The sequence below is a fragment of the Neobacillus driksii genome (genome assembly GCF_013409995.1).
Taxonomy (GTDB): domain Bacteria; phylum Bacillota; class Bacilli; order Bacillales; family Cytobacillaceae; genus Neobacillus; species Neobacillus driksii.
This window is the reverse complement of record NZ_JACCBX010000009.1, coordinates 173014-230684: the sequence shown is the minus strand read 5'-3', so window position 1 is coordinate 230684 and position 57671 is coordinate 173014. Positions and strand designations below refer to the sequence as shown.

66 protein-coding genes and 4 pseudogenes (1 of these 70 running past the window's edge) are annotated in these 57671 nt (G+C 35.2%); 23 read left to right on the top strand and 47 right to left on the bottom strand.

What is annotated here, in order from left to right; genetic code table 11:
* Positions 1-188: 188 nt before the first annotated feature.
* The 8 genes and pseudogenes from F4694_RS20810 to F4694_RS20780 form a co-directional block, all read right to left on the bottom strand.
* Entirely contained in the window at positions 189-629 is a 441-nt protein-coding gene (locus tag F4694_RS20810) for a hypothetical protein (protein WP_179601486.1), read from the bottom strand.
* A gap of 405 nt (positions 630-1034) precedes the next feature.
* Positions 1035-2039 carry a DUF3231 family protein gene (locus F4694_RS20805; RefSeq protein ID WP_179601485.1) on the bottom strand — a complete coding sequence of 335 codons (1005 nt, stop codon included), beginning with the start codon at positions 2037-2039 and terminating at the stop codon, positions 1035-1037.
* Between the two features lie 263 nt (positions 2040-2302).
* Entirely contained in the window at positions 2303-3634 is a 1332-nt protein-coding gene (locus F4694_RS20800; RefSeq protein ID WP_179601483.1) for an FtsW/RodA/SpoVE family cell cycle protein, read from the bottom strand.
* Positions 3631-4065 (bottom strand): PadR family transcriptional regulator, encoded by a 435-nt coding sequence (locus F4694_RS20795; protein WP_063255096.1) that lies wholly within the window; start codon positions 4063-4065, stop codon positions 3631-3633. Before F4694_RS20795 ends, F4694_RS20800 begins: the two co-directional genes overlap by 4 nt.
* A 3-nt stretch (positions 4066-4068) precedes the next feature.
* A complete protein-coding gene (locus F4694_RS20790; RefSeq protein WP_179601481.1) occupies positions 4069-4620 on the bottom strand; it encodes a sigma-70 family RNA polymerase sigma factor in 552 nt (183 codons plus the stop codon).
* Positions 4621-4975: 355 nt separating this feature from the next.
* A pseudogene (locus F4694_RS32385) lies at positions 4976-5189 on the bottom strand (DUF6366 family protein).
* A gap of 220 nt (positions 5190-5409) precedes the next feature.
* Positions 5410-6447: a DUF3231 family protein gene (locus F4694_RS20785; protein ID WP_179601479.1), complete on the bottom strand. Its 1038-nt coding sequence runs from the start codon at positions 6445-6447 to the stop codon at positions 5410-5412.
* 241 nt (positions 6448-6688) lie between these two features.
* On the bottom strand, positions 6689-7105 hold the full coding sequence (locus F4694_RS20780) for a hypothetical protein (RefSeq protein ID WP_218895762.1): 417 nt from the start codon (positions 7103-7105) through the stop codon (positions 6689-6691).
* A gap of 253 nt (positions 7106-7358) precedes the next feature.
* Between F4694_RS20780 and F4694_RS20775 the strand changes: the two genes are divergently transcribed.
* From F4694_RS20775 to F4694_RS20760, 4 genes and pseudogenes are all read left to right on the top strand, one after another.
* Positions 7359-8198 carry a tyrosine-type recombinase/integrase gene (locus tag F4694_RS20775; RefSeq protein WP_179601475.1) on the top strand — a complete coding sequence of 280 codons (840 nt, stop codon included), beginning with the start codon at positions 7359-7361 and terminating at the stop codon, positions 8196-8198.
* A 242-nt stretch (positions 8199-8440) separates the two neighbouring features.
* Entirely contained in the window at positions 8441-8617 is a 177-nt protein-coding gene (locus F4694_RS20770) for an aspartyl-phosphate phosphatase Spo0E family protein (protein ID WP_179601473.1), read from the top strand.
* A 785-nt stretch (positions 8618-9402) separates the two neighbouring features.
* Entirely contained in the window at positions 9403-9684 is a 282-nt protein-coding gene (locus F4694_RS20765) for a hypothetical protein (RefSeq protein WP_218895761.1), read from the top strand.
* Positions 9685-9990: 306 nt separating this feature from the next.
* Positions 9991-10724: pseudogene (locus tag F4694_RS20760) on the top strand (urease accessory protein UreH domain-containing protein).
* 175 nt (positions 10725-10899) lie between these two features.
* Here F4694_RS20760 and F4694_RS20755 read toward each other — a convergent pair.
* The 4 genes from F4694_RS20755 to F4694_RS20740 all read right to left on the bottom strand — a co-directional run bounded on the left by F4694_RS20755 (position 10900) and on the right by F4694_RS20740 (position 15756).
* A complete protein-coding gene (locus F4694_RS20755; RefSeq protein WP_179601469.1) occupies positions 10900-11370 on the bottom strand; it encodes a hypothetical protein in 471 nt (156 codons plus the stop codon).
* A gap of 209 nt (positions 11371-11579) precedes the next feature.
* Entirely contained in the window at positions 11580-12602 is a 1023-nt protein-coding gene (locus tag F4694_RS20750; protein ID WP_179601467.1) for a DUF3231 family protein, read from the bottom strand.
* 245 nt (positions 12603-12847) lie between these two features.
* Positions 12848-14122 (bottom strand): group II intron reverse transcriptase/maturase, encoded by a 1275-nt coding sequence (ltrA, locus tag F4694_RS20745; protein WP_179601465.1) that lies wholly within the window; start codon positions 14120-14122, stop codon positions 12848-12850.
* 623 nt (positions 14123-14745) lie between these two features.
* Complete coding sequence (locus F4694_RS20740) at positions 14746-15756, bottom strand: DUF3231 family protein (protein ID WP_179601463.1); 1011 nt, start codon at positions 15754-15756, stop codon at positions 14746-14748.
* A 341-nt stretch (positions 15757-16097) separates the two neighbouring features.
* Between F4694_RS20740 and F4694_RS20735 the strand changes: the two genes are divergently transcribed.
* Positions 16098-16337, top strand: coding sequence for a WGxxGxxG family protein (locus F4694_RS20735; protein ID WP_308806459.1), 240 nt, complete (start codon positions 16098-16100; stop codon positions 16335-16337).
* Between the two features lie 384 nt (positions 16338-16721).
* Here F4694_RS20735 and F4694_RS20730 read toward each other — a convergent pair whose 3' ends face one another.
* Both F4694_RS20730 and F4694_RS20725 read right to left on the bottom strand, forming a co-directional pair.
* Positions 16722-17144, bottom strand: a complete 423-nt coding sequence (locus F4694_RS20730; RefSeq protein WP_179601459.1) for a hypothetical protein — start codon at positions 17142-17144, stop codon at positions 16722-16724.
* Between the two features lie 234 nt (positions 17145-17378).
* Positions 17379-18710 (bottom strand): CoA-disulfide reductase, encoded by a 1332-nt coding sequence (locus tag F4694_RS20725; RefSeq protein WP_179601457.1) that lies wholly within the window; start codon positions 18708-18710, stop codon positions 17379-17381.
* Positions 18711-19141: 431 nt separating this feature from the next.
* Here F4694_RS20725 and F4694_RS20720 point away from each other — a divergent pair.
* Positions 19142-19303 (top strand): annotated as a pseudogene (locus tag F4694_RS20720) (IS110 family transposase); the annotation flags it as partial.
* Between the two features lie 348 nt (positions 19304-19651).
* Here F4694_RS20720 and F4694_RS20715 read toward each other — a convergent pair.
* The 6 genes from F4694_RS20715 to F4694_RS20695 all read right to left on the bottom strand — a co-directional run bounded on the left by F4694_RS20715 (position 19652) and on the right by F4694_RS20695 (position 24209).
* Positions 19652-20944 (bottom strand): hypothetical protein, encoded by a 1293-nt coding sequence (locus F4694_RS20715; protein WP_179601455.1) that lies wholly within the window; start codon positions 20942-20944, stop codon positions 19652-19654.
* Positions 20945-21248: 304 nt separating this feature from the next.
* Complete coding sequence (locus F4694_RS20710) at positions 21249-21473, bottom strand: hypothetical protein (RefSeq protein ID WP_218895760.1); 225 nt, start codon at positions 21471-21473, stop codon at positions 21249-21251.
* A gap of 94 nt (positions 21474-21567) precedes the next feature.
* Positions 21568-21906 carry a DUF5655 domain-containing protein gene (locus F4694_RS20705; protein WP_179601451.1) on the bottom strand — a complete coding sequence of 113 codons (339 nt, stop codon included), beginning with the start codon at positions 21904-21906 and terminating at the stop codon, positions 21568-21570.
* A gap of 226 nt (positions 21907-22132) precedes the next feature.
* On the bottom strand, positions 22133-22366 hold the full coding sequence (locus F4694_RS31820; RefSeq protein ID WP_218895759.1) for an FAD-dependent oxidoreductase: 234 nt from the start codon (positions 22364-22366) through the stop codon (positions 22133-22135).
* A gap of 7 nt (positions 22367-22373) precedes the next feature.
* Positions 22374-23267: an FAD-dependent monooxygenase gene (locus F4694_RS20700; RefSeq protein WP_218895758.1), complete on the bottom strand. Its 894-nt coding sequence runs from the start codon at positions 23265-23267 to the stop codon at positions 22374-22376.
* Between the two features lie 90 nt (positions 23268-23357).
* Positions 23358-24209, bottom strand: a complete 852-nt coding sequence (locus F4694_RS20695; protein ID WP_179601449.1) for an aldo/keto reductase — start codon at positions 24207-24209, stop codon at positions 23358-23360.
* Positions 24210-24394: 185 nt separating this feature from the next.
* Between F4694_RS20695 and F4694_RS20690 the strand changes: the two genes are divergently transcribed.
* Positions 24395-24829, top strand: a complete 435-nt coding sequence (locus F4694_RS20690; protein WP_179601447.1) for a MerR family transcriptional regulator — start codon at positions 24395-24397, stop codon at positions 24827-24829.
* A 305-nt stretch (positions 24830-25134) separates the two neighbouring features.
* Here F4694_RS20690 and F4694_RS20685 read toward each other — a convergent pair whose 3' ends face one another.
* The 9 genes from F4694_RS20685 to F4694_RS20660 form a co-directional block, all read right to left on the bottom strand.
* Entirely contained in the window at positions 25135-25620 is a 486-nt protein-coding gene (locus F4694_RS20685; RefSeq protein ID WP_179601445.1) for a DinB family protein, read from the bottom strand.
* Positions 25621-25779: 159 nt separating this feature from the next.
* Positions 25780-26244: a GNAT family N-acetyltransferase gene (locus F4694_RS20680; protein ID WP_179601443.1), complete on the bottom strand. Its 465-nt coding sequence runs from the start codon at positions 26242-26244 to the stop codon at positions 25780-25782.
* A gap of 274 nt (positions 26245-26518) precedes the next feature.
* A complete protein-coding gene (locus tag F4694_RS32995) occupies positions 26519-26908 on the bottom strand; it encodes a group II intron maturase-specific domain-containing protein (RefSeq protein WP_374757439.1) in 390 nt (129 codons plus the stop codon).
* 27 nt (positions 26909-26935) lie between these two features.
* Entirely contained in the window at positions 26936-27568 is a 633-nt protein-coding gene (locus F4694_RS32990) for a reverse transcriptase domain-containing protein (protein WP_374757438.1), read from the bottom strand.
* Positions 27569-27760 (bottom strand): hypothetical protein, encoded by a 192-nt coding sequence (locus F4694_RS32985; RefSeq protein ID WP_257029332.1) that lies wholly within the window; start codon positions 27758-27760, stop codon positions 27569-27571.
* A gap of 551 nt (positions 27761-28311) precedes the next feature.
* The gene (locus F4694_RS20670) at positions 28312-29025 is read right to left on the bottom strand and encodes an MBL fold metallo-hydrolase (protein ID WP_179601441.1); all 714 of its coding nucleotides are present in this window, start codon (positions 29023-29025) and stop codon (positions 28312-28314) included.
* A 458-nt stretch (positions 29026-29483) separates the two neighbouring features.
* Positions 29484-30152 carry a DNA alkylation repair protein gene (locus tag F4694_RS20665; protein WP_179601439.1) on the bottom strand — a complete coding sequence of 223 codons (669 nt, stop codon included), beginning with the start codon at positions 30150-30152 and terminating at the stop codon, positions 29484-29486.
* Between the two features lie 263 nt (positions 30153-30415).
* Complete coding sequence (locus F4694_RS32365) at positions 30416-30541, bottom strand: hypothetical protein (protein ID WP_257029331.1); 126 nt, start codon at positions 30539-30541, stop codon at positions 30416-30418.
* Between the two features lie 298 nt (positions 30542-30839).
* Entirely contained in the window at positions 30840-31649 is an 810-nt protein-coding gene (locus F4694_RS20660; protein WP_179601604.1) for a class I SAM-dependent methyltransferase, read from the bottom strand.
* A gap of 277 nt (positions 31650-31926) precedes the next feature.
* On the opposite strand from F4694_RS20660, the gene F4694_RS20655 reads away from it, so the two are divergent.
* A complete protein-coding gene (locus tag F4694_RS20655) occupies positions 31927-32211 on the top strand; it encodes a DUF3888 domain-containing protein (RefSeq protein ID WP_179601437.1) in 285 nt (94 codons plus the stop codon).
* Between the two features lie 139 nt (positions 32212-32350).
* Here the strand turns inward: F4694_RS20655 and F4694_RS20650 are convergent, their stop codons facing one another.
* Positions 32351-32764, bottom strand: coding sequence for a DUF2283 domain-containing protein (locus tag F4694_RS20650; RefSeq protein WP_179601435.1), 414 nt, complete (start codon positions 32762-32764; stop codon positions 32351-32353).
* A gap of 187 nt (positions 32765-32951) precedes the next feature.
* Positions 32952-33356, bottom strand: coding sequence for a hypothetical protein (locus F4694_RS20645; RefSeq protein ID WP_218895757.1), 405 nt, complete (start codon positions 33354-33356; stop codon positions 32952-32954).
* A gap of 374 nt (positions 33357-33730) precedes the next feature.
* Here F4694_RS20645 and F4694_RS20640 point away from each other — a divergent pair, with 374 nt between their 5' ends.
* The 5 genes from F4694_RS20640 to F4694_RS20620 are packed head-to-tail and all read left to right on the top strand — an operon-like array spanning position 33731 to position 36046.
* Positions 33731-33976, top strand: coding sequence for a spore gernimation protein GerQ (locus F4694_RS20640; protein ID WP_179601431.1), 246 nt, complete (start codon positions 33731-33733; stop codon positions 33974-33976).
* A gap of 16 nt (positions 33977-33992) precedes the next feature.
* Positions 33993-34361 carry a spore coat protein gene (locus F4694_RS20635; RefSeq protein WP_179601429.1) on the top strand — a complete coding sequence of 123 codons (369 nt, stop codon included), beginning with the start codon at positions 33993-33995 and terminating at the stop codon, positions 34359-34361.
* A gap of 18 nt (positions 34362-34379) precedes the next feature.
* Entirely contained in the window at positions 34380-35516 is a 1137-nt protein-coding gene (locus F4694_RS20630; protein ID WP_179601427.1) for a zinc-dependent alcohol dehydrogenase, read from the top strand.
* A gap of 17 nt (positions 35517-35533) precedes the next feature.
* Positions 35534-35728: a hypothetical protein gene (locus tag F4694_RS20625; RefSeq protein ID WP_007083743.1), complete on the top strand. Its 195-nt coding sequence runs from the start codon at positions 35534-35536 to the stop codon at positions 35726-35728.
* Positions 35729-35746: 18 nt separating this feature from the next.
* Positions 35747-36046, top strand: a complete 300-nt coding sequence (locus F4694_RS20620; RefSeq protein ID WP_179601602.1) for a spore coat protein — start codon at positions 35747-35749, stop codon at positions 36044-36046.
* Positions 36047-36199: 153 nt separating this feature from the next.
* Here F4694_RS20620 and F4694_RS20615 read toward each other — a convergent pair whose 3' ends face one another.
* The 3 genes from F4694_RS20615 to F4694_RS20605 all read right to left on the bottom strand — a co-directional run bounded on the left by F4694_RS20615 (position 36200) and on the right by F4694_RS20605 (position 39137).
* The gene (locus tag F4694_RS20615; RefSeq protein ID WP_179601425.1) at positions 36200-37297 is read right to left on the bottom strand and encodes an L-dopachrome tautomerase-related protein; all 1098 of its coding nucleotides are present in this window, start codon (positions 37295-37297) and stop codon (positions 36200-36202) included.
* A 293-nt stretch (positions 37298-37590) separates the two neighbouring features.
* A complete protein-coding gene (locus F4694_RS20610) occupies positions 37591-38025 on the bottom strand; it encodes a GNAT family N-acetyltransferase (RefSeq protein WP_179601423.1) in 435 nt (144 codons plus the stop codon).
* Between the two features lie 239 nt (positions 38026-38264).
* Positions 38265-39137, bottom strand: coding sequence for an SDR family oxidoreductase (locus F4694_RS20605; protein WP_179601421.1), 873 nt, complete (start codon positions 39135-39137; stop codon positions 38265-38267).
* 206 nt (positions 39138-39343) lie between these two features.
* On the opposite strand from F4694_RS20605, the gene F4694_RS20600 reads away from it, so the two are divergent.
* Entirely contained in the window at positions 39344-39778 is a 435-nt protein-coding gene (locus F4694_RS20600) for an Rrf2 family transcriptional regulator (RefSeq protein WP_179601419.1), read from the top strand.
* Positions 39779-40097: 319 nt separating this feature from the next.
* Here F4694_RS20600 and F4694_RS32360 read toward each other — a convergent pair.
* Together F4694_RS32360 and F4694_RS20595 are read right to left on the bottom strand one after the other, a co-directional pair.
* Positions 40098-40306, bottom strand: a pseudogene (locus tag F4694_RS32360) (phage infection protein); the annotation flags it as partial.
* 130 nt (positions 40307-40436) lie between these two features.
* Positions 40437-40727, bottom strand: a complete 291-nt coding sequence (locus tag F4694_RS20595; RefSeq protein WP_218895756.1) for a hypothetical protein — start codon at positions 40725-40727, stop codon at positions 40437-40439.
* Positions 40728-40974: 247 nt separating this feature from the next.
* Between F4694_RS20595 and F4694_RS20590 the strand changes: the two genes are divergently transcribed.
* From F4694_RS20590 to F4694_RS20580, 3 genes are all read left to right on the top strand, one after another.
* Positions 40975-41130 carry a hypothetical protein gene (locus F4694_RS20590; protein WP_179601415.1) on the top strand — a complete coding sequence of 52 codons (156 nt, stop codon included), beginning with the start codon at positions 40975-40977 and terminating at the stop codon, positions 41128-41130.
* Between the two features lie 186 nt (positions 41131-41316).
* On the top strand, positions 41317-41478 hold the full coding sequence (locus F4694_RS20585) for a hypothetical protein (protein WP_179601413.1): 162 nt from the start codon (positions 41317-41319) through the stop codon (positions 41476-41478).
* Between the two features lie 681 nt (positions 41479-42159).
* Positions 42160-42351: a hypothetical protein gene (locus F4694_RS20580; protein ID WP_179601411.1), complete on the top strand. Its 192-nt coding sequence runs from the start codon at positions 42160-42162 to the stop codon at positions 42349-42351.
* 69 nt (positions 42352-42420) lie between these two features.
* On the opposite strand, the gene F4694_RS20575 is transcribed toward F4694_RS20580, so the two are convergent.
* Positions 42421-42867, bottom strand: coding sequence for a DUF4362 domain-containing protein (locus tag F4694_RS20575; protein ID WP_179601409.1), 447 nt, complete (start codon positions 42865-42867; stop codon positions 42421-42423).
* A gap of 144 nt (positions 42868-43011) precedes the next feature.
* Positions 43012-43527 (bottom strand): AAA family ATPase, encoded by a 516-nt coding sequence (locus F4694_RS20570; RefSeq protein WP_179601407.1) that lies wholly within the window; start codon positions 43525-43527, stop codon positions 43012-43014.
* A gap of 408 nt (positions 43528-43935) precedes the next feature.
* On the opposite strand from F4694_RS20570, the gene F4694_RS20565 reads away from it, so the two are divergent.
* Entirely contained in the window at positions 43936-44187 is a 252-nt protein-coding gene (locus tag F4694_RS20565) for a hypothetical protein (protein ID WP_179601405.1), read from the top strand.
* A 500-nt stretch (positions 44188-44687) separates the two neighbouring features.
* On the opposite strand, the gene F4694_RS20560 is transcribed toward F4694_RS20565, so the two are convergent.
* On the bottom strand, positions 44688-45995 hold the full coding sequence (locus F4694_RS20560) for an MDR family MFS transporter (protein ID WP_179601403.1): 1308 nt from the start codon (positions 45993-45995) through the stop codon (positions 44688-44690).
* A 499-nt stretch (positions 45996-46494) separates the two neighbouring features.
* Here F4694_RS20560 and F4694_RS20555 point away from each other — a divergent pair, with 499 nt between their 5' ends.
* Positions 46495-47232, top strand: coding sequence for an HAD family hydrolase (locus tag F4694_RS20555; RefSeq protein WP_179601401.1), 738 nt, complete (start codon positions 46495-46497; stop codon positions 47230-47232).
* 83 nt (positions 47233-47315) lie between these two features.
* Entirely contained in the window at positions 47316-47609 is a 294-nt protein-coding gene (locus F4694_RS20550) for a hypothetical protein (RefSeq protein ID WP_179601399.1), read from the top strand.
* Between the two features lie 97 nt (positions 47610-47706).
* Here the strand turns inward: F4694_RS20550 and F4694_RS20545 are convergent, their stop codons facing one another.
* Positions 47707-47997, bottom strand: a complete 291-nt coding sequence (locus F4694_RS20545) for a DUF5316 domain-containing protein (RefSeq protein ID WP_179601397.1) — start codon at positions 47995-47997, stop codon at positions 47707-47709.
* 239 nt (positions 47998-48236) lie between these two features.
* Here F4694_RS20545 and F4694_RS20540 point away from each other — a divergent pair, with 239 nt between their 5' ends.
* Positions 48237-48569: a DUF3231 family protein gene (locus tag F4694_RS20540; protein WP_257029330.1), complete on the top strand. Its 333-nt coding sequence runs from the start codon at positions 48237-48239 to the stop codon at positions 48567-48569.
* Between the two features lie 280 nt (positions 48570-48849).
* Here F4694_RS20540 and F4694_RS20535 read toward each other — a convergent pair whose 3' ends face one another.
* The 4 genes from F4694_RS20535 to F4694_RS20520 form a co-directional block, all read right to left on the bottom strand.
* Positions 48850-49293 (bottom strand): cell wall hydrolase, encoded by a 444-nt coding sequence (locus tag F4694_RS20535; RefSeq protein WP_179601395.1) that lies wholly within the window; start codon positions 49291-49293, stop codon positions 48850-48852.
* A gap of 173 nt (positions 49294-49466) precedes the next feature.
* Positions 49467-50582: a Ger(x)C family spore germination protein gene (locus tag F4694_RS20530; RefSeq protein ID WP_179601393.1), complete on the bottom strand. Its 1116-nt coding sequence runs from the start codon at positions 50580-50582 to the stop codon at positions 49467-49469.
* Positions 50583-50585: 3 nt separating this feature from the next.
* Positions 50586-52055 carry a spore germination protein gene (locus F4694_RS20525; protein ID WP_179601391.1) on the bottom strand — a complete coding sequence of 490 codons (1470 nt, stop codon included), beginning with the start codon at positions 52053-52055 and terminating at the stop codon, positions 50586-50588.
* Positions 52052-53122 carry a GerAB/ArcD/ProY family transporter gene (locus F4694_RS20520; RefSeq protein WP_179601389.1) on the bottom strand — a complete coding sequence of 357 codons (1071 nt, stop codon included), beginning with the start codon at positions 53120-53122 and terminating at the stop codon, positions 52052-52054. Before F4694_RS20520 ends, F4694_RS20525 begins: the two co-directional genes overlap by 4 nt.
* Positions 53123-53501: 379 nt before the next feature.
* On the opposite strand from F4694_RS20520, the gene F4694_RS20515 reads away from it, so the two are divergent.
* The gene (locus F4694_RS20515; protein WP_179601387.1) at positions 53502-54017 is read left to right on the top strand and encodes a CBO0543 family protein; all 516 of its coding nucleotides are present in this window, start codon (positions 53502-53504) and stop codon (positions 54015-54017) included.
* A gap of 312 nt (positions 54018-54329) precedes the next feature.
* The gene (locus F4694_RS20510; RefSeq protein WP_179601385.1) at positions 54330-54563 is read left to right on the top strand and encodes a hypothetical protein; all 234 of its coding nucleotides are present in this window, start codon (positions 54330-54332) and stop codon (positions 54561-54563) included.
* Between the two features lie 220 nt (positions 54564-54783).
* Here F4694_RS20510 and F4694_RS20505 read toward each other — a convergent pair whose 3' ends face one another.
* The 3 genes from F4694_RS20505 to F4694_RS20495 form a co-directional block, all read right to left on the bottom strand.
* Positions 54784-55272 (bottom strand): DinB family protein, encoded by a 489-nt coding sequence (locus F4694_RS20505; RefSeq protein ID WP_179601383.1) that lies wholly within the window; start codon positions 55270-55272, stop codon positions 54784-54786.
* A gap of 806 nt (positions 55273-56078) precedes the next feature.
* The gene (locus F4694_RS20500) at positions 56079-57035 is read right to left on the bottom strand and encodes an ATP-grasp domain-containing protein (RefSeq protein ID WP_179601381.1); all 957 of its coding nucleotides are present in this window, start codon (positions 57033-57035) and stop codon (positions 56079-56081) included.
* A gap of 15 nt (positions 57036-57050) precedes the next feature.
* Positions 57051-57671, bottom strand: partial view of an LLM class flavin-dependent oxidoreductase gene (locus tag F4694_RS20495; protein WP_179601379.1) — the 3' portion only. Its footprint extends 429 nt past the window's final position; the window shows 621 of its 1050 coding nt (coding positions 430-1050); its start codon lies off the right edge, out of view — the gene reads right to left on this strand; it ends in the stop codon at positions 57051-57053.

Genomic DNA, 57671 nt, shown 5'->3' with positions numbered 1-57671 from the left:
AACATCATTTGTGACTTTTTCTTGAGCTATCCTGCATCCTTATTGCATTAAGAAAAGCTGCCGAAATGACAGCTTGATTTTGAGCCTCAGCCGTTTAGTTGATTAGGATTCAGGGATAGACCCTTAATGGTTCAAATATACCTCCTCATTAAGAAATTAACTGTCTAAAAATACTATTCAAATCTTATCTAGCTGTCTTTATCATGATTAGGTTCTAAGGGATGATGAGGAGGATTAGGGGAGTCATTACGATGAATTACCACAAAGTCAGCATATCGGAAAAACATTGTTGGTTCTGCCTCATTCAGAGAACTGCCACCATCAGATGAAAAACCACCTGTGACACAGATTTGAATTAAGTCTCTTGATGATTTATCTACGTTTCCACTAATTGAAATGATCAATACTAATTGGTCGTTTGAAGCCGTATTACTGTTGTTAATTGGTAAAGGAGGGACAACCGATTGAGAGAGCATAACTGCTGAATTTGGTTTAACTCTGATTAGTGCTGGTGGGTGTATCAGAGTACAAGGTGATGGTGGGTGATTTGTGTAGGATGAGTGAATCGCATTTGGTTGAATGAAGACTTGGTGAATCTTTAATGTTACCGTCAATATTCGATTACTCAAATTTGTAAAGCTTATAAAAAAGAAGTTGACAGGATTTCCGTTGCAAGTATGCCTGGGAACCACAAAAGGTCCCGTACTTAATGTTGCCATAGCAAACACAACCTTTCAAAAAATCTATTATCTAGTATATTGAATGCAAAAATCGTAATTATTGACAGGGACAAGTTATCTAGTTAATCTGTACAATTATTGATATTCACCTATTGTATAGTACCGTTCAACATAAAAATTGAAAAATGTTTTATTAGTTTTTTTTCCATTCTTCAACTCCCAAACCTACAACGTTAGCTCACAAAGAAAAAGAGCCGCCGTAGCAACTCATTGTTAAACTCTAACACCTTTTAGTTGAACAACAAAAAATAAAAAGCGACCTGCAAAAGAATCGCTGTATTAGACACTGATTGTTTAGATACTTCTATTCCTTAATGAATCCCTATCTACATTTTGCGGAGGTTGTTCCAACCACCTGTTTTCAATCATCAATTGAGCTCCATCATGAGCATATTGAAGTATTTCAGCCACTAACCTTGTATAATGCCCACCTATATCCTTTCTAAGGCTTGCACCAATTGCAGCTCCGTAGCCAGCAACACTAATTTCATTCAGGCTAAGAGTATGAAACATCATTAGCTTATCTGAAAATGGTGAATCAGCGGATTGAGATATGTTTGAATCCCAGGTACTTGGTAACGGCACTTCATCTTCAACCAATATTTGTCTAAAAACAGTTTCATGCTTAGCGGCTATTTCCGCACCTCTTTCCATATATTTTCTAACTTCAGGTGATTTAGCAGTTTGGGAAAAACCAGCTATAAATGTTCTACCAATTGAGTTTGTTTCTGTATTTTTACAAATATGTGCTAGTTCAATGGCAGTTAAAGGTCGATGTTTACCTATTAATCCTGATAGAAATGATTCGCTTTGAAGATATTCAGCTTTTTCCATTGGAGCAATGGTAGGTGAACGGATGAAAGCACCTTTCTTAAGAAGTAAGTCACAAGTATCATTGTAAAGTTTCATAAACATTTCAGAAGTTTTCGCAAAAAATCCCCTTATATCTTTTCGTGCCAGCACTTCAAGCAAAGCAGCTGCGGCTACTGTACCAGTCGCAGCCATGTATTTAATATATCGCAAGGTAAAAAGGTCTGAATATAATCGACCCGCATTTAAGTTTACATCTTCATGTGTGAATCCAATAGGTATCGCATGGGTTTCTTTTTCAAAGATTTGTTTGACTTCATTTACAACAAAATTACAATTTTTCATAGCAGTTTGAATAATGTCTGTACTATCTTCATCTTCATTTACGTTGGCAAAATGCTGGACAATACAATAAGCCATTGAATTCTGCATAAAGGCACTCCATAATGCTGCAACTTCTGAAGAAATAAGTTCTGGGTTATGCTCCATTATTTCTTAACACTCCAATGTTTTTTTCTTATTATTTACAAAATGTTTTCAAAGTATTAATTCATTATGGAGAAGTAAACATGTTTTATTTTCGAAATTAAATCAAAACCTTATTCAACTAAACTGCACCGTTACTTCAATAGAGTTCAACAAAAAGAAGCGTTAATCCTTCTTGGATCAACGCACCCGATAGTTCAATAAGGGAAGGGCGACAACTATTACTTTAGCTGTCGCCCTTTTTATCAGCAATTACATGTTCGACTTTAACTTTTAATTTCATCTGCAATCGTGGGTTCTACAAGATCTTTTCTTCGATAAACATTTAAAATGAGTCCTAAAACAGCAGCGTAAAAGAGTATCGCACTACCTCCATAACTAATAAAAGGCAGAGAAACCCCCATTATAGGCACGACTCCAAAGCTCATCAAGATGTTCCAGGTAGTAGGAACCGCAAACAATGTAGCACCACCTATTACGATTAATCTCCCATAGAGGTCCTTTGTTTTAAACGCATTTTTTGAGATCCTTGAAATAAATATCAGTAGGATCAAACATAGAACGAATCCGAAAGCCCAACCAAGAGAATAGACGAGGAAGGGAAAAGCAAAATCTGTATGTGCTTCTGGTAACAATTGAAAATTCAACTCGTTGGAAAGTCCGTTACCGAACCATCCCGCTTCTGATAGGACATTCCTAACCGCCTTATACATATATCCTGCTCCATTTGAATCGGCAGTAGGGTTTATAAAAGCAGATAATCTAGTTAACAAATAACTTTGACGTGAGGACATGTAGAACATAATAATGAAAATAATACCAGCCAATAGATTTGTTAGGGTCAGATTTACAGCTAATTTCTTATGGATTCGAGCGAAAGCAAACATCCCAAGTATGCAGAAGAAGTAAATAATACTAACCATAAAGTCTGGCACCATCATGTAGAGCGAGATGGGAATCCAAAATAAAACAAAAAGTAAACCTTGTTTTTCCCAACTACGAAACTCATTTATTTTGTTAAAAATACCAGCCCAAGCAAGAAAAAAGAAAAATAAGCTCATCATGGTTCCATCGACCGTCAGGCCTGGGAGGGAAACCCACTTCTTTGCTCCGTTGGTCATTATTCCAAAAAGATGAAGATATATATGGATCAATAGGCCTATCGCATAAAAGTATATCCATCCGTTCTTTAATTTTTGGTAATCAAAGAAAAGGAATCCAATGATTACAAGAATAGCCAGGGTGTACCAAATCGCCTGTCTCCCCATAAAATAGGTACCTGATAGGGAAAATTCAGGAATCCCATCAACTAACGGGAGAAAACTAATACCAGCAAAAAGAATAAATAAAACAATTAGAACCCAATCCATTTTCGGCTTATGTAGGGGATTTAATCTCTCCCCAATGGTAAATGGATTTCCCATTTCTTGAATCGCCTTTTCCTCTGCATCCTCTTTAGAAAACCCTCTCTTTTTGTAAGATTGACTTAACTCTTGCAGATGATGAATAAGCTCTTTTTTTATCATGTTGTGGGCTTCCTTAGATTTCACTTTGGACGTTACTTTACTTAAAAATTCTTCAAATTTGGGAGAACTCATAAGGACGCCTCCTCTAGTAAGTGTTTAAGGGATAACTCTTGTTTTGATTTATCTTGTTTATAGGTAGCTAAGTATTTTTCCCCTTTGGAATTTAAGGAGTAATATTTCTTTTTGTTTATCCATTTTGAAGTAAGAATTTCTTTATTTTCTAGTAGATGTAGAAGTGAATAAAGCTGCCCTTCATTTTTTTGGAAAGTACGTTCATTTTTTTGAAAAAGTTGGGTAGAAATATTGTAGCCATCCTTTGATTCATGCTGAACCGATTCTAATATAGCTATGATGGTTTCTATCTTCCAAGAATGAAATTGTGATTGAGATTGTCTCATACGAATGGATTCTTTCACCGCATTTTTTCTTTCATTGGAAAAAGAAAAATCCTTGAAAATGGATTTTTTCATCGAACTCTTCAGGTTAGTAAATGGATCATTCATCTCCTAAACCTCCTCGATCATCTTGTCTTTTAATAATTCTTTTGCACGCTTTAATCTAGTTTTTATTGTATTTATATTTACTGTCGTAATCTTACTTATTTCGGCTAAAGATAGTTCTTCATAATAATGCAGAAATACTACTTCTCTGTACTTTAGAGGTAAATTCATGACAGCATTTGTTAAGATGTTTTCTTCACTATTCGCGATAATCTCTTCTTCAACCTGTTTTGATTTCGAAGGTATATAATCCAAAATTTTATCGCTAAGCGTTATTTTGCGATAATGCCAGCTTCTTAAGTAGTCCTTACAATGATTACTAGCAATACGATATACCCATGTTTTTAGTGTTGCCTGCTGATTAAACTGATTTAACTTTTCATAACATTTTAAAAATATCTCCTGCGTTAAATCTTCTGCTGTCGTTCGATTTTTAACATATGCATATACGAGATGCAGGATATCATCGCTATATTCTTGCATTAATTGATCAATTATTTCCTCTCTCTCAAGCAACATACTTTCATCTGTCACCGCCAGTTGATTTAGTCCATTCATCTTGTTATCACCCTCTCACATATAATAGACGTAGCTAACCTTCATCTGGTTTGAAAAAATATTGGATTTTTATGACCTTCTATAATCTAAGGTATAAATGGAAAAAGGAACAACCTCTTATCGGATTGTTCCAGAATGTTGTATGTAGGTTAGATGGCTTATAATACTACTTATTCGATTAATAATATCTTACTTCTCAGAAGGAACTGCAAGTACAACAGCTCCTAAATTCAGAATTACTTATCGGCGTAAATCTGCGTTTTCCTGACGCTACCCCTTTTTTAACTATCCTGCCCCCTATGTTCAATAAGGAATCCAAAAAAAGATGGTTAATTCCCCCTGGATCAAGCACCCGTTACTTAAAGAAGAGTGATGCGAGAATAAATCCTATTATGATTACAAGAATAAGTATCCCCGTGCCTTTCCAACCCAAACTGCCTACTAAATCCACAAGACTTCCATTGTTTGATCTATTAAAAGCATCGTTCATATTACCCATTGAATTTCTTTTCAGTTCTTCTTGTCTTAATCTCTCTCTTTTGCTCAGGAGTTTCTTTGTTATCTTGCATATAAACACCCCCTGTAAATTGACCAATCATCCCCAGAAAATTTAACCACAAAAATCCATTACCCTTGTTGAATTAAACTGCTCCGTTAGTGGAACAAGAAAAAGGCTGCCGCAGCAACCCCCAATCTTTAACTCTAGCACCCCAATAGTTAAAATACATTTCTTCACAATCTTCCGCATAAGCAGTATATTCCCTTTGGTTCTTTCAAGTGGAGTTGCCTTCACTCACTTTGATTGGCGAGTTTATTTCGGTCAACTGATTTCGGCGGTTCTTCTAACCAAGCATGTTTTATTAGTATATTTGCACCATCTTCCGCGTATAAAGCTAGTTCAGCCGCAAGGCGTGCAAATGTAGCACTTACATCTAATCTTTGACAAGTGCCAGCAGCCATACCGTAATTCCCAATCCCAACTGCAATCATATAAGTTGTTTGAAACATCATCAATTTATCTGAAAAGGGTGCGATGGTACTATCTGTAACGTGTGCGTCCCAACCCATAGGTGCTGGAAGGTCTTCATCAATTAGGATTGAACCAAATTTTTTCATATGTTTACTTGCAATTTCCTTTCCTTTTATAAGGAATTGCTTAACATCTTCGTTTTTACATACCTGTGCAAATGCCATCATCAACGCTTTACCCATTCCATTTGTTTGAATATTGTTAAAAAGATGTGTAATCTCAATTGCTGTTAGAGGTCGTTTATGCTTCCCAAAAAAATCAATCAAGAAACCTTGATTTTCTACAATGTTAATCTGATTTGACACAGGAATTTTCGGTGATCGGACGTACACACCTTTTGATAACATAACTTTTCTAGCTTTATCGTGTAATTCTGACACAGAAATAAGTAAATTTCTAAAAAAGTCGCTTACATCTGAACGGGCAGAAAGACCGATTGCCATACTAACACTTGCCATTGCTAGTATTTCTACTTTTTGAATATACATAAGGATAAACGAATCGGAATACAGCCTAGGTGCATTTATATTAACATCTTCGTCCGTAAATCCCACTGGGATCTGGTGGTTTTCTTTCGCAAAAATCTCTGAAATAATTCTAATGTCATTTTTTGCTATACTTAAGGAATTTTCTATAAGAGGAAGAATGTCTTTATCCTCACAAATATTTTTAAAATAATTCATTACGCAAATATCTAACGTATCATTCATATATTGTGCCCAAAGAAACCCTAATTCCGAAGCAGTAAGTGGAATATTGCTTTCAGACATTACTTTTTTATCATTCAGATTTGTCATTTTAAAAGTTACCCTCCTCTTCTAACACAACTTCCTTATTTTATGATGAAATTAAGTAGGGTAATTTATACTAAAAGGAGTGAATAACTTCTTCCTTTGTTCAACATTTTCCTTCTTAAAGTAACATGCTTCGTTAGAGGAACAAGAAAAGCGACTGCTCTTTATTGAACAATCGCACCCGATAGTTTAAGTGCTATTGTTCACAATCTCTTTTACATTTAATATAACTCCTAATATAGGGTTAACTCTTGAATATAAATTTTTTTAGCAACAATCCTAATGTAATACCAAAAATGATGGTGCTGAAAATATGAGAATAATAATCATTGATGGGTCTAATATCGATATACTTACCTTCTATTAATGTTGTGAATAATAGTTCACATACTAACCAGGCAAATAAACTGCCCACGGTCGTTTTTATAACCAAATGGCATGAACCAAACTTTTCAAATATAAAGTAAAGTAAGATTGCAAAAACACTACTAACTAAAAAATCTACCATTAATCCTATGGTAATTACAGGTCTGTTAAATGTAATAATAAGACTTGATAATTCATAAATACCAAACTTTCCGAAACCAAAATGTACAAATATCCTCGAAGCAATCTCTCCTGGTATTGTTGAAAGTACACCTAATATACCTATTCTTAACATCCTATCTCGGATCATATCATCATTCCTTAATCTTAATGTGGACAAATTTAGTATTTAAATTATATATAATTTTATACGTAATAAAGGACGACACTTTTATATATGAAATAAGGCACCAGTCTACCTAATGAACTTATAGTACCCACTTCTTATTAAACTATTCTGCACCTTTAGCTTAATAAGAACTGCAGTTTCAATTTCGTGAAACAGGTCAATAATTCCTGAAAAAAGAATTTTTTGGGGAGAGATGAACTTGTTATTATCTAAAGCATGGGAAACGTATGAATCTGATAAGCGTATTGAAGGCTTTTCGCCGCAAACATTAAAAGCATATAAACTACAGTCGGGCTTACTTATACGCTTTTTTAATGATGTTCAACTTGATACGATCACTACGAATCAATTAAAAACTTATTTAGCAAAATCAAGTGAAAGCCTTAAACCTGCAAGTTTGGCTCATCGAATTCGTTTTATGGAATCCTTATTTCGATGGTCTCATGAAGAAGGGCATATTCCCAAAAATCCAGCAACTAAAATAAAAGAACCTAAAACCGGAAAACGAATTCCTAAATTTTTGACCGAAATGGAAATTGAACATTTACGGGAAGCCTGTTGTTCCCCAATGGAAAAGGCTCTGTTTGTATTCATGTTCTCCACTGGATGCCGAATAGGAGAAGTTGTTACCTTAGATAGGGGTAGAATTAATTGGTCGAACCGTTCAGCTGTTATAAGAGGTAAAGGCGATAAGGAACGTGAGGTTTATTTTAATATTCGCTGCGAAATTTGGTTAAAACGATACCTGGATAATCGAGTAGATAGGGATCCTGCTATCTTTGTCACGGAACGGGATCCTCATCGAATGAGCATTGCCACGATGAGATACATAATTAAGCGGATTTCCAACCGTGCTGGCATTAACAAAGACATTCATCCACACCAACTCAGGCACAGCTATGCAACCCATTTATTGAATAATGGAGCACCTCTCGATGTTATTCAAAGCTTATTAGGTCATGAAAAAAGTGAAACTACCCGGATTTATGCCCAATTAAGCGGAAGCATCAGACAGGAATGTTATAGGAAGTATTTTTAGCAATAAAAAAGCAATGCAGTCGAGATGCATTGCTTTTTTCACTCTTGCACCCGTTACTTTAAGTACACTTCTTCACAATAGAATCGAAATGCGTATTAACGATTACTTTTCTTTTTCGAGCGAAAGACAGGCATTTTTGAGGTATTTTTAAAAATTTTGTCGAATTTAGCCCAATATACAAAATTTTGTATATAATAATTTCTGTCACGTTTTTACAAAATCTTGTTAGGAGTATAGGTATTATGACATGTTCGGTTGATTTTTTACTTCTAAAAGCTATAGATGATATGAAGAAGAAAATGGTTGAAACTGCATCTAGATCAGGTTTTATTAGTCAAGAGACCATAAAATGCAGTCAAGAGTTAGATAATTTACTAAACCTTCATATGAAACATTTTTCGAATGAGAGAATTGAATAAAAAAATTTTAGTCAAGAGGTTATTTGTTTTTATTTTTAGTGAAACCTTTACAACAATCCACTCATATAGGAAAATACTAAACAAACTTGGTGGTTGGGTTAACCCCTTAAATGAAAAAACTAAGAGCAGAGAGACGGTGGAATTAACAATCCTCAGCATCATTTTTGGTATACAGTTCCTTGGTGCTATTTATATTTTGTATTGGTTTTTAAGTGGGGCTAAATAAACGCATTATTTGTCAATTCCTCGAAATGTGAAACTATTTAATACTCGCTACAATTTTTTCAATTAGTTCATTAAGTTCATTGGCTATGTCCATATCTAATGTATTTCATCTATTTCGCTTAATTTCAGTGATAATGCAGTCAATAACTGGTTTAACATCATTCCTTTTTCACCTCTCCCTTACGCCGTAATTTCTTTCAAAATATGACTTAAAGGGAGATTATTTTTCCCCTTCTTTCTTCATACAGATAGGTAAGGCTTTGAAATTATCTCCACCTTTTCCCCCTGTTCACACCAGTACGTGCGACTTTCACCGCATACGGCGTTCCAACTAATCCAATTCAATTTAATCATCAACACTTCTGAAGTCGTAACATCATCCGTGTCTCAATTCTTCCGTTTCAATAAGTCGGTGCCTCCCGTAGGAGGTGAACCTCTATTAGTCTCACAAGAACCTTATTAACCGATAAAGATTTGCCTTGCATGAAAGTAACCTGCCTTTTAGTTCAACAAGATTAAAGCTGTATTGTCAAACCTGTCTGTAATTAAATGAAAAATTTGTGAATCTGGAGAAAAAACTCTTTTCAATTTCGGTTTTAATTGATACAATTCCCATTAATAAGGTAGGAATAGTAGGTGTTTCGGAAATGTCTTTGTATGAAAAATTACCAAGTGATTTTTTGATTCAATTTTATTATGAAGTGCAAAAAATGATTTCAAAAGGTTTAGTTTCTAAAAATATGTATTATGAATTAGGACTTATAATTACAGCTGGTCAAGAAGAGGGATACTATTGGATAAGCCAAAAGATTTTAAACAGCACATTGTCCACGAACTATTAATGGAATTCCGCCGTGATTGATAAATAGTTATCGTAAGAGGTCTTCCATCTAACAAACAAAAAAGCCACTGATAATAGTCAGTGGTTTCTTAAACTAGAGCTACCCGTTTGTTGAAGAAAGAGATTTATGAACGCTGACTTGTTTCGAAAATATACGATTAGATGTTTAATTTGTTTACTAAACAAATTAATGTGTGTTACTATCTAAATTGTACATTTTAAGTTCTACATTTGAATTAAGAAACTAAAAATTGTTATATGCTGTAGCTTTGTTTAATTATCATATATTATTTAAAGAGGAAATTTCATGGAAATAGGTTTTCTATCAATTCTGCTTTAGGGTTCGTGCTTGGTATCAAGCACGCAATAGAGCCCGACCATGTAATCGCCGTGTCTACCATTGCTAGTCAAAGCAAAAAATTATTTCGTTCTTCTTTAGCAGGAGTATTTTGGGGAATAGGTCATACTGCAACCTTATTTATTATCGGTATTATACTTATCCTTATGAAAGGTGAAATGCCAGAAAAATGGGCTATGTCGTTAGAGTTTCTAGTAGGTATTATGCTTGTTTATCTCGGTGTTACAACTATTCGTTCATTTAAAAATATCCACGTCCACCAGCATGAACATGTTGGAGAACTACATAACCTTGTCCACTCACATAAACATAGTAGTAAACATGAGCATAAAGATGAACATAAAAATGTTTCATATTCGAAATCCTTGATGATTGGCTTTGTTCATGGACTTGCTGGAAGTGGTGCAATGGTATTATTAACTATGAGTACAGTTAAAGGTGTTTGGGAGGCCGCTATTTATATCCTTATATTCGGTGTAGGGACAGTTCTTGGAATGCTTTTCTTTACTACCATTATTGGGATTCCATTTGTTTTTAGTGCAAAGAAATTAAGGCTAAATAGAACACTAACTCAAATAACTGGCTTGATTAGTGTAGCGTTTGGGATATTTTATATGTACAACTTAGGGGTAACTGAAGGATTATTTAACTTTGGATACTTAGTTAGATTGTTAGAGAGATGAATTTTCCATCTCTCTTCTTCAACTATCCTGCTCCGTTACATCAATAAGAAAAGCTATTCTCCATTTTGAAGAATAGCCATCCGATATTCAAATCTTAAGCGAAAAAGCCCACAATCACCTAATACAGTGCGTAAACTTTGAAATTGTAAAATTTGTATCCCTAAAAAGGAATGTTTTACATTTTATTGATTTTATATTTTTCAAACAAATATTGAAATCCATATAAGAAAAAAGCTTTGTAATAAAAATAAAGAAAGAATTGAAGGTGGTTTATTTTTACCAATTTATACAATTTTAATTTTGTAAAAAACTGCGTAACAGGGAAAGTAAAGATCACTCCACCAATAGCATTTAACAACATAAACTTTTTGAAATTCCCATAGGACCATTTTAATGTCAAGAATGCCATCGCAAACATAGGACCGAAAAGAAAAGGAAGTTCATTTTTTAAAGAGGAATGAGGATTGTTATAAAAAGTCCACCATTTTCGGCGTTTCCCAATTTGAAGGTCTAAACTACATAATACAATAGAAAGAATAGCCGCTGGGAAGTATCTCTTGATGGTTCTCGATCCTAAGAAAGGGATTGAAAGCCAAGATACCATAACCAACGTGATATTTAATAACATCTGGTTTTTCTTTGACATAGTAAAACCCCTTAAGCAAATATTAAGCTTATTATATCTCCCTATTTATTAAATTATCCTGCCAGTTAGTTCAAGAAAAAGGTCGCCTAGATTGGTAGCCCCTTAGTTTAAGTGAAATTCTTCGAATAATATAAGGAAGGAATTTGCATAATTCCAAATGAGAATAAAAAAGCCCTTACTGTTTATTTACAGAAGGACTCGAATATCAATTATATTTGCTTCTTACTTCTTATTAATTCATCACGATCAGATGCCATTGGCGGCTGTTCCAACCATTTATTTTTTATCATGATATTAGCACCATCTTCCGCATACATCTGAACTTCTAAGGACAGCCTGTTATACATGGAACTAAGATCTCCTCTTGGACTTTGACTGACACCTGTACCGTAATAACCAACACTCATAGAAATTAAACCAGATGTAAGGTACAACATAAGTTTATCGGAAAATGTTTGTGTGGTACTGTTTGTTATTTCTGCATCCCACCCCATTGGTGCAGGGAGTTTACTTTCCTCTAACTTCCCTCTAAATAATTTAATGTGTTTATTTCCAACTTCCAAACCCTTTAAAAAGAACTGTTTTACATCCTTGTTCTTTGCAACCTGGCTAAATCCAGTAAGTACCGCTACTCCAAGAGCATTTCTTTGTAGATTCGCAAATAAATTATCGACTTCTGCAGCGACTAACGGTCTTTTTTCTCCAATCACATCTAACATAAACCATTGCTTTTTCACAAATTCAACCTTCTCCAAATTAGGCAGGTTTGGTGACCTGATAAACAATCCTTTGGACAGTAATAATTCTGTTGAAAGATTATATAATTTCATTGTTTCTGTCAGACAGTTCGTGTAATACGTCCTTATGTCATTTCTTACGGATGCTGCCACAGCGGCACCATATAAAGTAAGTCCGACCTTTGACATCTGGTTTATAAAGTTGAGTACAAAACTGTCTGAATAAAGCCTAGGAGCGGTTAAATGAACATCCTCTTCCACACTAAAACCATGCGGAACTTCATTTTTTTCCTCTGTTAATATAGATGTAATTGTTTTAACATGTCTTTTGGATAGCTCTATTGCAAAGTCGATGATCGGTTTAATTTCATCATCTTCTGCTTTTTCTCTAAAGTATGTTAGGACACATATACTTGCACTATCGTTTAAGTATTGGTTCCAAAGTTGAGCCATCTCACCCGCAGTTAGTCGTATCTGGACTCCATTTTCCTCCATAAGCAAACCTCCAAAATAGAAATACTATAAATACCATCCCCATAAATTACCTCTGATATGTATTGGTTGGTTATGCTCGGCAATGTGAAAAATGAGCCCAGAAGTCGCAGAAGCTCATACTAATTTTAAATTCCCTTGTTCCACTAACCTGCCCCTTTAGTTCAATCGAGTAGAGGGAAAATAAATTAATATTTTCGCCCCTCTCACAACACCGTACGTACGGTTCTCGTATACGGCGTTTCAATTTATATTACAGCGTGAACTTTTAAGTAACGTTCCAAAGCAGAGGGTACTCCCCTCTGCTTTAGTCTTTTGTTTGAGATTGCTCTTTGAACAACTTTTGATAATCCTATATACCGGTAGCCTTTCCGGCAGAAGGTTAATCCTTTCGCTTCTTCTTCGGGTATCCCTAGTTGAATTAAGGATTTGATTTGTTTTCTGGGTATCTTCCATTGTTTCCAGATAATTACCCTTATTCTTGAGCGTAACTTTTCATCTATCCGACTCGTTAAAGTTTTCATATTTGCGATTCTAAAGTAATTTACCCATCCGAATATGACTTGTTTTAGTTTCAATATTCGGTAGTCTAACGGAATACTCCAATTTCGCTTTGTCAGTTGTCGAAGCTTCCTTTGGAATTTCTGTACTGAGATTGGGTGAGGTTTCACTTGGTATCCCTTGTTTGTGAAGTCGTAGTAAAACCCAAATCCCAAGAATTTTAATTCTTTTGGACGAGAGATTTTACTCTTCTCTACATTGACTATTAATCCTAATTTCACTTCTATAAATTTCACGATAGATTCCATCACTCTGTTTGCTGCTTTTTCACTTTTTACAAAGATGAGAGCGTCATCTGCGTATCTCACTAACCGTAGTCCTCTTTTCTCTAGTTCCTTATCGAGTTCATTTAACATAATATTGCTCAATAACGGGCTAAGGTTTCCTCCTTGCGGAGTCCCGACGGGTGTTTCTTCGTATTTCCCTTCCGCCATGACTCCACTGACTAGGTATTTTCTGATTAGCGAGATGTCATCACCATCATCTATTGTGTTCGATATAATTCGCATGATTTTATCGTGATTAACTGTATCGAAGAATCTTTCAAGGTCAATGTCTACTACCCAATCGTGTCCATCATTCAGAAATTCCAAGCTTTTTATAATAGCCATCTCACAGCTTCTTTTTGGTCTAAAGCCGTAACTGAATTCACTGAACTGCTTTTCAAATATCGGACTAAGAACTTGATGAATGGTTTGTTGAACTACTCTATCCACTACTGTTGGTATTCCCAACTTGCTCATCTTGCCATTTTCTTTTGGGATTTCCACTCTTAAGGCAGCTTGTGGTTGGTATTTTCTTGTTCTAATGCGCTGACGTAGCTCATCTTTGTTCTCTTTCAGATATTCCTTTAGTTCGTCGACTGTTATTCCATCGACCCCACTTGCACCTTTATTTTTATAGACACGTAAGTAGGCTTCATTCATATTTTGATTACTTAGGATCTGTTCTAAAAGTTCCACACTCGTTTCTCCTTCCCTCTCACGTAGTAAGTGATAGCTCCCTTTTGGTTATCCTTTGAGATACGCTCATACTTTCATCATTAACACATTCGGAGTTCGTCACTTACGCATTCGTGGTGTTGAAACACTATAAATTGTTCAGCCCTTCATGAGTTTATTTCATTACTATGGCTTCTGCTGACTTCTTGCGACTAACCTTTTTCGACTGTACTACTGTACATCCGCAAGACCTCCCAGGGTAAGGCTACTATCTTTCCTCTTTTACTCGTCTGATTTACTCTAAAAAGTTACGCACATCTTTTGGACTTTGACTTGGTATGGAGTCTTATCCCTTTATAAAGCCTTAGTATCAGATTTCTGTACGTCGAGCCAAGATTTTATTCCACGCTTCCTCCAGCCCCTACCTCACGATAGGTACCTTGCGCTTCCTTAGTGGTTGGTCGATGTGTACCCCCACAGTGGACTTTCACCACCTAGATAGTTGCCATGCCTGGCACACATAACAAAAGGGATTGCCGAACCAACCCCATCTTTAACATAAGCACCCGTTACTTTAATAAAAAAAGGAGAATTAGATTAAAAAACACTTATGAAAAATTTATTTCACAAGTGTATTAGGACTTTTACTTTTTAATTATTTGCTTTCTTTCTTCCATCTGAGGCGGTTCTTCCATCCAACCATTTTTAATCATTATTTTCCCACCTTTATGGGCATATTCAAATATATCTTTCATAAAAATAGTCATTTTTGCTGGTAAATCATTTCGTAAACTAAAAGCAGTTCCTAATGAGTTGCTCCCCATCGAAAAACTACAAAAAAGACTTGTGCAATACATCATCAATTTATCAGAAAATGGAGCGACCGTTGAACGGGTTGCATTACCACCCGATGATTGAGGAATTTGTATATCACCTTCTAGTAAGGTTTCGCTTAATTCTTTTATAATACCTTTAGCGAGTTCTTTTCCTTCATTAAAGAATTTTTTTACTTCCTCTGCATTTGCACATTGAGCAAAACCTGTAATCATCTGCATCCCAGTAATATTTGATTCAATTGAATGATGAAGATGAGCAACTTCTACCGAATTTAATGTCCGTTTTTCAGTAAATGGATTAATGGCAAGTCCACTTAAATAGTTTGTATCTTTAACAAACTCAACTGAACTAGGCATTGAAACATAAGGAGGTCGAGCGATCATCCCTTTTTCAAGCAAATATTGTGTGCAAAGATTGTAATAATTTTGTGTAATGGCAGTAAGGTCTTTATAAATCATTACAATATCTTCTCGATATGACATCGTTAAATTTAGTGAATGCAACGCCATACTAATTTCTTTTAACAGACGAACGAACATTATATCGAAACCATTATCATATAACTTTGGCACGTCTTTATTGACATCTTGTGCAGAAAATCCGACTGGAATAATTGCATCTTCACTTTTGAAAATTTCCATTATTTTACCAACATAAGGATCGATTTCTCCATATAGATTAGTCATTATACCCTTGGCTTTTTCGTCATCGGCTTTCTCTATAAAATGCTCTAGCATTCGTAAAATCATTGTTTTCTCTTGATATGTAAGCCATAACGTACCCAGTTCTGATGACGTAATTGCAGGTTTTTCTGGCAAAAACGATACCTCCCTAAAAACTTTCTTATTTTAGGTTGACCTAAAATATTAAAGTAATTCCATCTGGTTGAGACAAATTTTTCTACATTTATTGTCATGTTCTTGTTCAACTAACCTGCTTCGTTAGTACAATAACTTCAACACAAATAAGCGTTAATCCTTCTTGGATTAACGCACCCTTTAGTTTAAGTGCAACTCTTCACAATATATCCAGACATAATTCATATGATATTAAAAAAAGTCCTTATTGCTAAATGCAGAAAGAAGTTCACTTTTAAAAACGAATAATGTTTTTTTGGGGGGAAACATTAAAGTTATTAATGTTGAAAGGAGGTAATATGGTGATTAAAAAATTTTTGAATTTGTTTGTTGCCATTACTATCACTGTTGTCATGCTATTTGGGTTAAATGTTAACGCACAAAATAATAATAACAACAACAACAACGATATGAATGGAATCACTCGTGTAGCCGACGTTAACGATAACGACGATGACGATGATACCGATTGGGGTTGGATTGGTTTACTAGGTTTAGCAGGACTGTTGGGTTTAAGAAGAAAAAATGACAGAAAAGATTAGTATTTAGATTTATTTAATCTAATGGTTTACTCCAAACCTTTCAAAGCTAAAAGATCGCTTATTAGAGTATTAAATAAAAATAGGATCCTTAGGGTCCTTTTTTTGCATGGATAAATACGTATAATCGACATTATTAACCAAGTTAGCCCCTCTGCCCTCCATCCTAATAATGCAATTGAATTACGTGGTCTTCAATTCTTTTAAAATATTTTCATAACTCCATCTTAACATATCTTCACCCTTCTTTACCTCACATATGGGTCAAATGCGACATTAAGGAGTCATTTCCCTTCTTCTACTAACCTGCCCGTTTGTTCAATAAGAAATTCAACAAAAAGGACGTTAATCCTGCTTGGATCAACGCACTCGGTAGTGAAGAAAGGTCTAAACTTCTTCCTGATATATTTCTAATTTTATCGGCTTTAAATTCGAAGGTATTTTAAACTCCTGAAGGTCTTCTATATGATTAAAAAAATCATCTACTTCATCATAATCCATTGACCATTCTTCTGTTTCTAACTTACTCAATTCATCTGTTGGTCTAAATAAAAATTCACAGTGGAGTTGTTCCATTCGAGAATATTCATCTTCTTCATAAACAGTAAACTGACGGACAAAATCAAGGTGAAATAGTTCTTCTCCTGTAAAATCATAAACACCACATTGAAATAGGATTTCTTTATCCTCTTCTCCCTCAACTGGCTCTTTGCAAAAAATCTTAAATGTTTCCCAAACCTTTTTTATATCATCGGTATCTTCACCAATCTTATTTTTAAGATAACTTTCGGTTTGCTTAACCGTAATCATCCCAACACCTCCGATATTATTATGCGATTATCCTTGTTCAGCTAAACTGCCCCGTTAATTTAAGTGTAATATTTCACATAATTCTAGTCGTATTCTTCCTGGTCTACTTAACATCCTCTAAATCTGAAAAAAAGAGACACATTCCTTATTAGGAAATGCGCCTGAATGCTGTAGATTGTTAATAAGGAAAAGCACTCCGATAGTACATTATATAGTTAATAGTTAGTATTAAAGCTACTTTACTCTTCTAGCTGCTTGCTGAATAGGATCCCATACACCATTATATGGAGGTGCGTACGCAAGATCTAAATCAAGCAGCTCATCGGTTGTCATCGAATGGAATATTGCAGTTGCTAGAACATCGATTCGTTTGTCGATCCCATTTTCCCCAATAATTTGCCCACCAAGAACTTTATGTGTTTCTTTATGATAAACAAGTTTCAATTTCATTTTTTTATTATTAGGATAATATCCAGCGATATCTGTCGATATAATTGTTACAGAACCACATGGGATGTTCAGCATTTTTGCCTCTGTTTCTGTTATTCCTGTTCTCCCTAAAGTTAAATCAAAAAATTTTATGATTGAAGTGCCTACAACACCTTTAAATGTTTTATGTATATTAACAATGTTTAATCCGGCGATTTGACCTTGCTTATTGGCATGTGTTCCCAATGGGATATGATCATCCATTTCTTTTACTCGATGATATTGTGTTGCACAATCTCCTGCAGCATAGATATCTTTAATACTTGTTTGCATATACGCATTTACTTGAATAGAACCATTAACACTTGTTTTGATTCCAGTCCCTTCCAAAAATAATATATTTGGCTTCACACCTATAGCGACTAATACTAAATCTGTTTCATACTTCCCTTTATCGGTTTTCACATATTCAACATGCTCAATACCACGGAATGCTTCAACAGATTCACCCATTTTTAACACAATGTTTTGCTTCACTGCTTCTTCATGGATAAGTTCTGCCATTTCTTTATCAAATATTTTTGCTAATTGCTCATTTCTTTCAATGATTGTTACCTTCTTGCCGAGCTCCGCAAAACTTTCAGCCATTTCGAGTCCAATGTATCCGCCACCAATCACTGTCACATTTTTTATATCTTTCTCAAGATAATCCATGATTGTCTTTGCATCAGGAATTGCCTTTAATGTGAAGACACCTGGAAGTTTAACACCCTCCCACTTTGGAATGACCGGGCCTACGCCGGTTGCAATAAGAAGGCGGTCATACGGAAAGCTAAATGTTTCACCATTACTATGGTTTATTCCACTTACCATTTTATTTTCCGTGTCAACATTTTGGACTTCATGATATACTCGTGCATCAATGCCATATTTCTCTTTAAAAGTAGACTGTGTACGTGCTATTAACTTATCTGTGGACTCGATCTTCCCACTGATCACATAAGGTAGGCCACATTGTCCGTACGAATACACTCCACCCTTTTCTAGAACAGTGATTTCATGTCCAGAACTGTTTCGTACAATTTGCATTGCAGCACTCATCCCTGCTGCATCTCCACCAATAATAAGTACTTTCATACTCATCCCTCCTTTCTTTATTTTCCATTTATTGCTGATTTTTAAACATGAAGAAAGATTTATCCCCATATAGGGTAGCGTCAGGAAAATGCGAATTTACAACGCTTAGTAAATTCAATACATAAAAGTAGAATTCCTGTAAAGGAACCGACTTTTAGTATTTTCTTTGTTAAACTAAAGCACCAGTTCGTAATATAAGATTAGGCAGATTTTCTGTTGACCTTTTTGTTTATGGTTTTATTATTACAGTCGGGGTAAAACGGCGCACCCGTGGGACTAGATTCCGTCAACTAAACTGTTCCCCCCTACTTGTATAAACATGTTTCAGGCTGTTTGGGACCATAATCCCGTTTAACAAGCGAACTTATGACATCACAAGGAGCTTTACGGGTTACCGACTAATTTGTATTTCTATGAGAAGGAGAAAATTAATGAATCCATTGATTAGTCTGGATGTATCGAAAGGAGAAAGTCAGGTTCAAGCGTTTTTAGATAAAGGTAAACCACATCATAAGAGTTTTAGTATTACACACGATCTTCAAGGTTTAGGAAGGTTATTAGAGTTCCTTCAAGATGTGGAGAAGGCTGCTGGTGGTCATCATAATTAATTCCTTTTTTCCATCTTTGTTAATGTCTTCGTAAAATAGTTCTGGGGCATAGGAGGATTTGGAACACTCATCCAAAAAGGTCTGAAGTAAGTATCTCCTTTAAAATCAATTTTGAAGTCTTGATAAAACCCGTTCATTTTCTTAGCGTACTAGACTATTTCTTCTTTAGTTAGCTTCTATACCACTTCATATCCTTCGTTTGTAGCACTTACACTTTTTGGCACAACAAATGAGAATGGCTAATGATGTTTAATAGTCATACTGGTAAAACATACATGATTGATTTGCCAGTAAAAAATGAGCTTGGGGCAAATTCCAAGCTCATTTAGGCGTTTAAAGATCCCATGCAAGTTGCTCTATTGTTTGTTTCTTCGTTTGGGCAATAAGGTCTTTGCCCCGTTTCCCTTTATTATATCGCTGTAATAGTGTGGTGAGTCGTATGCCAGTTTCTTTTGACCAGTCAGATAAGGACTTGGTAACCCCATCGATTTCAACTAGAATGATTTTTCGATTATACGCAAAAAGGTCTTCTCCCCTAATACCAGATTTGTAGCGCTTGCTAATTACTGTATCTGATATACCCTTTTCTCTAGACCACTCTTTAATGGTCTTGGTTTCATTACCTACTGTAATATACACTTTATGAACACCAACAGGTAATAATAGGTCTTTTTCATCCCAACCCGACTCTATTCTATATCTTAAGGCTTTGGGACCTATCCCTGTGATCTGTGACCATTCTGCAATTGTATTGGTTTCTCCGTTAATGGTGATATAACGGTTGTATCTTGTGTTGTTACCCTGTTCCTTAGTGGTTGCCCAACGGCAATTTGTAGGTTCATAGTTGCCGTTTACATCTTTCCTATCCAGTGTTAAATACTCTTCGTACCCATTGTCTATTGCCCACTGATAAAAGTTTTCAAACTTATTTCTCCATTCCTCACAAACAGTTATACCTCTGGCTCCGTAATTTTTGTAGTCCTTGCTGTTCTGACGATGACAACGGGCTTTCATGGTATCCCATATATTATGTAAGCGAGTATTAGTCATATGATGTGTACCTGATGCTTTATTTCGTTCCTTCAACAAATCAATTGCAAGGCAGCCACAACTCTTTGTGATTCCTCTTAATAAACTTGTATAATTTACTGTTGATGTGGTACCACAATCACAAACGCACTTCCAATAACCATCTTCTTTAGCATTTTCCAACACAAGCAATCTTTCGAAACGTCTTCCTGTTAGATTTTGACTTTTCATACATTTTTCACATGAGTGGGAACCTCTGTTTTGTAGGATAGTTCCCCTTACTAATCGAATGTTGCCACATTCACATCTACATTCCCACATGGTTCTGTGACTATTTTTCTCGTGTATTTTAACTGACTTTATAACTGTTAACTTACCAAATTGTTGTCCAATGGATATGTCTACTTGTAAACACCCGTTACAGGTTTTAGTTTTTCCAGATGTCAAAGAAGAACCATCGACTATTTTTTGTTTACCACAATCACAAATACAATTCCACTTTGTACGAAACTTCCCATCACCTATGGGAACTCTTACAGCATTTAGTACAGTTAACTTTCCAAACCGTTCCCCTGTAATATCACGTAATTTTCTCATTTCCGTTTATTCTCCATCACGATTTCACCTAGAAATATATTAAGTTGCCTACTATTCTACTATATCAAATAGAGGAAATTTGTAAATCATGGTAAAATCAAAAGATAAGAAATTCGATCATTTTTGTACCATTACTTACGTTGAATACGGTAGATATTCATACTACATATACTGCCACGTTAGTCGAATAAGGAATTCCTGGACTTAATCTTAGTCAATTAATTCAACAAAAAAGGGGGTTAATCCTTCTGGATCAACGCACCCTAAGATCAATAAGATTATCGTTATGACCCCTCAAACCACCTTAGCCAATAAAGCCTCCAATAATAGCTCCTCCGATTACTCCTAAGACAATGATTGGTAAATAGGCTTTTGTAATAAGTGCGTCTGGGAGGCTAATTAACAATCCTATCAATACTCCTTTTGTCCAACCATACATAGGAAGAACAGTTACTGATATCAAGAAACCAATCGTAAAACGATTTATAAAAGAACCAATAATAGCAGTACGTTTATCTTCGAATTTCATCGGAAGCATTATTATTACAGATATTAAACCAAATATTAGACCAGATATAATTCCTAAGAAAATACTGCCCATGGTATTAAATTCCTTTCTTTAACTAACTCATCAATTGATATGATTCTTTTAAAAGAACTAAAAACTCTTTAGTTAGTTCGTCTACACTATGAAATCTAAAGTTATTGTGAAATCTGTTTTTGGAAACTTGTTCAATCTTCGTTATCTTCTCGTGTTCAATTTGATGGTTTGTTACTAAATTAAAATCTAACCATTTCTTTTTTGGATGAACTCCTCCAAAGGAAGATTTATTTAAAAGATGTATAGAAGTCTTTTTAAACTCAATTTCAAACGGTCCTATTTCTTTCAATGAATCGAGTATTTTTGAATATATTTCATAAACATTAGATGCCTTATATGAGAATAATTCATCTTCTGACATTTGGCCCTCACCTACACTTTCACCTTTACCATATTAAATTATATTACCTTTATTTTGCCTCTTTTTACTTTATTTTACCATAATCGTTATTCTACTAACTTGCCCGGATAGTTTAGATACATCAATTCACAATTTTCCATGCAAAAAAAGCGACCTTTTTGAAGTATCGCCCCCGATAGGTTAAGTGTAATGCTTCACAAATTATCGTATGCTGTTTACTCCACTTTTATCGTCCAAATGATTGACTAAATGATTGTCCAGATTGCACAATTTGACGTGCATTTTTTAGACGGAGAGACTCATATTCCAGTAGAGCCTCAGATACTTCAGTTCCTTGTATCCCCTTTGCAACACATTCAGCTAAGGTAGAAGCATCTTGTAAGGAAGCATAAAATACTGACGCAGTTAGTGGTGTAGGTAGATGTGCAGCATCTCCAACGATTGCTATACGCCCTTTCACAAGATTTTCAGGAACGTACTCGGCAAATCGGTGTTCCGATAAGATTACGTGTTTGAATACTATGGAGAATTGCATCCAACCAAGGTTGAGCCCATCTATCAGAAGCCTTTTCAGCTAGCTCAATCAATGTCTGTTCAGGGATGTCTGATGCATGAAGCAAATGTTGCACAACGTCTCCTTCAACACATCCAAGACGACGTAACAAATCATTTTGAGTGTTATCGTACCAAGCCCATCCCAGTCGTCGATCTCCTAGAGCTGTAGAACCGTCGGCTCCAGCGATAATGGAACCTAGTAAAAAGTCACCGATACCATCTGGCATAGTAAACTTCGGGGCATTGAGGCTAGGTCGGTGTTTTTCAGGTATGTCTTTCTCAACTACAATGGCTACCCATATCAAGTATCCCGCAAAAGTGGCGTTCGGTTTATGCGGTGAAACATAACGTCGCACAATACTACGGTGACCATCAGCACCAATCAAAATGTCTCCGTGGAATGTTTCACCCTTATCCGTCACAACCCAAGCAGAGTTGTCGTCCTGATTAACAGTTTGAACACGGGTATCATAACGTAAGTCAATTCTGGAATCAGCTTCGACTTCTGTGCGTAATCGAAACTGTATAGATGACCAAGCCTCAGCCGATCTATATCCACCAGAAGCAAGTTTTCTCAAGAATTTAGCTGTTTTTGTTCGATCAATTTCCCCACTGTCAACTTGAAGAACAGCACCACTACGTGGTTTCGCCCCAGCTCTCTCTAAAATAGTAACCTTCAGTCCAGCTCGTGAAAGAGCAATCCCTGTCATTAGTCCAGAAAGCGACGCACCAACTACAACCGCAGAGCAGTTACCTTCTTTTATAAAAGTATCATTGATTGATTTGCTCCTGAAATTCTTTCTCATTGCGTTTTTCCCCCTTATAAGGAATGTATTCAAAAAGGTAAAAACCGAATTTCCAAATTTGGAATTTCGGTTTTTCAGTGATAAATAACATTAAACATCAAATTTAACGTTTCCAAGCCATCTTACAAATTCAGGATCTCTATGTGAAAAGAACACGCTCTCTTTCGTATCTAAAGTAGCAATCGTCTCCAAATCTTCTTGACTTAATTCAAAGTCAAAGATATTAAAGTTTTCAATGATTCTTTCTTTATGAACTGACTTTGGAATGACGACTACTTCTCTTTGTGTTAACCAGCGTAAAATCACTTGGGCAACAGATTTATTGTATTTTTCAGCTATTGATGCTAATACTTCATTTTGGAACATGTTATTTTTTCCTTCGGCAAACGGACCCCAGGACATAATCTGTACATTGTTCTCTTTCATAGGGGTATGACTTTCTATTTGTTGGCAAAAAGGATGGGTTTCAACCTGGTTTACTGCTGGAACTACTTCATTATGATCAATCAAATCCACCAGACGGTCTGGATAGAAGTTGCTGACTCCAATCGCCCTAATCTTACCTTCACGATTCAATTCCTCCATCGCACGCCAAGAACCATATACATCCCCAAATGGCTGATGGATTAAATACAAATCGATATAATCTACTTGTAATCGTTCCAGTGATTTTGCGAATCCTTTCTTGGCATTCTCATAACCTGTATCTTGAATCCAAAGTTTTGTCGTAATAAATATTTCTTCTCTTGGGACACCACTTCGCTTGATAGCTCTGCCTACTGCTTCTTCATTCATATAAGCTGCTGCTGTGTCAATCAAGCGATAACCTGCAATAAGGGCATCATAAACTGCCTGTTCACATAGGTTTGGATCTTCAATTTGATATACACCAAAGCCAAGAATAGGCATCTCAACACCGTTGTTTAAAATTACTTTTTGCATTTATAATTCCTCCTGTATTTTAAATGTAAAATTTCAAATTTACTGATTTTATCCCATTTAGTCCTCTATGGTTTGTGATTTACAATTTCAGTAACTTGAACTATGATAATCCTATCACCTTCGAGCAACACGAAGGCAAGGGATTTTAAAAAGTTTTAATAAAAAATTATTAGGGAGTGGTTAAAATGCATACTGTGAAGGAAGTGTCCAAGCTACTTGATCTGACTGAACATACCGTTCGTTTCTATACGGATAAAGGATTAGTTCCAAGTGTACAGCGAGACAAAAACAATATTCGACTTTTTGATGAAGAATCAATCAGTTGGCTTATAGGTGTTAAATATCTAAAACAATGTGGTATGTCAGTGGAAGACATTAAATCCTATGTAGACCTATGTTTGGAAGGACGTTCTACCATTCATGAACGCTATGAAATCATTATGAAACAAAAAGCCATCGCTCTGACTCAGTTAAAGGAGGCAAAACAAAGAGCTAAATATATGGAAGAAAAAGCAAATCACTACCTTGATATTATCAATGGTGTAGTCCCAGATGATACGAATCCTAAAGAATGGGAATCAATAAATTCTAATAGCCCGCAAAAAAAAAGAACAAGCTGATTTCCTTTTGGAAAATTGGCTTGTTCTAAAACATTGGAAACTGATACACTCCTAATAAATAGCTCAATTTCTTTCCACTATTACAACATTTCTGCTCCAAAATTGACTGAATTTTTGAAGGAGTATCTTAAACTAAACTGCTCGTTAGCACAAAAAGAAAAAGGCTGCCGCAGCCCCTAATCTTAAAGTAAAGCACCCGTTAGTGTAAGTGTATTTGTTCACAAACTTGCTTAAAAAAGCCTAAAAATATTTTTTTAGGCTATCTTTATTCAAATCTGTTTTTTTATTATTTTACGAACTCCCTCTCAGGTAGCCCACAATATGTCTGTACTTTTAGGTATGTAACCCAGTAGACGCAGCATTGCTACAATTTGCCCTTTATGATGAAATTCATGTGTAATAGAATGAGTTAGTAATTGGTGTGGCGTTTTCCTTATAGCTCCACTGCCTATCTTCCAAGAAGGTTCTTTTTCGATAATATCATCAAATTTATCAGTGAATTGTTCAAATACAGTATCTACATATTTGTCCGCTTGTTGAAAATAACGTTGAATATCGCCTATTTGCATCTCATTGATTACTTCCTTTGTTAATAGGGGTGATGTTGTTTCTGAAAGTGTAAAAGAACCCAGCCAAGCATGATAACAACCTGCCACATGAACTAAAGAATCTCTTATACTTTGAAAACCAAATCCAAATTCTTTTGTAAAATCATTTTCGTTCAATTCTTTACACTGATCTAATAAAATCTGTCTTGTTTGTTTTACCCATTCATATTCTGTTTTTTCCATAACTATCTCACCTCGTAAATATCAAATACCTGAATATTCTTTTTATTATATCATTTCTAAACGATTATTGAACTAACCTGCACCGATAGCTCCATAACAAAAATAGACCGCCGCAGCGATCCCATCTAAACCTCTTGCCCCGTTAGTTGAATAAGCTAACTAATTCAATTTCATTTTTAACCCTTCGTGCGTTGATTTAAAACCTAATCGCTCATAAAAACGTAATGCATCGACTCTTTGTTTATCAGTAGTAAGTTGAATTAAATGACAACCACGTTCGTTTGCACGTTGAATTGCCCATTTTATCAGTTCGGTTCCTACTCCCTTGCCACGGACAGATGAGCTTGTTCGGACCCCTTCAATAGTAGCTCTCCAACCACCTTGGTGTGTAATATATGGAGTAAATGTTATTTGTTGTACACCAATCACTTCATTACCTTGATAAGCTACTACCAACTCGTTATTAGGGTCAGAAGTGATAGCATGAAATGCTTTTGTGTAACTTTCTGGAAGTGGTTGTTCATAACGCTCACGATTCCTTCCTAATTCATCATTCGCAAGCATTTCAACAATTCTAACCAAATCTTGTTCAGTAGCAATTCTAAACCTGATTTCTTTTTCCAATAAAATTCCCTCCTTGATGAACGAACAGTTTATAACTTTTACTACCTCATTAAACACTCTAAGTTGATAGTTATTTCTTTATGAAATATCATAAGTATTTCTTATGTATTTTAATGGATTATATGTACTCTTCTTTTACTATTCTGCTTCGTTAGTACGAATCGAGTAGAGGGAAAATAAATTTATTATTATCGCCCCTCTCACAACACCGTACGTACGGTTCGCGTATACGGCGTTTCAATTTATATCACAGTGTGCACTTTTAGATAATGTTCTAAAGCAGAGGGACTCCCCTCTGCTTTAGTCTTTTGTTTGAGATTGCTCTTTGGACGACTTTGGATAATCCTATGAATCGGTAACCTTTTCGACAGTAGGTTAATCCTTTCGCTTCTTCCTCCTGAATCCCTAGTTGAATAAGCGATTTAATTTGTTTCTTCGCTACTTTCCATTGTTTCCAGATGATGACCCTAATTCTAGAGCGAAGCTTTGTGTCTATTCGTTCAGTCACTTTTTTCATGTTTGCTACTCTAAAGTAGTTTACCCATCCAAATATTACTTGTTTCAATTTCAATTTTCGGTAGTCTAGTGGAACACTCCAGTTTCGCTTTGTCAGTTGTCGAAGCTTCCTTTGAAACTTCTGTACCGAACTTTGATGAGGTTTCACTTGATATCTCTTGTTATTAATGTCGTATTAATACCCAAATCCTAAGAATTTTAATTCTTTTGGACGTGAGATTCTACTCTTCTCAACATTGACTATCAGACCTAATTTTTCTTCTATAAATCTCACGATTGAATTCATTACTCGGTTCGCTGCTTTTTCACTTTTCACAAAGATAAGGGCATCATCAGCGTACCTCACGAATCTTAGTCCTCTTTTCTCTAGTTCCTTATCAAGTTCGTTTAACATAATATTACTCAATAGTGGACTGAGGTTTCCTCCTTGCGGAGTACCGACAGGTGTGTCTTCATATTTACCATTTACCATGACTCCACTGTCTAAGTATTTTCTGATTAACGAGATGACATCGCCATCTTTTATTGTCTTGGATATAATTCGCATGAGTTTATCATGATGGACGGTATCGAAGAATCTTTCAAGGTCAATGTCGACTACCCAATCATGACTATCATTCAGAAATTCCAGGCTTTTAATAATCGCCATTTCACAACTTCTTTTTGGTCTGAAACCGTAACTAAATTCGCTGAACTGTTCTTCAAATATCGGACTGAGAGCTTGATGGATGGCTTGTTGAACGACTCTGTCCACTACTGTTGGTATTCCCAATTTGCGCATCTTTCCGTTTTCTTTTGGGATTTCCACTCATAAAGCAGCTTGTGGTTGGTATTTTCTTGTTCTGATGCGCTGACGCAACTCATCTTTGTTCTTTTTCAGATATTGCTTTAGTTCGTCGACTGTTACACCATCAACACCACTGGCGCCTTTGTTTCTATAGACACGTAGGTAGGCTTCGTTCATATTTTGATTACTTAGGATTTGTTCTAAAAGTTCCACACTCGTTTCTCCTTCCCTCTCACGTAGTAAGTGATAGCTCCCTTTTGGTTATCCTTTGAGATACGCTCATACTTTTACCATTAACACATTCGGAGTTTTCGTCACTCACGCATTCGTGGTGGTGAAACACTATAAATTGTTCAGCCCTTCATGAAATTATTTCATTACTATGGCTTCTGCTGACTTCTTGCGACTAACCTTTTTCGACTGTACTTCTGTACATCCGCAAGACCTCCCAGGGTAAGACAACTATCTTTCCTCTTTTACTGGCCTGATTTACTCTACAAAATTACGCACATCTTTTGGACTTTAACTTGCTTAGGAGTCTAATCCCTTCATAGAGCCTTGGTATCAGATTTCTGTTCGTCGAGCCAAGATTTTATTCCACGCTTCCTCCAGCCCTTACCTCACGGTAAGTACCTTGCGCTTCCTTAGTGGTTGGTCGATGTGTACCCCCACAGTGGACTTTCACCACCTAGATAGTTGCCATGCCTGGCACACTAAGAAAAGCTGCCTCATTGACAGCTTTGATGTTCAACTCTTGCACCCAGTTAGCTTAATAAGTCTCTAATTTGTTTTTTATCCTTAATTTTACATAACCCCCCGTGGTAACAAATCACTTTTTCAATATCAAGGTCTAAAAATTTCTCAAGAGAGTCAATTGCAGTTTTCAAATCCAATGTCGTTTGTGGTATGGGTTTCCGTAAAACACCATCTACTACTACCATAGCATCACCTGCAACAAGAGTTTTGCTTTGCTTTAAATAGAGACTAATATGACCAGGAGTGTGCCCTGGTGTAAAAATAATTTGAATACCACCACAATATGAAAGTTCTTCACCGTCTTCTAATGTTTTATCTACCTTTGATTTCGGGGGATTCTTATATAAAAATTGTATTTGTTCTGGTAATGCTGACCATTGTTCTTTACTCATTCGATTTGGGTCTGTTTTAATAAGAGGTATCGTTCCCTCAATATATGGTTTGTCGAAAATATGTGCATACACTTCTATAGGGTTATTGGATTGGTTTAGTATTTCTGGGAGGGAACCTATGTGGTCTAAATCCTGATGAGTTATAATTACGGCTTTCAATTTATCAAAGGAGACTCCGACTTCACTCATTGCAAGGTGTATTTGTTCCATTTGTCCTGGCATACCAGTATCAACTAAAACAGCCATTTCATCATCCCATATCAATGTTGGGTTTAATCCGAAACCTTGAATATTTAATTCTAAGATTGCCAATCCTTTATCGATTCTCATTTAATCTCCCCCAAATTATAAGTAAGTTTTTTCTGAGAAATTACTCAGGATTAATTTACCATCGAGAGAGGATATTTTCAACACATAAATTTATAATTATATCACAAATAAAATTATTTGTCAATACTTATCTTCTGAAAATTTCACCATTAAATTTACATTTAGTTAATGTCTTATTGTGCTAAACTGCATCGTTAGTACAATATCTTCAACAAAATAAATAAAAGACTTCTCCTTCTTATAGGAAAGCCCCCGTTAGTTGAAGAAGGACGATCACCATTTATGTGGAAATCGTCCTTTTTTGTTTCCAGCTGAACAGTATCGTTGTACTGTTCAGCTGGAAAGTTGTTCTTCTTAAAGATAAGCGCCCTACAGACCAAAAAGAGATAGTGGGTTAATTTGAGGCTTTGAATTCCTTTATTTTTTGCATTAAACCCTAATAAATTTTTCAGAGTTAACTAATTATTAAGTCGTTTGTTAACTTCAATTGTAATGAACTCCGGCAAATAGCTGGGAGTACATCCTTTTGCTACTATTTCATCTTTGTAAAGACCCGTTTTCTCACCAAGTTTAATACAACGTGCACGATTCTTTTCATCATAAACGCCTATCCAGCCTGCGGTGAAATTCATAGCCCATTGAACTTCCGGTTCTTCCTGCGTAATATTAGCTTCTAATGCAGATAGCAAGTATGCGGTGTTATCAGGCGGTGTTTGTCCAGTCCATCTTAATCGCCCTTGATAATACCAGAAAGCTCGCCTTTGAAGAGCAGAAGGACTATTTTCCCATGACTCCATCAATGCAATTTTCTTCTTGTCTTTGGTGAGCTGATTAGCCATTAACCAATCCATTAAGTTATTTCGCTCATCAAAAGCGTGAGTCTGCATATCCTTATCAAGCTTATTTAGCACATCTTGTGAAAGAAGTTTTTTGTCCATAATTAAGATTGCTAATAGTCTGGGCAAAAACTCTTCGGTTGACCAAAGTTCGATAGCTAGTTCGTGATCTTTCTTAATGTCCTTCGCGATTTTTCGTAAGTCGCCTAGCTTAGTTTTACTATTGATCTGAGGTAGAATGTTTTCTGCTTTTGAAAAGCGTTTTATTTCTGTACCTTTATTTTCATTCATTTTATACAACTCCTTTATTAAAGCACTGTTTCATAATATGTCCTTGATGGGATATATCAAGAACTTAATTTCGTTATAAGTCTTATTGCAGTGGTGTGCCTCCAAAGTTAATATTGTAGTATATATCGTATTAAAGCTTTCTCCACCTATAAATAGAAGAGCAACCAGCTTTAATATAATAATAACATTTACTTCCTTTTAATTGGATACGAAAAGAGCATTCCTTTTTAAAGAAACGCACCCGTTTGTTTAAGTACATTACTTCACATTTTCTTCTTTGCGTTTTTTCGGTTTTCTTTCGGTTTTCTCATTAGTACCAATAATGCTATAACAAAACAAATCATTAGAATTATATTTAAGCTCCAACCGAAACTATCAATATACTGCATTACCCTTCCTCCTCAGATATGTTTTGTTCACTTTAGCATGATTAATGTGCTAGTTGGTTGTTTTCTACAAAAGAAGATAAAACGTTACAATTTTTTCTATCAAGATCCGGTGTCTGTAATTCCCATAATAAAACACCACCCTTCCCCTATAACAAAATGTAGAGAAAGGATGGTGCTTGGCTTTCATTATTTATTTTCGTCAAGGTAAGTTAAAGTAGCAACACCAATGTTTTAGCTGCAATTAGCATTCCTTATTGAAGGAATGCACCCTTTAGTTCAATAAGAAATCATACTAACGTTACTTTTTCCTACCAATGTAAAGCAAGTGGCTTGAAATCCCCAGAATATATGGGTCTGTTGCTTTTTCTTTTATTAAATTAATGATTTTTTTTACTTCCTGTTCACCTTTTCTTCCCCAATAATTCCAATTATCATTGCTTAAGATAGCACCTGGATTGGACCCTATTAAGTCTAATGTTTCAAATCCTTGAGATTCCATAAAAGGATTAATGTCCTCAATATTAAAATAATACGCTCCTGTAAAACGTCCCTCATCTGCGTGGTTAAAGCATCCTGTTTGAGAGAACTGAATTATGGTGTCTAAGTTATCGTTGGGTCTCCAATTTTCAGGAAATAAGAGAGATGTCAGTATGTGTCTTATTCTAGGCATAAAAGCAACAAAAACCAAGCCTCCCTTTTTTGTAACTCTTCTTAATTCTTTTACTGCCATAATACGGTCATTTTCTTGCTGTAAATGGTACATAGGACCAAGCATTAATGATGAGTCAAACTGTTCATCTTTTATCATATTAAGTTCTCTGGCATCAGCTGCATAAAACCCTTCAAATTGTCCTTCTAAATCAAGTTCTTTTGCGTTATCTCTAGCAATTTCTACTAATCTTGGTGTTAAATCGGTCAGTGTCACCTTATAACCATCTTTTGCAAGTTCCATTGAATATTTACCTGGTCCAGCTCCATTATCAAGGATGTACCCTGTTTGGGGCATATATTTCTTTATATAATGCCAATTTACTTGGAATTCAATCGGTTCACGTTCAAGTCTTCCCCACTCATCAAATTGATTGTAATAGTCAATTATCTCATTCATAATTTTCACCTTTATTCCATTTTTTTCTTTTTAATTCGGTAAAAAATCTTTAAATCCTTCTTCAAGTAACCTGCGACGTTACTTCAATCAAGAGAAAGCATTACTGTTGTTCTAGTAATGCCCTCGTTAGCTTCATAAGAATTTCTTTAATTGTTCATTCTAAGAGTAACTTGGAATGGGGGATTTTTATGAAAAAAAGCCTTTTAATATTGATTGCCTGCTTCACTTTTTTCTCTTATAGATCAAAGCTGAAACCATAACTAAAAATGATGTACATTTGCGTGATGACGTGATCATCTATTTACTATTTCCCTTTATTTATAAAGAAATCGAGAACCATTACGGCGAACCTAAACAATTTTATAACCAAAAGATTCTCAAAATCAAAAAGTTAAGAGAAGGCAGCTACCTATTTAATGTCACTGTGCAGGTAACAACATTTGAGGGAGCCCATAATCCTCCATATGATGTAGTGACCATTACTTTTAGTAATAAGGTTTCCGAAGACTGGCGGGCTATTGATTTCAAAAGCAGAAGGTTGAAACCGAATGAAAATTTATGAATGCATCCTTTGTAAAAGGGGTGCTCTTTACTTCGTGCATTTAATTTCACTAACCTGCCCAGCTAGTATCACAAGAAAAAGGATCGCCGCAGCCCTCCCAATCTTTAACTCTTGCAACCGTTAGTAAAAGAAGAACTATTTATTTACCAATTAGGTACTGCTCGGAATAAGACTTGGAATCAAAAATGTCTATACCTATAAAATCTTCACAGTTAGTATCCGAAAAATGAAACACTATTGATTCAACATCAGGATGAGAAATAGACTTTCTTGTTATTTCATCATTCAGTCTAAAAGAATAATAAGTCTTTCCATCAGTAGTAACTTCCTTTTTAAAAATATGTACTTTATCAGCAATCAGTTCAATTTTCCTTGCAGTTTCTCCTTCTACCTCTATTCCAACAATTGGGACTTCTTCTCCAAAATCTAACATTATATCATCGTTTTCTGGAAGTTCTTCCGTATGAGTAATAGTATATTTTGATGGTTCACTAAAGTAAATATAGCCCATCTCTACTTCCTTATCATAAGTAACCTGACCTTTGTAGCCCATAAGATCTATCCTCCTAAGCTTTTTCTTTTTCTCGTTTTATGCCAAATTTATATCATTTTCTTGTTCAGCTAACCTGCCAGTTAGCACAATAAGAAAAAGCTGCCGCAACGACAGCCCTCTTGCTCCCGTTAGTTCAAGAAGAAATTGTAACTTTATTACTGAGTTTCTCTTCTATCCGCCGTGTAGTCTAATACGAAATAAAGGATGTACATTGAAATAAAGTAAACCCCCGCCGAATAGATAATATTCCATTCACCATATGTAAAACTCTAATATAAACTGCATACAATTCAAGTAATACAAGAATGTAGGTCCATCCCAAAATATATATAAATTTCTTACTGGCATTAGAATTCAGGGGAAAATAATTAAAAATAATAACCAGTACAGCAACCTCACCAAGGGCTACAGCTAGGTAAAACCATTCTATTTGTTCTTTATCAAAATACCAGTAAAGTTTGTACTTTAAATCAAGATACAAATCAGTTACAAAATTTATTAACAATGCAAACTGTATTGTAACTAGTAACTCATGCTTAGTTCTTTTTCTGGGCAGTTTGAGGGCAACTAAAAGAACTAATATAACTGTCACTATAAATAGCTTCACCAAGAGGAACACCTCATTTTTTAAATAACAACAATATCAACCATATTATCATTATTTATACGATGAATTATTTTTATGTAATTAACCTGCCATGTTAGCACCATAGGGCTTTCATTTAAATAAATTCGAAATCCATAAAGTATCCGATGTGTTAAGTAAATTCAAAACCCTTATTGCAACCTGGTTATAGTCACCCTCTGCTTTGCCTTTTCAAAATAAAACCATATTCCATCTTCTTCTTCAGATTTTTTTCCTAATCTATATCTTTTTTTAAACCTATTTTAAAAAACTATTAATGAATGATTTAGCGTAAATTTGGAACTATACATTTGTAGAAGTTAATAAGGAGGTAACCTAAAATGGACATTCAAAAATTAGCCCATCATGAGTCTTTGGATCTACATGAAGTTATTAATTTTAAAACCCTATGCTTAGCGAAATCAAAACTAATGCAAGGACTTGTATTTGATCATGATTTGAGAGCATTAATGCAAAAAGATGTTGAACAATCCATGCAAGCGCTTGTAGAATTACAGGCAATCTATCAACGTGCACCTTTTGAAGCTCCTGTTCCTCCAAACCGGCCAACACCAATAATAAATTGAAAGGAAGGAAAATTCATTGAATAATGACTATTTAGACCCTATAAACTCGTTACATGTACCTGAGATAGCTGATACCACATTTGCCATGGATTTCCTCCTTCGTGCCAAAGAGGGTGTTCGCAATATTGCTGTTGCATTAACGGAGTCTGCATCACCTGATGTTAGAACCCTCTTACGAAACCAGTTAATGCAAGGGATTGCCATGCACCAAGAAATTACAGAACTAATGATTAATAAAAAATGGTTCCATCCATACGAACTAAGTGAACAGTATAAACTAGATCAACTCTCTGCCAACAATACATTGATGATTGGGAAAATGAATCTATTCCCTGTTGAGACCAATAGAAAAGGTATGTTTGACCGGACACCTGATGATCACTAACACTGGAGGCTGTAACAAATGAAGGCAGTAACATATCAAGGTATTAAAAATGTTGTAGTCAAAGAAGTTCCAGATCCAAAGATTGAAAAACCAGATGACATGATTATTAAAGTAACGAGTACAGCTATATGCGGGTCTGATTTACATTTAATTCATGGCATGATTCCTAACCTGCAAGAAAACTATGTTATTGGCCATGAACCAATGGGAATCGTTGAAGAAGTTGGTCCAGGTGTGACTAAGCTAAAAAAGGGAGATCGAGTAATTATCCCCTTTAATATAGCATGCGGTGAATGCTCTTATTGTAAAAACCATTTGGAAAGCCAATGTGATAATTCTAATGATAATGGTGATATGGGTGCCTATTTCGGATATTCTGGTACGACGGGGGGCTATCCAGGTGGGCAAGCTGAATATTTAAGAGTGCCATTTGCCAACTTTACTCATTTCAAAATTCCAGAGACTTGTGAAGAACCAGATGAAAAGTTAACAGTTATTGCCGATGCGATGACTACTGGTTTTTGGACTGTTGACAATGCAGGCGTAAAGGATGGAGATACAGTTATTGTTCTTGGCTGTGGTCCGGTTGGTCTTTTTGCTCAAAAATTCTGTTGGCTAAAAGGGGCAAAGCGAGTCATTGCCGTTGATTATGTCAATTATCGCCTGCAGCACGCCAAGCGCACCAACAAAGTAGAAATTGTTAACTTTGAGGACCATGAGAATGTAGGAAGTTACCTGAAGGAAATCACCAAAGGAGGTGCGGATGTTGTCATTGATGCAGTTGGTATGGACGGTAAAATGACTGATATGGAGTTCCTTGCGAGCGGAATGAAGCTTCAAGGCGGAGCATTAAGTGCGTTTATCATGGCTTCACAAGCAGTGCGTAAAGGCGGGACAATTCAAGTTACTGGCGTTTACGGCGGCAGATATAATGGTTTCCCTCTTGGAGATATTATGCAGCGAAATATCAATATCCGGTCTGGGCAAGCACCTGTGATTCACTATATGCCATATATGTTTGAATTAGTTTCGACAGGAAAAATTGATCCAGGAGATGTCGTGACTCATGTACTTCCACTTAGTGAAGCAAAGCATGGCTATGAGATTTTTGACACAAAAATGGATGATTGTATAAAAGTCATATTGAAACCTTGAGGAAGGAGGTATAAAAAATGAACTACGCCTTACATGAAGTTCTTGAGGTCCATGAGATGGCTGCATTTAAGACCACTTGTTTAACTAAATCCAAAACGATGAAAGCGTTAGTTACAGATCAGCTATTAAAAGATATTATGCAGCAAGACATTGATGTATCTACGAGACAATTACAAGAATATGCTTCTATCCTTTCCAACGCTAAGCAGTAAATTAGGAGATGAATGAACATGAATCCAATCATTGAAACTTTAACTGGCATGGACGGACTATCGGATCAAGTCGTTGCAATGGACCTACTCATTTCAGCTAAAAGTGGAGTTAGAAATTATGCCATGGCAGTAACAGAATCAGGAACACCGGAAATTAAAGAAATTCTCACTCGCCATTTAGTGGAAGCTCTGGATATGCATGAAATAATATCCGCATATATGGTAGAAAAAGGATGGTACCATGCTTGGAATACAAACGAACAGATCAGTTTGGATTTAAATAATATCAATACAGCATTGAACTTACCGACATTATAAAAATTTTCCAGGAACAGTTTAATACTCACCAAATAAACTGTTCCTATTAAACCATTTTGAGTTGTTTTGGCAGAAGTAAATAAAGTTAATACTTCTTGCATACTCGTATTTGTTTTACACTATATAATGAAAACAATTAATTGACTATTTTTATTATGAAATGGTCGGAGCAGGAAATTCATCAATTTTGATACGAAGTAAACTATAAGGTTTCTGTCGTAAGTCTTTTCCATAATGAAATCTAGGCTGTCGATGTAATTGGTTCACAATGACATACAAATATTGATCCGGACCAATTGAAAAAGTATCCGGCCACAAAATTCTCGGATCATGTGCGATAGTTTCTATTATGCCATTTGGCAATATCTTACGGATACTGTTGTTTTCATAATCTCCAGCATAAACAGTTCCCTTTGTATCGGTGATCATTCCATCAGACGCACCTTTTTCTCCCCAATACTTCACATGATAAGGTAAATCCATGTCCGGTATCGTTCTGTCTCTCAGGGCTTCTGTTGAGATAGAGAACAAATGACGACTGGTTAGTGGAGCAAAATATAATATCTTTCCATCAGGAGAAATCGCAAGACTATCAGACGCCAATCTAAATGGAGAAGTTGAACCGTCTTTGTTTCGATTCATTAAAATTTGACCTTCTACTTTCGGTAAAAAATAGGGATCGGGTGAAGTTGAATTTGCCCCATTTAACCGTCTAAACGCGTTTCCATTTGATAAATCTACGACGATAATAGCTCCTGGTCCTCGTGAAGAAGAATCGGTTATATAGGCATAACCTGCTTTTCCAACACGAAAATCAAAACGGACATCATTCAGATAAGTTGTAGGCAGGACAACATCTTCTGTAAAAGTATATACTTTTCTTATTGTATTGGTTTCTAAATCAACAGCGACTAATTTTGCCCCACCTTTAATAGGTTCAGAAAAATTGGGTGCCGCTGTATCTAATACCCAAAGCGTTCCCCTTCCATCAGTAACTACACTTTGGACACTGATGAAAGTCATTTTGATATTCTCGGGGTTAACCAAATTGGTTTGTAAATTAGGATAAGGCTGCAATTTATCCTCAACAATTTCCGCCACCGTAAATTTAACATCGTCTCCCCATTTCGGAAAACAAATGAAAATACGACCAGTTTCTGAAACACTAACTCCGGTAGGCATAGTGCCATAAAATGCATAAACTAGTTCTAATTTACCGAAATATTTTTCACTAGGTAGCATAGGTTTCATGATATCCTCCTCACCCGTTTAAACGGGATATCACCTATATATGATTTATATTTTTTCTAGTGCATGTTTCTTAATAAGTTTTTCTAAACGAAAAGATGATGGAATTGATTGTTTTCGAAATTTAATAAGTCAGTCTTGAAACTGTGTTTGCTTTAGAAGCAAATGACCAGATGAAGAAATTTCTGAATTCCTTTTTAAACTAATCTGCACCGTTAGCTTAATAAGAAAAAGCTGCCTCAATGACAGCTCTGTTCTTAATTCTTGCCTCCGTTAGTTGAACAAACATACGGATATTAGTCAGATTGAGGTAACATTTTAATAAAATATTTTGGGGATTCCGTAAACCCTTGCCGCATATAAAACCTATGTGCATCTTTTCTCCTTGAATGGCAATGCACTTCGATTCTATCGCAATTTCTTTTTATAGCTAAACCAGTACAATATTCTTCAATCTTACGCCCTATCCCCTTACTTCTAATGTTTTTATCAACTGCAAAGTAACTTATCCTTGCAAAATCTCCTTTTACAGCTAATTGAGGAATAAAATGAACCGAAATTAAAGCTATAACACTCTGATCTTCTTCAAACACTAATAACACCTCATTCGGATCCATAAGAAGTATTTCAACTTTTTCCTTTATAAATGATTCCGTATCTGGATAGTCCAACTGGTTTAATAACAAAGAAATTTGCTTCCAATCCTCAACCTTCGCTTTTCTTATCCCCATTCATTCCACCCCCCAATTTTATCGACTAATTTATACCTTTTATTCAAGTAAACTGCCACGTAGTACAACATCTTCAACAAAAGAGAAGCGTTAATCCTTCTTAGATCAAAGCACCGATTAGTTTAAGTATATTTTTTAACAATCTGATAATTATTTTTCATGTTTAATTTCCTTTTTCGAATTACAACTGAATAATTCAGCAAAAAAAACCGACTTAAAGTCGGTTTTCAAATTGATTTTTATTTTGTTTGTGAAATTGCATTAACAAGTTGGGTCAGTGATTCGTTGATTGGAGCAACTGGACGACCAAGAATTTTCTTAAAGTCATTGCTTTCAACTTCTAGTGAACCGTTCCGAATGCTTTCTTGGATTCCTACTACTATCGGAATCACAAAATCAGGTAAACCTAAGCCTTTCATGATCTCTGCATATTTTTCGTCACTAACTTGTTGTACTGGTACTTCTTTACCCAATACATTACCAAGAGCAGCTGCCAATTCTTCTTGAGTTAAAAGTGGACCAGAAAGTTCATATACTGTATTTTCGTGACCACTTCCAACAAGAACTGCTGCCGCTGCATCTGCGTAATCTTGTTGCAGTACCCAGCCTACCTTACCTTCTCCAGCAGATGTTACCCAAGGAGCTCCTGCCATAGCTCCTTGAATGCTTCCAATTTCATTTTCCAAATACCAATTGTTACGCAAGAAAGAATATGGGATACCTGTCTTGATGATGGCTGCTTCTGTCGCAACATGAGGAGGAGCCATTAAATTTTTGCTTTCTGTTGCATTTGCTAAACTTGTATAAGCAATAAATTTTACCCCTGCATGATCAGCTGCTTGGACAGCATTAGTATGTTGACGAATTCTCGTTTCATTGTCACCATCCGCAGAAATAATTAATAAGCGGTCAATCCCTTTAAAAGCATTTTCTAATGTTTCTGGTTGATCAAAATCTCCATGACGAACTTCCACCCCACGACTACGAAGTCCTTCTGCTTTCTCTGGGTTTCTAACACTTACTGCCAACTCTTTTGCAGGTATAGATTTCAATAATGATTCTACAACCTTTGAACCTAATTTCCCTGTTGCTCCTGTAACTAATATTTTCATTTTGTCTTCCTCCAATTCAGATTTACCTGTAACAATATCGATTACATGTAATAATTTTAATTACATGTAATCGATTTGTCAACATGTATGCATAATGCTATTTATTATTTTTTTCGTAATTTGGTATAATAAACTTGTAATCAAATTAATTACATGATGAAGTAATAAAATCAATAACGGAAAAGTTAATAGGGGTGGTGAAAAACATGTCCATTAGCAGCCGATTTGCTGTCGGAATTCATATATTGACTCTAATTGAATTTAATAAAGAAGGAGTAACATCTTCTGAATTTTTAGCTTCAAGTGTTAACACGAACCCAGCCGTGATAAGAAAACTAATGGGAATGTTAAAAAAAGCTGGTTTGATAGAGGTACATCCAGGTATTGCAGGGGCTAAACTCGCAAAGGAATTATCTGATATTACATTGTTCGATGTTTATAAGGCAGTGAATGTTGTACAGGAGAAAGAATTGTTTAGTATACATGAAAGTCCACATCCTGATTGTCCCGTAGGCAGGAACATCCAGAATACAATTGAACCCTTATTCGCAGCAGCTCAATTTGCAATGGAAAAGGTTTTAAGAAATGTTACTTTAGAAGATGTTGTGAAGGATATTGCTACTAAAGAAAATATCTGTTAAAAAAGGCTTTCCCATAAGGTGTCTGACTCCTTATGGGAAAGCCTCTTCTCTTTGTTCTTCAACTCCCTGCCCAGTTACTTCAATAAGAAAAAAGCGTCCCACATTTTGTAGAACGCCACGTAGATGAAGAACTAAATCCAATTATCTTATGTCCAGCCTTCATCTAATCTCTCTTTTAGTAAAGTGTCATTCCAAGTTCCCCAAGGTGACAATTGCTTTTGTTCATTACCCTTTCTCATATAAGCCGGGGAGGATACGTAACCCAATCCCGATAAAATGGAGACATCATTTCTGTTGACGTTACAAGCAATGGTCACCGCGGGATATTTAATCCTACTAATCCATCTGCCAACCAAGTTAATCTAAATCCAATGACTACTCCTACAATAGCACCAACCAAAATTTGCATTCTCTTTTAACAAGGTTCTCTTTTCGATTAGTAATTGATAGTTTGCTGACAGCGAAGAAAATAATAGCTGCACTTGGTAAGCTTGCCATCCCTAGTGGCTGAAACACAGCTACCGCTGAGAGCTCAATAGGTCTTGCTCCATCAAATGGCCAGATTGTGGAACAAGTTAAAAATTTTTTCTTCGACTAACCTGCTCCTTTAGCTCAAAACAAAAAGGCTGTCGTAACAGCAGCTCCTTAAATTGAATATCTATCCTAATAGATTGGAGAGATAGTATATAAAAGCGTAAAGTCCAAACGAACCCATACTAAAACTTATTACTGCAATTGATAAATAAGGCGTGTAGCCCTTTTGTTTTCTAGTACGCATTAAATAATAAAAAGATAATATTAAACTAACTATAAAAGTACCGAGCCATAAATTATTTAATAATGAAGCCCCAAAGAAAGCAAGAAAACTAACTAAGTAGGAAATATTGATCAAAAGCAATAATATTAAAATAACTTTCCCCAAAATGTATCCCCCTCCTGTCTCTTTCATATCCAAATTTTAACATAAAACTCTTCCTTCTCGAAGTAAACTGCTTCGTTACTTTAAGTGTAATACTTCACAATTTTTTTAGTCCCCTCCAATCTGTTATGCGTTGTATACGAAGAAAGTAGATCCATTCCAGATAATTTCATTCTTTGTAATGATTGTAGTGAAAACTTAAAACAACGATGACAAGCATTGGAGCATAAATTTAAAAAAATAAAAAATCAACTTTTAATTGAAGGAGGTTTTTATCATGGGTATTTTAGCGAAAATCAACTGTAAATTAAAAGGTCACGTTTATGAAGAAACAAATCAGAGACCCGATGGATGGGGATATATTGCAACTTGGTTTATATGTAACCGATGTGGTCATGAAAATGTAGTCACTATCCGAGAGGATGATGTTTAATTTCAGTCATCAAGTAACGGTTTCTACTACGGAAAAAGGACAGGTTGGTAGTTTAATCTGTCCTTCTGTTTTTTCATCCCTTCTTCAATTTACCTTACCTTTTATAACCATAGAAATTTTCCAACAAATGATAAATCCATAATTGGTTAAGCTAAGAAAAAAAGAAAAATAGGAGGCGTGCAACCCATGAGAAAGCAGGAGTTTTTAAAAAACGCAGTAAGCAATATGGATAGAGACGTGGAATACGAATATTCTAATAAAGGTACTGACAAGGAAGCTAATAAATCTGTTAAAGAAACGGATCCTACTAATTTGAGCAATGGCGATACTGCTGGAAGGTTTAATTAACTAACCACTTTCCTTATGCAAACGAAACAACTTTTTAGTGGTAACAAGAATCAAGGGTTGCGGCAGCAACCCCTTGACCAACTCAACCACTGGTTACTTTTAAGAAGAAATTAAGCCGAAAATTCTTAGTAGAGAATATAAAGTAATTCCTACACCTATAAAAACAATAAAAAATCTCATTACCCAAGGCAATTTTGGAGGAGGAAAAAAAGCAAAAATACCAACCATTAAGAACAGAAACCCTGCAAAAGAACTATACAAAATCGGCAATAAATCCCCCTCCTATTATTCCTTGTATGGCTATTGCCATTAAAAAAATTCCACTATAGAAGAAGCCTGCTCGGCTAGTGCAACACAAGCTTATAAAAACAAGGGTTCAGTGAAAAAGTACGACCGCCGCATTTTAATTAAATATATTTTCTCATCTATGCTACATACGGTTGCTTGTCCAGTGACACCACACCAGTTTCTAATATGTATTCCTCATTAAACTAAAAGTACTTTTGAGTTCCATGCTAATACAAACAATTAGATATTACATAAAAGAAATTAAACATTCAAAGTTCTCCACCAACATGTTCTATGATAAACTTAAGTTAACAAAATATTCCAATTTAATAATACTGTTCAATATGCTGAAACCCATAAAACCTGCTTTTTTTAGAGTGGAGGATTGAAAAAATGAGGTGGTTAATTGCATTTCCATTTATTCTTATCGGTTCTATTTTAACGGCAACAACAGTTGAGGATATAAGCTATTTAGGCAATATAACTATTAAGATAATAGGGTTTGGGATTATAGCGATTGCGGCTTCATTCATAAAAAAAAAGCAAGTACAAGCAAACGCCTTAAACAATAACCGATATAAATGAAACATCAAAAAGAGTGTCGGTTTTGAAAACTAATGCTCTTTTTATTTATTATTTTGTTTAAATTCTCGGTCAATTGAGTTTTAATTTATCTTTATCTACACTAATTAGAAATCGGTCATTTCCTTTTGAACAGCCACTAATTAAAAATTCAACATCACTTTGTTCATTTTCCTTCTTAATTATTTCTGTACAAACATCTTTTTCTATTCCTTTATCTTTTCCAGCATACTCATCGTTTGAATTATCATAAGTATATTGAATAACCTTCCCATCAAATCGCAGGTCTTGGAAAATGGGGTCTCCTTCGTCTGTATAGCCTGTAACTCGTATAGTGTCTTCTTTTTTGTTGGATAGGTTAATTAAAAACTGTTCAAACCTCTCTATATTAGCGACTTTAGCATGATAAACAATGTCGCCTCTTTTAATTGCTTCCTCTGAATTATATGCTCCGCTTGAACAACCAAAACTGCTAACTACAATAGTAAGTAAAATTATTATCAATAGAACTCTCTTCACTTTCCCCTCCAAACGAAATTTCTATCTAAGTCCATTTCATTAGAATAACTTTAAGTGTGAAAATATCCACGTGGGTTCTACTAACCTACCGTTAGCAGCATAAAAACAGCCTCCAAATGGCAGCTGAATTATAAATGCGCTCCATTACTTGAAGTAATTCTCAATACTTCTTTTATTTGTTACAACTAGTAATTTCTCACTGTATATTCCAAACTTATTAAAAAAATTAGGTTTGCCAACTTGTTCAAAGTGTCTATTCCATTTAAACATTTTAAAGAAAATATTTATTGTAGGATTGTAATTTGATTTTTCTAATCCAAGTTTTTGTAATACAAACCTCTTTATTATACGATAGGTTCTTATTGAATATTTTGTATCTAGGTAAATGATCAATTCAGCATTTCGAAAACTACTCGCCACCCAATCCTCATTATGAACTCCTTCAATAATCCAAGTTTCAGAATCAATAATAGAGTGCAAATTTGTTTCTCTTTCTTCATCTGTTCTTCTTATATCTCCAGATTTTTTCCTTTTCCAAACAACATTATCCAATTCATAAAATGGGATATTTAACTTTGTGGATAATTTTTTTGCTAATGTTGTTTTTCCACTTCCAACAGAACCAATAATATGTATTTTTTTAGGTATATTATTTTTCAAATTAGACCACCCACATCAATTAATACATTTAAATACTTATTCTATATTGATGTAGATGTCTCCTCTTTTTTTCACTACTAAACATCCCCGATGACACAGCAAGAAAAGACAGCAGCAGCGATTTCACCCACTTAATTCCTTCCAAATTTCTTTCAAATCAACTATTAGCTGTTTTATCTGAAGCGTGGTGATTTTCGATATTTTGTAGATTGTTCAAAAGAATACACAAGCTTAAAAAATGTTCTAAAGGCACCGCCAGCATAAGTTCAATCTTCCATTTTTGTACGACATTAGTGAAGTATTACATAGTACCGAAAAAACTGAAAATAATAACAGCGAGGTTATGTTTTTATCTATAAAGTGAGGAATGAACAAGGCATAACTCTAAATGTAAAAGGAGATGAAGTAATGGAAAATATCGCTAATATTGTTCATATAGGTGAATTAATAGCTGTCTCTAAAGTTTTTGAATTAAACCCTTTTCAAATGATATCATTAATAGAAGATGGTTTATTGGAAGTATTCGAAACAAAAGAAGATTTTTTAGCAAAGTATGGAATCAAGGAAAATTATGAAGAATTAGAAGATTGGTGTGAGTTAAACAATGGGAAGGTTTTTACTAAACCTAAGGTTGGCAGTGAATATAATAGCAGTCATTAACGAAGATCCTTTCAACAATTGGTACTGATTAGTGTAATGTATAAATCCTGTTAATCACTTTAAAATAGCCGTCGTCCTATACCGTTAGCTTTATCGCCAATTTATACAAAATGCTCTTGTCAAACTCCTCTAGTTCACACTCGTCAATCTTTTGCCCCTTATCTAGAACTAAAAATAAACGGAAAAATTCCGGTTAAATTGGGAAATGCCTCAATTTCCTTAAAAATAAGGGAAGATTTTCCGGTTATCTGATCCAAATCTTTAATTTTTGCCAAATTTAGAGCAGGTAACAGGAATATCTCCGCTTATATCTGCCTCTTAAGCTGTATCCATTTACATTAGCCGGAAATTCTCCGCCTATGAATTCTCTTACCTCAGAGAATCCAAAAACATTATAAACAGAGCCAAAACTATAAAAACCTTAACATAAAAAAGAAGAGCCCTATTCTTAATATAGAATCGAGCCCCTTTTTGAATTACCTAAACTTTATCAAACTATATTACATTCGTTCTGCTGTAACTTCCTTATTAACATGAAGGGTTTGATTTTTTTCCTTGGCTTCGGAAACCCATTTATCAAGTGATAGATAAATAATACCGGCAACGATACAACCTATTCCTAGAACGGTAAATAGAACCTGACCAAGATGATCATCCAGTAAAAAACCTGCAAGAATGGGACCTACTGCACTGCCAACGATCCACTGAAGACTTGCAGCCCCCATATAGGTACCACGTAAATGTTCAGGTGCGATATTCGCGACAAATGTCATTTGAACCGGAGATAAGAGCATTTCCCCTAGTGTGTAGATTCCATAGATAATGATAAGAACTAAAAGAATACTCCAATAGGAAAACTGGAGTTTTGTAAAAAAGATTGGCAGCCATCCTACTGCAAGCAGCCCAAAACCAAATAAAACCGAACCATATAGCATGACTTTTCCAAGCTTGCGCTTACTTGCCCATCTCGATATTGCAAATTGGAAGAATACGACCAGCGCCCCGTTAAATGCCATTAAATAAGGATATGGATTTTGGGCATCGGAAAGTGCCGGCAATTGTTGATCAAAATGCAGTGGAAGCATCCCTTCCGTTTGTGAGAATCCCATCGAAATCACAATGCCCGTCATAATATAGAAAAATAGAATTTTATCTTTGACGAGCACTGTAAAAATAGATGGCAGTTTCTCTTTTTCATCAAGATTTTTCGTTTCCTTTTTTCGTTCACTTTTCGGCAGTGTTTCGGAAAGCAAGAGAGCTAAAAAAAGGGAATAAATAAAAACAGATGAAGCAGCAATCATAAAAATAACTGATTTTGATAAAAACACAACGGATGCCCCAAGCAGTGGCCCGATTGCCGCTCCAATATTGTGTCCCATCCGCAGTAAACCATATGCTTCCGTTCTTCCCTCTTCATCCGTCACATCCGCGACCATGGCTGATGCAGCAGGATGAAAAAGAGAATTAAACAGACCAAAAAAACTCGATATTATTAAGAAAGGATAGAAGCCATCAAAAAAAATAAAACCAAGCATAACCAGCCCATTTCCAACCATTGAAACAATCATAATAGGCTTTCTTCCATATTGATCCGCAAGCTTTCCACCTATTAACGAACCAATTACTCCGGCAATTGGCCCCATTGCCATAACAACACCAACTTGCCAAAAATGATCGACCTTATCACTCATATATAAGGCAAAAAAAGGCATTAACATCATCATCGCAATACCATTAATCGATTCACCAATAAAACGAATCCAAATATTACGATCCATCTTCCGATAAGCCTGTAAAGTCATTTTCAATTTTTTTCCTCATTTCTCACTGACATCCATTTTGTCAGACTTAGTTTTTTACTGATTAAAAAGCACAAATAGCCGTGAGCAAGTTAAACCTGCCCACAGCCTTTTGATTAAATGAAAGAATGGGTAAGGAAAACTTATGGTTGATCCGTCGTTTTGTAGTTAACACAGGGCACACTGCTCCCGGTAGACATAAATACATAAGAGATGGAACGACCTTCTACTATACAATTAACTATAAAACGTAAACCATTAAGCATTTCCTTACACCTCCTCTTCCTGAAACTTTTTAAATAATCTTAATTATCCATTCAAATTATAATTTATTATTAACAACGATGTAAAGAAATTCCTTAAAGAGATACAATATCCAAATGAATAATCCCTCTTTCAGTCACCTTCACATTAAACGAATAGCTCTGATATATTGCTTACTTTATCTGTAATATTAACTTTTAATAGTGGAACAATAGGTAAAGCTATATTTGAAAAGGAGTAAAAAATGCAAAAACAAAACATCTTATTTAACCTTGATGATACGTTATCTTACTGTAATAGATATTTTAATCTAGTAATAAACCAGTTCGCTGACCAAATGATGGTGTGGTTTGACTCAATTAAAGCGGAAGATATAAAGCAGAAGCAGCTTCAACTTGATGTTGCAGCGATTAGTGAGCACGGTCTAAAATCAGATCGGTTTCCCGAGTCATTTGTTGGTACTTATCAATACTATTGCGACTTAGCTGGGCGGGAAAAGAAAAAGGATGAAATCCAATATTTAAGAGAGTTGGGTTATAAGGTATTCGATATCCCCGTTGAACCTATTCCACACATGAATGAAACGCTACAACGTTTAAAAGAAGAGGGACATGAATTGTATTTGCACACAGGAGGAGATGAGGCGAATCAACGCCGAAAAATTACCCAGTTAGAATTGACTACATTTTTTGAACATCGGATTTTTATTTCGGAACATAAAGATACAACAGCTCTATCTGATATTTTAAAAACGATTAAAGCGGACCCTGATGTAACATGGATGGTTGGAAATTCATTAAGAACTGATATTGTCCCAGCACTGGAATTGGATATCCATGCTATCTACATTCCAGCAGAAAATGAATGGCAATATAACATGGTTGAAGTTAACGTTGATCATAAAAGTGTTTTTTTAACTGTAGATTCACTTCAACAAGTTCCTGAAGTAATTGCTAAACGTAGCCAAAATCAAATAATGTAGTGGATAAAAAAATCCCAACTTGGTTTTTGCAACAGTTTGGGGATGATACTTTTATAACAATGACAAAAATGGAGGGACACAAAGTGGATAAACATATTAAAAAGCTTCAGGACCAAACGGAACACAAAGAAATAGTAAAATATACACAGCATGTACTCGAAGCAATTGATATATTAGTGGATGAGCATCGACGGATAGTATCTTTAAACTCACTCGCTGGGATTAAACCAAATGGAGATAAGGAACATACTTTTTACAGAAGTATGCATGATGTAAAACGAATCCTTATCGTTGAATTAGAAAAAACCATTGAGGATTTTAAACATATGGGTGACAAACATTATGTGAGTAATTATCCAGATGGCGTAAAACAATAAAAAGCAAATGGGAAAGGTGTACCCTGCTTTCCCATTTTGTCTATTACCAAACGGATTTAGTTTAACAAGAAAGAGGAAATAGAAAACTTTACTCGATTTATTTCATTAGAAAATAGGAAACCACTGAAATTAATAAATTCGGTAAGCCGATTAATAATATAGAATTAGTTAGTGTAAATCTTTGATTTCTATCCTCTTTTGATTCAGATTGTAGATTTCTCCCCAATCGCTCCCCATCCAAGAACGCCCCAGATAACAAGGCACTTACTATCAGTGAAATGAATGCGATAGCCCCAGTTATTTTATACAACAAAGTGAAATCGCTTGAAATAAATGAAATTAAAAGAGCAACCACCACGATACAAAGTCCTATAATTAATTTCTTCATAAATTACACACCCCTATGGTATGTTACTTTAATTTCCAATCATTATATTATTTATATGATTATGAGAATTTTATAAACACAATTATCCTCCAAAACATTTCTTAAACTGACAAAAGCACTCGTTTGTTTGTAAATTAAATATATTTACCATTTCATTGGTAATAATAATATTAATTAGATAAAGGTGGGATTCTTTTGATTTTAAAAAATCCTATAAGTGCGTCAGAGGTAGGAACTCTTTGGCTTACATACCAAGAAAAAACTCTTATTATGAGAGAATATTAGAATATTGCATCAAAAAAGCCGATGATGACGAGGCGAGGAATATATTGGGAGGCTTTTGGCAAGAGTTACATTATTACGTATTAGAAATTGAGAAAATATTTAAACAACAGGGTGTGGCTATTCCCGCTGGATTTAAAAAAGAAGATGTAAATTTAGAAGCCCCCAAGTTATTCGATAATGGATTCGACATTATGTTCCTGCGAATATTAAAAGAAGTAAGCATGGGTATGTACACCATTAATATGAATATGGCATATAACGATGATGTGATGAAAATACCGAAATAAATTAATAAACAACAATTGAATAAGTTGTCATTTTCATAAAAAAAGTAAGCACATACTTGGTGCTTACTTTTTTTATGAAGAAGCCTCTTCATAATAATGGAATCACAGTAGGGTCTTCTTACCATCAGCTTATTCGAAAATTCAGGAATCCAGTTAAAAAAGAAGATGATAAGCATACCAAGTCTCTTATTATAAACATGAAAGTGCCGGGGGTCGTGTAACCATCAATCTTTGTGTAAGTATTCTGAATATGTAAAATAAGCTTACTCAAAGAGTAAGCTTAACCTCTATAAACACTATCACATGTTCCAGGTTTTGGTTCATAAAAACAATGCTCTTTAAATGCACCAGTATGAGGTTGATCGTACCATGTAGGAGGACACCCTGGCGCCGTTGGATTAAAATACCAAAGAGCAAATTTCGCAGGATGATCTCTCCAACTATTTATATTTTGTTGTGCTAATCTTCTTTCAGCTGTTCTTGATCTTTGATAAAATACATTCCCTTTTTGCACTGCTTCAAAAGAAAAATTCCCTCCTTGAACCTGAAATATTACATCATGAATATTGTTTACTCTTTTGAAATCTAAGCATTCTGCTACAACACGATTTATTATTACATTTCCAACATATAACATTCCTTGCGGTCCTTCACCTTCTGCTTCTGCTCTCATCATTCTTGCCATTTCATCTACTTCATGACTTCTAGCCCTTACTCTTGGCATTTTATCACCTCCCAAAATATTGTATGAAAAAAATGCTGCATTCATGTTATTTTTAATTATATGTACCTTAGTTGACTAAACAAAACCACCCGGATTATCGCAGGTGGTCTTCGGGCACTGTTATAAATACTGAAAACGAAGTCAACCCTGTACTATTTATATACAAACAAGTTTTAACGCTTATAATTTATCGTTTCTTTAATGATCACCTTTACTCTTATGTCCTTTATTAAATCTTTCTTAAAATCGTTGATTGTATTTTTATCCCATGTTTTGTTTTGATATCGATATGGTTTTTCACTGATATTTAACAGGTCTGCCTTCAGTTCATCACTTTTATTTAAGGTTTTTTCAATTTGATTTTTTATTTGTTGTGATAATTCTTCCTCAATTTTATTTACACTCATATTTTCTTCATTATATACGACTACTGCATTGGCTTTTACGTTTAATTGATAGGACGGATTTCTCCCCTGTAGTACTTTAATGGTCCCTTTAGGATTCTTGAGTGTTACACTCACTCTTTCCTTAAATAAAGAGAGTGGGATGTCAGTAGCCTCTTTAGAAAACCACTTTAACCCTACAATGTCTTGTTTACTCACCCAGCCTTTGTATTTTTGCTGTGAGATAGCATAGCCGCCAGTAAGAGTTACAATATTTATCGGTTTTTTATCATCTAGAAATTCCCCTTTCTTAATATCAATAGAGGGGATGATATAGGCACCGACCGCTTGATAGTATTTGGAGATGAACCGATTGTATTTTTCAATCGGCATAATAAAATTATTTCTAATTAATGGTTCTGGACGATGCAGGAGTGTATAGTAAGATGGATAATTGAAGAATCCCTCACCTAATAAAACTTCTTTAATATCTGAGTTTGTCCCATAAAGCCAGCAGTTATATCTGAGGAAGGGATTTTGCCCTATAAATTCAATAACCAATGGCAATTCTTTCTCCAACACATTTTTACTTAAGAGTATGGTATTCACATGGCCATAGTAAAGCGGCAAAGCTGCATTTTGCTCTAATTTACTTATTGCAGCCTGAATACTTTTTCCCTTTGATTGCCCGATTAAAATGGGTGCGGATTGCAACAGTCCGGAACCCCCCTCTTGTTTTGCGATATTGGAAAAATTCAATGATTGAGTAAACACAATAAACTCACCATTGGAATAATCCAGTCCCAAAGCCGTAATATACGATTGATTTTGAATATCTTTAATACCAGTACAACCAGCAAGGGCTAAAAGCAAGCAACTTACCATTAGTAAAAATTTTTTCCTCATACGCTACTCCTTTTGACTATCGGGGTCAATTGGACTATAAGCTTGATTTCTCTTCTTTCGAAAACGGTATGGCAACCTTACAAAGTTTTTTATAATATCCATTTTATGGGGTTTGGACAAATAGGAAATATAGGGCTGACCAAAACTTTCCAAAGAAACCACCAATGTTGTAATGAGAAAGAATGAAAGAAAGAAGCCGAACAATCCTAGGAAGGCTGAAAATAATAAGACTATAAATCGCAGAATCGCGATATTTCCTGCCATATTTTGATTAATCAGTGTATATCCCGAGATGACCGTAATGGCCACAATCACTAGCATGGTTGGTGAAGTTAATCCTGCACGAATGGCTGCATCTCCGATAATTAAACCGCCCAAAACAGTCACAGTCATACCAACTGCTTTTGGGAGCCTCAACCCTCCCTCTTTAAATAATTCAAATAAAATTAACATAATAAACGCTTCTGCGGCTGCGGGTAATGGGAGCCCCAATCGAGAAACTGATATTGTTGCTAGTAGGGAATAAGGGACTTGATCGAGTTGATACGTAATTAACGAAATGTAAAATCCTGGTAAATAAATAGTGGCGAACACTGCAATCATCCTTAAGATACGAACAAAACTAATATAAAAAAAGCTGTCATTCAAGTCTTCAGGCGAGTAAAGAACCTGATTGAAATTTGTCGGGCCGATTAAGCAGGTTGGATTCCCTTCAACCAGAACTACGAATCTTCCTTGATTCAAGGATTGGACCGCAAAGTCTGGCCTCCCAATATAGTCGATTAGGGGAAAAATAGAAAATACATTGTCATATAGTTGCTCTTCAATCTCGTAACTACTTACGACGATATCAATTTTTATGGATTCTAATCGTTTCTTTACATCTTCGAGAATGGAGGGGTTCAGAATGTCTTCGATATAAAGCAATAGTATTTTCGTTCTGCTTCTTTCTCCTATCGTGTATTCGATGCTTTTTAAGGAGGAGGTTTTTAACCTCTGCCGAATTAATGCCAAATTATCCGATATGTTTTCAACAAATCCATCTCTTGGCCCTCTTACAGAAGGCTCTAAGCTTGATTCTTCAGGGCTTCTCTTTGGAATGCTGGATGCAGGGATAAAAAAAAGATCGTTTAATTCATAACTAAAAATGATTAATTCGCCTGAAAACAACTTCTGTTCAACTTCACTTTTTACATTGTTTTGATCTTTAAGACCGCCTACATCGATCAGAACTCTTAATTGATCAATATTAAAGTCATTTTCCTCTTCCACCACCCTATGAATACTTGGAAAAATGACTTCATTTATATATTTCATATCCACTAAATTGGAACAATACAAGAATTCCAAAGAAACAGCCGCTGCTTTTTCTTTATATATTCTTTTCTTACTAACAATATCGGTAGAGTTTTCGAACCAGCTTTTCAATTGGTCAATGTAGAGGACTTTACTAGTTGCTTGATGCATTCTCATGACTTCTCACCTTTTAGTTTTGTAAATAGTAATAGGAACAGCATGGTGGAAATTTGAAAGAAAAGGCTAATGGGAAAGTAAAAATTCTTCATAAAATAAATAAACGAGGTGGAATCCAAAGGAATACATGCTGCCACGATTAAAATGATGTAAAGGATGGGAAGTATCTGCCTTTTTTCGTTTTTAGGTGATAAAACTTTTGCGGCTATAAATAATGATAAACTGATTCGGATATATGCCCCAGAAAGCCACTGGAAAATAGAAAGAAAATCAAGGCGCGTTATATGATGGCCAATTGTAAGTAATTTCCATTCCTCGTATGCGGGATTCCTCAATTTTCCCGCTTCTGTTGAACCAAATTCGGCAATTGCTGCTGCTAAAGGACCGAAGAATAATCCAACAAGAAACAATCCAACCAAGATGAGCCATTTCAACTTTAGTTTGTCTTTAAGACTTTTAGTTAAGAACAGAATAAGGATAACTTCAAATAAACCTGCACATGCATAGGCTATACCTTGAAAAAAGCCCTTATAGCCATTCTCAAATAAAGGGAATAATTGCTCATAATCTTTATTTGGAGTATTTCCGACTCCAACTAAAATTCCAAATAAAATCACAAAGGGAAGTACCAGAAAGGCCATTGTTGCTATCGTCCGCAGTCCTTTAGCAGATGCGTAGTAGCATACGAGCGAAAACAGTAAAACAACAACATAATTTGGAATATCCATTGTGTAGTTATCATTTGCCCAATAAACCGTAAATTTAAGAGTCATAAAGGCAGTTAGTAGAAAGTAACTACAAAACATGGCGGAAAAAATAACAACCACCCATTTGCTAAAAGACTTCTCGAGAAAGGAAATCAAATCTTGATTGTTTAGTTTTTTATAAATATAAAAAACTAAAAGAATCCAAATCGTGACTGGAATGGCACTCGAGATAACACTTAGCCAAGAATCTCTCTTTGCAATAGATAATAAAGCAGAAAGACTTAGAACATGTACCATGAAACCTGTTGAGATTATTAATAATATATAAATATGAACAGCATGAATAAGCTTTTGGTTCATCAAATCCACCTATGGTAATTTTTGATTAGTTTAACCATCCAACTATAGGTTATGTACTCGTTACCAGTTTTGGACAATATAACAAATCCTTAAAAACTTCATACAAATCCGAGTGAACAATTTGAAAGAATGAAGCACACCCCAAAAATTTGGGTTCCACTGCTGATTATTAGTATCCTTTACGCAGTCGAATGATCCTCTACGGCATTATCAATGGATGCTTCAACATTAATTGATCAGGGGGTCTCAGAAGATCAGGTTCACCTCATCTTAGGTATAACAAAAGTAACATCGTAACCCAACATCCATATACCAATTAATAAGTGATTTTATCTCATCTTTTGGTAAAACTAATGGAAACATCTTAAGGAGAGGTAGTATGGGTAAAAAGTTTGAAATAAAAGTATTAAGATTATTATTTTTATTTGGAATCGTTTCTTTTTTATTCTCAGTCAGAAAGCCCCCGGTAAAAGATTGGTTAATTATTTTCTTATTGAAAAGCTATATTGCTTCAATTTTAGACAACATATTGGTGAAAAAAGGGTATTTGAAGTATCCAGTAAACCTATTTAAAACCTTTGATATTAGCGTTTTGTTTAGCTATCTACTTTTTCCTGTAAGCTGTATTTATTTTAATCAAGCAACCAAAAATTCAAGTACCATAGGCATACTTGCTAAAAGCATTTTATTTAGTGCCCCTTCAGCATTAGCTGAGGATTGGATTGAAAAAAACACAAAATTAATTACCTATAAAAAATCATGGACATCGTTACACAGTTTTATTTCTATCTCTTCCACTTTTATTTTGGTTAGGTTTCTTATGAGTGTAATTAGGAAATTTGCTGATAGGCAATCAAGTAACCTCAGCCAATCACAAAAGGAAATTGTATTGTAAAAACACACTTTTTACATCGACCTTTATTGACTACCTCTTTTCTAGGTGGTTTTTTTGTTGAATTGCATTTTTCTTCAAAAGTGACAACAATGTAAGGAATTTTTTTGTGTTCCAGACTAATGGAAGGTTATTGGCAGCACAATTTTAGTATAGCTTTTGAAAAATATTGACTACCTATTAGTAGGTTAAGTTCATCAAGATTTCAGCAGTATTAATGACAAAACGTTCAATTTTGCAAAAAACTCTTTTCAATTTCAGTTTTAATTGATATTATTCCTATTAGAAAAGTAGGAATAGTAGGTGTTTTCGAAAATGTCTTTGTATGAAAAATTACCAAGTGATGTTTTGATTCAATTTTATTATGAAGTAAAGAAGATGACTTCAACAGGTTTAGTTTCTAAAAATATGTACTATGAACTAGGACTAATTATTGCAGCTGCTTCAAGAAGAGGGATACTATTGGATAAGCCAAAGGATTTTGACCAACACATTTTTCACGAATTATTACTTAAATTAAATAACAAGGATCCTTCCGTGATAGAATAAATATTTCAACGTAAAGGTCATCCATTAATTAAAAAAAGCTACTGATAAAATTCAGTAGCTTTCTTTATACAAAAAGGTAAAAGTTTGATGTTATCGCCCCCTTTTCCCCTCGTTCACACAGTTAAACAATCAAAATAACCAGCTTCTCTAGGTCAATGTTTGAGAGGAGCTGTCCTTAAGGCAATGTCCATTAAACATCACCAAAATACCTCTGAATATATTAATCTTCTGTTCCTAAAACATCTGTATTTGGGGGCTCATACCCCATCTGACGGAGCATTGCTACTATTTGTCCCTTATGATGAAACTCGTGAGTTATGGTGTGCATTAGCAATTTACGGGGAGTAATAGATAATAGTTCAGATGCTTCTCTCCAAGGGATTTCTCTTTCAATTAGCACGTTAAATTCATGTCCATGTTGTTCTAATAATTCATTTACTATTGAATCTACTTGTTCAAATCGTGCTATTATTTCCTCTAAACTGAGATTATGTAATTCTTCCCTTGGAGTAAGTGGTTTATTTGTCTTCATCAAAACAAATGAACCAAGCCATGCAACATAGCAATCTGCTATATGAACCAATGTGTCTCTTACACTTTGCCATCCGAAACCATTTGTATGAGTAAAATGATTAGAATCTATTTTCCCACAAAAATCTAACAGAGTGCCTCTAGTCTGTCGAACCCATCCATACTCGTGTTGAAGCATCCAAACACCCACCTTTAACAGAAATAACTACTTATTCTAAACATGTATAGGAAAAACCTTTCTTTACTGATATTCCTGTATTAATAAAAAAAGACTATTCCATATGGTAAGAATACTTATTAAACTAAAGATAATTTCACTAATTAATAAAATGGTTGGCCGAAGCATTCCCCTCTTTAGAATAAGCCCCCGATAGATTCTGTAGTAATTTAATTGATTTAATAGCTCTAATTGTTTTAGCAAATGGTCAAAAGCACCCTACCGTCTTCAAAGTATATTATGACCGTAAGGTTAAAGAAGGAATGAATAAGAAAAAGGAGATTGGTCATCTTTGAGGTAAATAGCAGCTCTTATTTATACAGTTGTAAAAAATAAAAAGATATACGATCCGATATTTCACGCTAAGGCTTGCGGTATTGTAATGGATAATCTTTATTTAAAAAATCCATCAAAAAAAACTAGCTTTTAACAGGAATTAAAAATTAGGTTTATTTTTATCAAACTCTTTAGTCTATTAAAAACACAAAAATCACCTATTTTCTTGTAGGCGGTTTTGTGTTTTTAGGAACTATCATTAATTGATTAAAGCACTACACTACATTTAAGTAAATTCGATCACAATCTCTTATATGAAAATAAATAAAAGGACGGGACCAATGTGATCCCATCCTTAGCAACACGATCATTTTATTCCATTCTAAAACGATTGAGTCCCAGTTTAGTCATTTATACACAATTTTTCAAAAAGAAGCTCATTATTTGAGCCTCCTTGAAAATTTCTAGAATCTATTCGTTACTTCACCAAATTAAGCGGTCACTGTTGTCACATATTTTTCTTCTAATGTCTTCTTTAAGAATGAAGCAACTTCGAGCATTCCGTATTTTCCAGCTTTTGCTTCTGCGTCAGAATTATAGTTCGTGTTTGTATTTATATCGTAAGTATAAATTTCACCGTCAGCATTTCTTATAAATTCGATGCCCGCAACTTGAATCTGATTACCTGCTAGCACCTTTTTATATTTTTCTAAAATTTTGTCTTCAAAACCATCTATGATCTGAAACTTAGGCTTCTCTTCTACTTCTTCTCCTACCGGGCAGAATAAATCACCAATTTGGCATGCGTCCGCCGGGCACAATTCAAATCCTTCCGAAGTATCAACCTTAACGGCATAAACGAAATTTCCTCCTACAAACTCACAACGAGTGATGTAGCTTTCAGGAGATTGAATGTATTCTTGAATAAGTGTAATGCCATCGACTGGTTCTTCGAAAGTCGGTCCTTCTACATAGGCTTTTAAAGCTTCTATACTATGGAATAATTGAACACCTAACCCTTTACCGGCCCGGTTATGCTTCGTAATAAATGACTGTCCTGCAAAGCTTTTAGCTGCATTAATAATGTTTTGTTTTCCAACTGCAGCAATTGTATTTGGAGTCTTAACACCATACTTGTTTAACTCTAAGTATTGTAATACCTTGCTAACTTCTAGCTTTAGCGCGCTGGTCCCATTTAACACCGTACGCCCATGTGCCTCAAGCCAAGCTAATACTTGTGCAGAAAATTCAGCAGCAAAACGATGATCACGTGTATGAGAAGAAGCACTCATACGGCTATAGAAAATTCCTTCTGGTGGTTCTGTTGATAAATCTACCGTTCCTTCGTCTAAATGCCATTCTTCATATGGAACACCAAGTTCCTCTAACCTATTTGTTAAATGGACTGTCCACTCACTATTTTCATGTATTACATATACTTTACTCATTTATATAACCTCTTTCTAGTTCTTTATTAAACTACGTTTTTGTTCAACTAACGGTATAACCTGCTTTGCAAAGCGTTCCATTTCTTCTAGTTGAGGTGAAAATTGTAATAACAATAAATCTAAGCCAGCTTCTTCATATTGTAGAATTCGATCGGCAATTTGCTCTGGTGTTCCTACTAAGTTTGGTCTGAGACCGCGATTCGATACCGAGTAATCTTGTAATTGGATTTGCTGCTCTAAATGTGATTTTGTCGTGAAATCTTTAAAGCCAGCATAACCGCTAGAATCCTTCACCGTCGTGATTTTTTCAAGCTCAGCCAGAGCCTCTTCTTCTGTATCACGACAAATAACATAGGCAGCCATTCCAAAAGAACTAAATGGCGCATTGCCAGTTTGTGCTCGGCGTGCCTTCATATCGGTTATTTTTCGATCGATCTCTTCAACGGTACCACCGTGCATCACATAGGCATCACATTTTTCTGCAATGGTTTGCTTGCCTTTTTCACTTTCCCCGCCTGCATAAAGAATTGGGTTTGGTCTTTGAACCGGTTTAGGTGCAAGCTTCGTGTCCTTTAAGTCGTAAAACTGGCCAGTGTAATTGAAGGTTTCTTCTGTCCATAATCCTTTTAGAACATC

What these genes read in the sequence shown, in the direction of transcription:
- F4694_RS20620 (WP_179601602.1), top strand. Translation starts at nt 35,747, where the DNA reads ATGAATCCAATCATTGAAACTTTAACTGGCATGGACGGACTATCGGAT.
- F4694_RS20770 (WP_179601473.1), top strand. Translation starts at nt 8,441, where the DNA reads ATGACATGTTCGGTTGATTTTTTACTTCTAAAAGCTATAGATGATATG.
- F4694_RS20505 (WP_179601383.1), bottom strand. Translation starts at nt 55,272, where the DNA reads ATGCTTCAACACGAGTATGGATGGGTTCGACAGACTAGAGGCACTCTG.
- F4694_RS20565 (WP_179601405.1), top strand. Translation starts at nt 43,936, where the DNA reads ATGGAAAATATCGCTAATATTGTTCATATAGGTGAATTAATAGCTGTC.
- F4694_RS20615 (WP_179601425.1), bottom strand. Translation starts at nt 37,297, where the DNA reads ATGAAACCTATGCTACCTAGTGAAAAATATTTCGGTAAATTAGAACTA.
- F4694_RS20750 (WP_179601467.1), bottom strand. Translation starts at nt 12,602, where the DNA reads ATGGAGGAAAATGGAGTCCAGATACGACTAACTGCGGGTGAGATGGCT.
- F4694_RS20700 (WP_218895758.1), bottom strand. Translation starts at nt 23,267, where the DNA reads ATGAGAAAGAATTTCAGGAGCAAATCAATCAATGATACTTTTATAAAA.
- F4694_RS20545 (WP_179601397.1), bottom strand. Translation starts at nt 47,997, where the DNA reads ATGAAGAAATTAATTATAGGACTTTGTATCGTGGTGGTTGCTCTTTTA.
- F4694_RS20595 (WP_218895756.1), bottom strand. Translation starts at nt 40,727, where the DNA reads ATGAAAGAGACAGGAGGGGGATACATTTTGGGGAAAGTTATTTTAATA.
- F4694_RS20755 (WP_179601469.1), bottom strand. Translation starts at nt 11,370, where the DNA reads ATGTCAAAGAAAAACCAGATGTTATTAAATATCACGTTGGTTATGGTA.
- F4694_RS20580 (WP_179601411.1), top strand. Translation starts at nt 42,160, where the DNA reads ATGAGGTGGTTAATTGCATTTCCATTTATTCTTATCGGTTCTATTTTA.
- F4694_RS20590 (WP_179601415.1), top strand. Translation starts at nt 40,975, where the DNA reads ATGGGTATTTTAGCGAAAATCAACTGTAAATTAAAAGGTCACGTTTAT.
- F4694_RS20790 (WP_179601481.1), bottom strand. Translation starts at nt 4,620, where the DNA reads ATGAATGGACTAAATCAACTGGCGGTGACAGATGAAAGTATGTTGCTT.
- F4694_RS20650 (WP_179601435.1), bottom strand. Translation starts at nt 32,764, where the DNA reads ATGGGCTACAAAGGTCAGGTTACTTATGATAAGGAAGTAGAGATGGGC.
- F4694_RS20535 (WP_179601395.1), bottom strand. Translation starts at nt 49,293, where the DNA reads ATGCCAAGAGTAAGGGCTAGAAGTCATGAAGTAGATGAAATGGCAAGA.
- F4694_RS20690 (WP_179601447.1), top strand. Translation starts at nt 24,395, where the DNA reads ATGCATACTGTGAAGGAAGTGTCCAAGCTACTTGATCTGACTGAACAT.
- F4694_RS20500 (WP_179601381.1), bottom strand. Translation starts at nt 57,035, where the DNA reads ATGAGTAAAGTATATGTAATACATGAAAATAGTGAGTGGACAGTCCAT.
- F4694_RS20630 (WP_179601427.1), top strand. Translation starts at nt 34,380, where the DNA reads ATGAAGGCAGTAACATATCAAGGTATTAAAAATGTTGTAGTCAAAGAA.
- F4694_RS20600 (WP_179601419.1), top strand. Translation starts at nt 39,344, where the DNA reads ATGTCCATTAGCAGCCGATTTGCTGTCGGAATTCATATATTGACTCTA.
- F4694_RS20515 (WP_179601387.1), top strand. Translation starts at nt 53,502, where the DNA reads ATGGGTAAAAAGTTTGAAATAAAAGTATTAAGATTATTATTTTTATTT.
- F4694_RS20795 (WP_063255096.1), bottom strand. Translation starts at nt 4,065, where the DNA reads ATGAATGATCCATTTACTAACCTGAAGAGTTCGATGAAAAAATCCATT.
- F4694_RS20780 (WP_218895762.1), bottom strand. Translation starts at nt 7,105, where the DNA reads ATGTTAAGAATAGGTATATTAGGTGTACTTTCAACAATACCAGGAGAG.
- F4694_RS20640 (WP_179601431.1), top strand. Translation starts at nt 33,731, where the DNA reads ATGGACATTCAAAAATTAGCCCATCATGAGTCTTTGGATCTACATGAA.
- F4694_RS20665 (WP_179601439.1), bottom strand. Translation starts at nt 30,152, where the DNA reads ATGAATGAAAATAAAGGTACAGAAATAAAACGCTTTTCAAAAGCAGAA.
- F4694_RS20555 (WP_179601401.1), top strand. Translation starts at nt 46,495, where the DNA reads ATGCAAAAACAAAACATCTTATTTAACCTTGATGATACGTTATCTTAC.
- F4694_RS20695 (WP_179601449.1), bottom strand. Translation starts at nt 24,209, where the DNA reads ATGCAAAAAGTAATTTTAAACAACGGTGTTGAGATGCCTATTCTTGGC.
- F4694_RS20520 (WP_179601389.1), bottom strand. Translation starts at nt 53,122, where the DNA reads ATGAACCAAAAGCTTATTCATGCTGTTCATATTTATATATTATTAATA.
- F4694_RS20625 (WP_007083743.1), top strand. Translation starts at nt 35,534, where the DNA reads ATGAACTACGCCTTACATGAAGTTCTTGAGGTCCATGAGATGGCTGCA.
- F4694_RS20715 (WP_179601455.1), bottom strand. Translation starts at nt 20,944, where the DNA reads ATGAGAAAATTACGTGATATTACAGGGGAACGGTTTGGAAAGTTAACT.
- F4694_RS20585 (WP_179601413.1), top strand. Translation starts at nt 41,317, where the DNA reads ATGAGAAAGCAGGAGTTTTTAAAAAACGCAGTAAGCAATATGGATAGA.
- F4694_RS20805 (WP_179601485.1), bottom strand. Translation starts at nt 2,039, where the DNA reads ATGGAGCATAACCCAGAACTTATTTCTTCAGAAGTTGCAGCATTATGG.
- F4694_RS20725 (WP_179601457.1), bottom strand. Translation starts at nt 18,710, where the DNA reads ATGAAAGTACTTATTATTGGTGGAGATGCAGCAGGGATGAGTGCTGCA.
- F4694_RS20530 (WP_179601393.1), bottom strand. Translation starts at nt 50,582, where the DNA reads ATGAGGAAAAAATTTTTACTAATGGTAAGTTGCTTGCTTTTAGCCCTT.
- F4694_RS20685 (WP_179601445.1), bottom strand. Translation starts at nt 25,620, where the DNA reads ATGGAAAAAACAGAATATGAATGGGTAAAACAAACAAGACAGATTTTA.
- F4694_RS20660 (WP_179601604.1), bottom strand. Translation starts at nt 31,649, where the DNA reads ATGAATGAGATAATTGACTATTACAATCAATTTGATGAGTGGGGAAGA.
- F4694_RS20785 (WP_179601479.1), bottom strand. Translation starts at nt 6,447, where the DNA reads ATGACAAATCTGAATGATAAAAAAGTAATGTCTGAAAGCAATATTCCA.
- F4694_RS32365 (WP_257029331.1), bottom strand. Translation starts at nt 30,541, where the DNA reads ATGCAGTATATTGATAGTTTCGGTTGGAGCTTAAATATAATTCTAATG.
- F4694_RS20710 (WP_218895760.1), bottom strand. Translation starts at nt 21,473, where the DNA reads ATGAAATTCGAAGATAAACGTACTGCTATTATTGGTTCTTTTATAAAT.
- F4694_RS20670 (WP_179601441.1), bottom strand. Translation starts at nt 29,025, where the DNA reads ATGAGAATCGATAAAGGATTGGCAATCTTAGAATTAAATATTCAAGGT.
- F4694_RS20800 (WP_179601483.1), bottom strand. Translation starts at nt 3,634, where the DNA reads ATGAGTTCTCCCAAATTTGAAGAATTTTTAAGTAAAGTAACGTCCAAA.
- F4694_RS20605 (WP_179601421.1), bottom strand. Translation starts at nt 39,137, where the DNA reads ATGAAAATATTAGTTACAGGAGCAACAGGGAAATTAGGTTCAAAGGTT.
- F4694_RS20525 (WP_179601391.1), bottom strand. Translation starts at nt 52,055, where the DNA reads ATGAGAATGCATCAAGCAACTAGTAAAGTCCTCTACATTGACCAATTG.
- F4694_RS20510 (WP_179601385.1), top strand. Translation starts at nt 54,330, where the DNA reads ATGTCTTTGTATGAAAAATTACCAAGTGATGTTTTGATTCAATTTTAT.
- F4694_RS20705 (WP_179601451.1), bottom strand. Translation starts at nt 21,906, where the DNA reads ATGTCAGAAGATGAATTATTCTCATATAAGGCATCTAATGTTTATGAA.
- F4694_RS20730 (WP_179601459.1), bottom strand. Translation starts at nt 17,144, where the DNA reads ATGATTACGGTTAAGCAAACCGAAAGTTATCTTAAAAATAAGATTGGT.
- F4694_RS20610 (WP_179601423.1), bottom strand. Translation starts at nt 38,025, where the DNA reads ATGGGGATAAGAAAAGCGAAGGTTGAGGATTGGAAGCAAATTTCTTTG.